This window comes from Lentzea rhizosphaerae (genome assembly GCF_042649515.1).
GTDB classification, from domain to species: Bacteria; Actinomycetota; Actinomycetes; order Mycobacteriales; family Pseudonocardiaceae; genus Lentzea; species Lentzea aerocolonigenes.
Map to the genome: position 1 here is coordinate 1 of NZ_JBHRZI010000031.1, position 57,285 is coordinate 57,285.

Here is a 57,285-nt window from a genome sequence, read left to right on the forward strand (position 1 = left end):
CTCCGCGGCATGAGCCGCGGGCCTGGTCGTGACCGGGCGCGGATCGCCCGAAGTCTGACCCCTGCCCCGATGGCACCGCTATCGCGGGTGGCGTGGTCGTGGTCTTGATCGACCCCGCCCGGTCACGGTCGCACCCCACCACGCGGACACGCGAATAGATGACCGGCAACCAGGCAACTGGTCTGCCACCGGGAACAGACCCCGGCACGGTGAACGCGGCCACACACACAAAAGGCTTTTCGGCCTTCCATAGCGTGACCCGTCCAGCGACGGCGTCAAGACCCTCCGGCCCCTTTCGGGGCGGCCTGCGGCCGGTCATTGACCCCGCCCGCCGGACACGCCATGCCACACGGAGCCGAAAACCCCTCAAAACCAAGCTCCACGAGGGACTTGACCGCCCCCGCTCCTTCATAGATGACTTCGGGGCCCTTGCGAGGCGCTCATCGGCCTTAAAAAGCCGGGCAATAAGAGCCCGGCCGATCCAACCAGCATAGCACCTCGCACCCAAAGTCAAGCCCCAATCGCACGCGTGCGTGGCTCCGTTTGTTGGTCATCTCACCTCATTACCGCTTGCCCGATGACGCATTGCCCTGTCCGGCTCGGCTTCGCCATTGCCGTTGGCCTTCGGGTTCGAGGTTCGAGGTTCGGAAGATTAGCTGCACTGGATGCCTCGCGGGATTATCTCGCGGGTTACCTTCGAGGAATTGACCCACGCGCAGCATTAGTAGCGTGGCGCGGGAAGAAGAAACGGCCTCCGTCAACACCGCCTCCCCCTCCCACAGCCTGGCGGCCTTCATCAGCACCGCCTCCCCCACAGCCTGGCGGCCTCCATCGACACCGCGTGGCCGTGGTCAGGCGGTGTTGATCAGGTTGCGTCTCGGCCTTCGTTGCGGGTCGAGCCAGGCCGGTGCGTAGAACGTCGGTATCCCGGTCACCATCCTGACTTCCCACTTGCTCTGGTGGATCAGGGTGTGGTGGTGGCGGCAGAGCAGGACGGCGTTGTCGACGGAGGTGTCGCCGCCGTTGGCCCAGTGGCGGATGTGGTGGGCGTCGCACTGTCTGGGTGGTCTGCCGCAGCCCGGGAAGGCACAGCCCCGATCCCTGGTCACCAGGGTCCGGCGGATCGCGGCCGGGAAGGTACGGGTCTTGCGGCCGACGTCCAGCGGCTGGCCTGCCCCGCCCAGGACCATCGGGATGATCCCCGCGTTGCAGGCGAACTGACGCACCTGCTCGGCCGGGACACGATCGCCGTTGTCCAGGGTGGCGTAACCGACCTGGTTGGCGAGGTCCTCGTAGGACATGGTCAGCGTCAGAGTGACCGGTTCGCCGCCGTGCTCGGGCAACTGGTCGGCGCGCAGCATCAGGTCGACCAACTCGGCCAGGGCGTCGCCTTCGCGTGCCTCGCGGCTGCGCAGGTCCGGGCCCTCCTCCGAAGTCTGCGGGCGGGGCTTGGCCAAGGGGTCGATCAGTGCCTCGTACTTCGCGCCGGTCACCTTGTCCAGCTTCGCGCGGATCTCCAGCCGTCCGTTCTTCCAGCGCATCCTGTGCTCGTTGCCGGGCGGCGCGGGTTCAGGGTCGCGCGGCTCCGGGTCGTTCTGGTAGAGCCGGTAGAGCAAGTCTTCGCCGAACTTGCGCACCTCGTTCGGCTCGTGGTCGCGGGCGTAGTCGACCAAGGGCGCTTCGGCTTCCGCGGGCAGCGTTTCCATGGCCTTGGCGACCACGGCGACGTGCTCGATCGACAACGCACCCTCCGCCACCGCCACGGCAGTGACGGGCAGTTCGCGCTGGAGTTCACTGCCGGTCGGAGTGATCGCTCCACTGAGCCGCGCGGCGGTGGCGACCCATTTCCTGGCGGTGGTGAGATCCCAGCGGACAGCGTGCCGCAACACCTGCGCCAAATCCTTGTAACCCAGCTCGCTCGCGGCTCCGCGCCGATCCAACTCGGCAATTTCCTGCATCATCTCGCTCTCGCGCACCCGAATCTCCGTCACCTTACTGACGACACTGCGGAGCAGCTCGTCGGTGGGGAGGAGTCGGGTTTCGATCACGTGTTCTAATCTACCGCAAGATCACAACTAGATAACGGGCAAAGCGGAACACGATAGGGTGAACCAACCAGCCGAGCAACGTGATCCGCGAAGCCGCAGGCAAGCGGCGAGGGCGAAGCCGAGCCGAATCGGGCAATCCCAACGCAGGCAAGCGGTAATGACGGAAGCCGACCAACAAACGGGACCACGCACGCTTGCGATTGGGGCTTGACTTTGGGAGCGAGGTGCTACGCTGGTTGGATCGGCCGGGCTCTTATTGCCCGGCTTTTCAAGGCCGATGAGCGCCTCGCAAGGGCCCCGAAGTCAAGCCCCAATCGCAATCGTCGCGAAGCGGCGATGAAATGACCCAGCTCGTCATACGACCCGAAGCACCACCAACACAAGGCGACCACCCCGCTGAAACCCGCGCCGAACCACGCAAGTCGACCCGCGCAAGCCCCACCCCGGAACACGGCCAACCGGTCCAGTAACCACACCCCTTCGGCGGGCGACTACTCAGCAGGGGGAAGATCCAAGCCGGAGGGGGTGAGGCGACATGTCCGATCAGCAGATGTCGCGGGAAGAGGTCCGGTTCGCCGTAGTGCTCAACGGGGGTGTGAGTCTCGCGGTCTGGATGGGCGGCGTGGTTCTGGAGCTCGACCGTCTGACCAGGCCGGGGACCACGTACCAGCCGTTGCTCGACCTGGTCGGGTGCACCGCCAGGGCCGACGTCATCGCCGGCACGTCCGCCGGTGGGATCAACGGGGCCGCGCTGGCGTTGTCCCAGGTCAACAAGCAGGCCGACCTCAGCCGGTTGAGGGATCTCTGGGCCGAGCAGGGCCGGATGGAACAGCTGCTGAGGGCACCGTTCAAAGGCGAACCGGCCAGTCTCCTCAAGGGCGACGAGTTCTTCCTGCCGAGACTGCAGGAAGCGCTTGCCCGCCTCACCACCGACTTCGAGCCCACCGAGCCCAACGAGCGGCCGATCGACCTGAGGATCACCACCACGCTGCTGGGTGGCGTGCCGACCATCACCTACGACGACCTGGGGCAGCCGCTCACGCAGTCGGTGCACCAGGGGTCGTTCTCGTTCCGCCGCGACCCGTACAACTGGGTTTCGGAGAAGACGCGGGACGACTTCACGGCCGACACGTTGAACGAGCGCGTTCTGCAGCTCGCGCTCGCGGCGCGCAGCAGTGCCAGTTTTCCGTTCGCGTTCGAGCCGAGCTTCATCCCGGTCGGCGGGCAGGCGACGCCGGACAAGCCCGACATGGCGGACGTCGCCAGCTGGGCCAACGGGGGCGATCGCAGCAGGTTCGCGGTCGACGGCGGGGTTCTGGTCAACACACCCACGAAAGAGGCGCTCGAAGCCATCGACCGCATGCCGGCGGACGGGCCCGTGCGGCGGGTCATGTTGCTGGTGTTCCCGCACGCCGAGCCGTTGGGGTCCGAGCCTCAGGCCGACTCCCCCACCAAGGTGATGACGACGGTCAGCTCGGGTGCCAAGTTGCTCAGCGCCATGTCGAGCCAGGCCGGGCGGACGTACGTCGAGAAGATCGAGGAGCACAACCGGCGGGCCGCGAGCAGCCGGGGTGGGCGGATGGCGTTGCTGGAACGGTTGCACGCCAACCAGGAGAACGTGGTCGACGAGGTCTACTCGTTGGCGGACAAGCTCTTCGGGCACTACGAGGACATCGAGATCCGGCTCGCCGCCCGGCAGGTCACGGCCCAGCAGTTCGCGCTGCCCAAGGGGAATCCGGCCAACTGGTCGTTCGAGCGGGCGCGGCGGGCCGCGGAGACCGCGCAGCGCAAGTGGAAGAAGACGTACGGGGTGTTGCCGTACGTGCCCGGTGTGAAGCTGCCGGACCTCGTGTGCCGCGAGGACACGGGCTGGGAGTGGGGCATCACGATGGCCGAACGCCTTGGGGCGTCGGCACTCGACCTGCTCAAGCGGCTCGTGTGGGTGGCGCCGGACGGCAACGCGGACGCGATCGCCAAGGCGCGCAGGGAACTGCACCAGGTGCGGGCCGAGCTGCGCAGGCTGCGCGAGGAGCTGTTCGCGTGGAAGCCGTCGGACTCGCTCGGGCTGGAGTACTGGACCGGCAGGCTCGCGAGCTACCACGAGCACATGATCGACGGGCACCTCGGGCTGGAGGTCAGGGCGCAGGTCGCCGAGATCGGACGGATCGTCGGCGAGGCGCAGCGGGTGATCACCGAGCTCGACGAGCACCGGCTCAAGCTCGGCGGACTCCTGTGCTGGCGCGCCCTTCTCAACGAGGCAGCCACGGAACGAGAAGCCGGGCTCGGTGACGACCAGCGGTGGCTGAGCCGGCTGCTGGCGCTGGAGATCGCCGGCACGTGCCTGTCCGACGACGCTTCGACGGGGCTGGACACGCCGGTCGAGCTGGTGCAGGTGTCGCTGCAGACGCGCAACGCGTTCGCGCAGCAGTCGATCACGGCCGACGACAAGGCGGGCGGGGCGTCGCTCTCGCGGTTCTCCGGGTTCCTCAAGCGGTCGTGGCGGGTCAACGACTGGATCTGGGGCAGGCTCGACGGCGCCACGATGCTGTGCCGGGTGCTGTTCGACCCGCGGCGGCTGCGGCGGATGGACACGCTCGGGCGGCCGGAGAACGACCAGCGCACGGCGGAAGAGCGTGCGGCGGCCGTGGTGGACCAGGTCATCGCGGCGATGTTCGGACCGGAGCTGCCCGTGCGGGTGGCCGCGTGCGCCGAGGAGGCCAAGAAGGAGCTCGCGGGCATCTACGAGGCGGACCACGAGCTGTCGCCGTCGTCGATGAAGCTCGCCGAGCTCGCCGCGTGGGGCCTGCACTGGCGGATCATCTGCGAGGAGCTCCCCCGACTGCGGGCCGCCATCATCGCTGATCGCGGCGACGGCGCCGACAAGCGCTCACGAGGTGAGCTCTTCCTGGAAGAACACGCGGACCTGCTCCGGAGGCTCGAGTACCCGCAGGAGCACACGGTCTCGCTGGGCATGTCCGCGCTCACCGCCTTCGACCGCGCGGGCATCGGCCGTGAGCCGCTCACCCAGGAGGCCGCGTCGGACCAGATGATCCGCACGGCCGCCACCGCCGCGGCCGTCGCGGTCACGGTCGCCGACTCCGAACGGTCGGGGCTCGCTGCCGCACGTCCGGTCACCCGCAGCCTCCGCGGCGCGGCACTTCTGCCGTACTGGACGATCACCGGCCTGACCAGGGGCGGCAACCTCGCGAAGTTCCTGGGGCTGCTCGGTCTCGCGGTCGGCGGCGCGCTGGTCGTGATGGCGTTGTTCGGCGTGCTGCCGACGTGGGCCGCGGGGCCCGGCGCGGCGATCGGCGCGGCCAGCCTCCTCGCCGCTTTCGGTTACGCCGCACTGCGAAGCGGCACGCTGCTGCACGGGCTGGTACTGCTGTCACCGGTCATCCCGCTGGTGGCGATAGCCGTCGACAGGTTGCCGGACAACCGTGAGGAGATCACGACCGGCACGGTCACCCTCGCCGGTGTCGCGATCGTCGTCACCGCACTGCTCGTCCTCGGCTCGCTGCCCGCGCCGATCCGCACACCGCTCGCGGTGCTGGCCGACTTCCGGCCGCTGGAGATCGTCAAGCGCCGCTGGAAGCAGGCGGCGGTGCTGCTGGTGGCGGCAGCGGGCGTCTGGGCGATCTGGCGGTTCGAGCTGCACACCAAGCCGTGGCTGGTGATCCCGATGTCCGTCCTCTGTGGAGCGTTCGGGGTCTGGATGGCGTTGTCCGGCGGGAAGTCGCTGCAACGCTGGCGCCGCGTCGAGGGCGTCTGGGGCACGGAACGCGCCGAGCCTCCCGCCGCCGCGACCGCCGGCTGGGCCGTGATCTACGGCCTCGGCTACCTCGCGCTCGCCGACGTGCTGCTGGTCCTCGGGCCGTCGGGGTGGGGCTGGCAGGCGGTGATCGGCACGGCGCTGGCGTTCGGCCTGACGCTGCTGCTGATCACGTCCTGGTACGTGCCGCGGGTGGAACGGCGCCGGATCCGCGAACAGCTCGTCACCGAGGCGATTCCGGCGATCTACCCGGACGGCTGCGATGTCCCGGCGGTGTTGCGCGAACGGCTGGAGGGCCACGCGTCGCTCTACCGGTTCCTCATCAGGGGAGAGGGCGAGCACCCCTCGCAGCTCACCCTCTCCCCCACCGGACTGGTTGTCGCGCAACGGATCGAGCAGAAGCTCAGGCCGCCAGTGCGATGATCGGCGTGGTGTGGCCCATCGCTCGTGCATAGAGGCCTTCGAAGCGCTCCAGGGTCGCCGCCAGCGCGTGGTGCGAGATGATCTCGCTGCTGGTGGCGCCCATGCGAGCCCGCATCGGCGCGTCGTGGACGAGCGTGTGCAGGCGCTGGGCCAGCTGGTTGACGTCACCGGGCTCGAACAGCCAGCCGTTGCGGCCGGGGTGCACGAGGTGCGGCAGCGCCATGGCGTTCGCGGCGATGACCGGCTTGCCCGCGGCCATGGCCTCCATCGTGGCGAGACTCTGCAGCTCGGCGACACCCGGCATGACGAACAGGTCGCAGCGGGCGTACGCGTCGAGCAGGTCGTCCTCGGACACGAACCCGTGGAACTTCACGCGGTCGGTGATGTCCAGGTCGCGGGCCAGCAGTTCCCACTCGGCGCGGCAGGTGCCGTCGCCGACGATCTCACCGAACGCGCCGGGCACGCGGGCCAGCGCCCGCAGGAACTCGTCGACGCGCTTCTCCTCGTCCAGCCGCCCGACGAACAGCGCGGTCGGCCGGTCGTTGTGGGTCACCGAACGCTGGTAGCGGGAGATGTCGATGCCGCACGACACCGGCACCGCGCGTTCCGGGAAACCGCTCTCGTGCAACAGCTGCACGGCCCGCGGCGTCGGCGCGGTGACGATGTCGGCCCGGCCGAACACCCGCGCCAGGTCGCGGTAGGCCCACTTGCGCGACAGGCCCTGCAGGAACGCCGGCACGTGCGCGTGGCTGAACAGGTTCTCCGGCATGAAGTGGTTCGTGGCGAGCGTCGGGATGCCCTGGGCGACGGCGGAGTTCAAGACGAACCGGCCCACCACGAAGTGCGCCTGGACGTGCACGACGTCCGGCTTCAACGACTTGATCAGCTCGTCCGCCTCCTTGGAGGCCTGCCACGGCAGGCAGAAGCGGAAGTCCGGGTAGAACGGCAGCCGGTGCGAACGCAGCCGGTGGACCGTGACGCCGGGGATCTCGGTGGCCTTGGGCGAGTCCGGGGCGATCACGTGGACGTCGTGGCCGTTCTCGGCGAGACCGACCGCCAGGCGCTGCGCGAAGCGCGCGGCACCGTTGACGTCCGGCGGGAACGTGTCGGCGGCGATGACGATGCGCAGCGCGCTGGAGGTGTTCACGGGAAGCTCCGTTCGAGTCTTGACCTGGTGTGGTTGACGAGCGAGTGCGAACACACCGCTGGCGGCGGCGAGCGCGCAGGCGATCAGCGCCGCACCGGTCCACACGGACAGGTGCGCGGCTTCGCCGAGGAGGAAGGCGCCGATGCCGACCGCGACCAGCGGGTCCACCACGGTCAGGCAGGCGACGGCGAGATGAGGGGGTCCGCCCGCGTAGGCGTGCTGGACGAGCCAGCCGCCGACGGCGAGCGAGAGTGCGATGCCGAGCACGGACGCGATGTGTGAGAGCCCGAAACCGCCTTGTTGCACCGACTGCGAGACGGCGCGCATGAGCACGGACACGTACGCGTAGGCGACGCCTCCTGCTGAGGCGAACGCCACGGCACGAACGCGCGCGTTCGTCGTGAGGGCGGCGATGACTCCGGGGACCGCTATCGCGCCGAGGACCACGAATCCGGCCGTGAGCTCGGCATCGGGCACGATCTGCGTTGCGGTCGCACTGCCGGACGCGAAGAACACGAACGCACCCACGCCCACGGTCGTGAGAAGGATCGCCGGAAGCTCGCGGAACCGGCGGTCGAGCAACGCGGTCATGCCGATCGCGAGCACACCGATCGGCTGCACGACGGTGAGCGGCGCCATGCCGAGCGCGGCCGCGTGCACCCCGGCACCCGCGACGAGCAGCGCGAGCCCGCCGAGCCAGCGCGGCTGGCGCAGGACGCTGACGCGGGCACCGGTCTCGGCGACGGCGTCGTGCTGAAGACGTGCGGCGAGCGCGAAGCACACGGCGCCGAGCACGGCGAGCGTGATGGCCAGCATGGTCATGTCGTGCGCCTCACCTGTAGTGCCGCGATGGCGAAAAGAAGTCCGTAAAGGGATGCGAACAAAACGCGTTCGGTCAGCCCGCGCGCCTCGAAACCGGCGAACGAAACGTGGCTGACCAGAAACGCCGCGCTCGACACGCTCGCCGTTATTGCGATACCGAGCAGGGCTGGAAATTTGCGGGCGATGAGCACTCCGGCCGCGGGCAGCGCCACGAACATCACGGCGCCGGCGTACCGGTGGACGTAGCCGGACAACGAGGTCGGCGCTCCCGTCGGGTCGGTCGGGAAGATCGTCGCGACGGTCAGGCCGGCGGCCCACGTCCCGATCAGCCACTGCGCTGACCTGCCTACACCGCGCAGGTTGACGGCGAGCAACGCCGAAACGGCGGCGAGGCTGAGAGACGTCGCCGCGAGCCAGCCCGTGCCGTTGTTGACGAACACGTAGTCACTGATCACGTCCGTGACCGGGTTGAGCTGACCCGCCGACACGACATGCAGGTAGAAAATCGGGACCAGTGAGAACACCAGTCCCCCGACCACAAGTCCCCGTCTTTTCGCCCCCGACTCGATCACGTCAAAAGTCTCTTGCGGCGGCGTTGATCAACCAATGGGGAACTCCCCCGAGCAAACCCTGAGGTGTCCCTGACTCCCCGGGGTAGGGACAGCCCCACCCCCTCTTCAGGAAAGTACGCGGGGAGCTTTCGTACTCTCCTGCAGTACGCGGCGTCCCCGCGTACTGCAGGACAGGACGGAGGGTCCCCGCGTGCGAGTCGGCCCGACCGCCTAGGCTTGCCGTTCGTGAGCCCGAATCCCCAGCCTGCGGTGGAAGTGTCGGGGCTGGTCAAGAGGTACGGCTCGAAGACCGCCGTTGACGGCCTCGACCTCGTTCAGCACTCCGGCACCGTTCTCGCCCTGCTCGGGCCCAACGGCGCCGGCAAGACGACGACCGTCGAGATCTGCGAGGGGTTCCGCTCCGCCGACGACGGCACGGTGCGCGTGCTCGGTCTCGCGCCCGGCGACGAGGCGCTGCGGCCGCGCATCGGCGTGATGCCCCAGGGCGGCGGTGGCTATCCCGGCATCCGCGCCGCGGAGATGCTGAACCTCGTGGCGGCGTGCGCGAAGAACCCGCTCGATCCGAAGTGGCTGATCGACGTCCTCGGGCTCGGCGGCGCGGCCCGCACCCCGTACAAGAGGCTCTCCGGCGGCCAGCAGCAACGGCTGTCGCTCGCGTGCGCGTTGATCGGACGCCCCGAGCTCGTGTTCCTGGACGAGCCGACCGCGGGCATGGACCCGCAGGCACGCCGTCTGGTGTGGGACCTCGTGGGCGCTCTGAAAGAAGACGGCGTGGCAGTGCTGCTGACGACGCACCTCATGGACGAGGCCGAGGCGCTGGCCGACAACGTCGTGATCATCGACGAGGGCAAGGTCGTCGCGCAGGGCTCCCCCGCCGAGCTGACCGCGAACCGGCCGGACGACCAGCAGCTGCGGTTCCGCGCCAGGCCGGGTCTCGACACGTCGTTGCTGTCCGCCGCACTGCCGGAGGGGCTGAAGGTGCGCGAGGCGACGAAGGGCGCGTACGTCGTGGAGGGGTTGATCGACCCGCAGGTCGTGTCGACCGTCACGTCGTGGTGCGCGCAGCAGGGTGTGCTGGCCGAGGAGCTGACCGTGGCCAGGCGCAGCCTCGAAGACGTTTTCCTGGAGCTGACCGGCAGGGAGCTGCGTTCGTGACCACCTTCGCTCCCGGCACGTTCAAGCCGGCTCCCGGCCGCGGGTCGCTGCCGAAGATGCTGTTCGTGCACGCACGCACCGAGGCGTTGCTGACCTTGCGCAACGGTGAGCAGATCCTGCTGACGGTGATCATCCCGCTGGCGTTGCTGGTGGCGTTGTCGTTGATGTCCGTCATCCCGATGCCGGAACCGCGCGTGGGTTCGGCTGCTGCGCGGATCTTCGCGCTGGCGATCATCTCGTCCGCGTTCACCGGACAGGCCATCGCGCTCGGCTTCGACCGGCGCTACGGGGTGCTGAAGCGGCTGGCGGCCTCGGCGTTGCCGCGCTGGCTGCTGGTGGCCGGACGGGTGTGCGGCGCGCTGGTCGTCGCGGCGCTCCAGGTGGCGTTGCTGGCGGTCACCGCGCTGGTGCTGGGCTGGAAGTTCCCGTTGTCCGGCCTGCCGTGGATCGTGTTGCTGCTCGTCCTGGGCACGTTGACGTTCGGTGCGCTGGGCGTGTTGCTGGGCGGGGCGCTGCGGGCGGAGATCGTGCTGGCGCTGGCGAACATCATCTGGTTCGTGCTGCTGATGGTCGGTGGCGTGGCGTTGTCGGTGCCCGTGGGGTTCGTGCACCTGCTGCCGTCCGCCGCGCTGGCCGAGGCGCTGGAAAGCGCTGTGGTGTACGGCACTGCGCCCGGTGTGGGCCCCGTCGCAGTGCTCGTGGCCTGGGGCGTTGTCGCTGGGGCACTGGCGACCCGGACGACTCGCCTCACCTGACGGGACCTACCATCAAGGGCGTGTCGAAGCTGACCGCCTTCCTCGTTTCCTGGCAGCGCGCGTTCGCGATTGCCGTCGTCATCGCGCAGGCCGGAATCGCGGTCACCGGGTCGATCGTCCGCGTGACCGGCTCGGGTCTCGGCTGCCCGACGTGGCCGCAGTGCGTCGAGGGCAGCGTCGTCCCCGTGCAGCACCCCGAGGTCGCGGCCCTGCACCAGTGGGTCGAGTTCGGCAACCGGACGCTGACCGGTGTCGTCGGCGTCATCGCGGGCCTGTGCGTGCTCGCCGCGTGGTTCAACCTGCCGCGGCGCAAGCGGGTGCTGGCGCTGTCGCTGATCCAGCTCGGCGGTGTGGCGTTGCAGGCGGTCGTCGGCGGCATCACCGTGCTGACCGGACTGGCCTGGTACACGGTGTCGGTCCACTTCATGATCTCGATGGTCCTGGTGTGGCTGGCTGTGCTGCTCGTGAGCTCGCTGTCCGAGGGCGACGGTCCCGCGCGTCTGCTGGTACCGGCCCCGTTGATGAAGCTCCAGGTCGTCATGGCGGCCGTGCTGGGCGCGCTGCTGCTCGCGGGCACCTGGGTGACGGCCGCCGGGCCGCACGCCGGTGACGCGTCGACGCCGCGCCTGGGCGTCGAGGTCGCGACGCTCGCACAGATCCACGCGGACCTGCTGTTCCTGTTCCTGGGCCTGCTGATCGCCGTCGGGTTCTTCACGCGTACCCGCACGTACTGGACGCTCGTCGGTGTCGTCCTCGCTCAGGGCGTGCTCGGCATGGTCCAGTACTGGACCGGTGTGCCCGAGGTTCTCGTGTCGATCCACGTGCTGGGCGCGGGCGCGGTCGTCATCGCCACGGCGTCGTTGTGGACGTCCAGCCGCGAGCGCACCCACGAGGTCGAACTGCCGGCCGATCAGGCGCTGAGCAAGGCCTGAGCGTCGCCCTGGGAGTTGTGCCCGGCCCAGTTCGCCGGTGTGGCTTCGAAGTTGACGTCCCTGATGGTCCTGTCGGCGCCCGCGTCCAGCAGGATGCGGATGACCGGCAGGTGGCCGCGTTCGGCCGCGAGGTGCAGCGCCGTCACGCCCTCGCCGTGCATGGGGCCGCCGAAACCGGTGCGCTGGTTGGGATTCGCGCCCAGGTCCAGGAGGGTCCGCGTCGCGTTCTCCAGGCCGCACCAGGCCGCCCACGCGAGCGCCGTGCCGCGGTAGACGTCCGCGTCGATCCTGGCGCCGCGCTTCAGCAGGTCGCCGAGGACCTCGACGCGGTCGTTGCGGGCCGCCCAGGACAACGCCTCGTCGAGCACTTCCTGCGGGTCGTCGGTCGGCCACCAGCGCGGGAAACCGCTGTGCGGCCGGTAGTAGCCGCGTTTCGCCTCCGGTTCGGTGGCGAGGTCGAGGTTGCCGAGACCGGCCGCCGTGCGCAGATTCGGCGGGTGCACGCCCAGCAGTTCCGCGGTTTCCCTGTTGCCCCAGAACAACGCGATCGTGAGCGGTGTGCCGCCCTCGCCGCGTGCCTCCAGATCCGTTCGTGCGCCTGCGTTGAGCAGAAGTTCCGCCATCTGCGGAAGGTTCGCGTACGCAGCCTGGTGCAACGCGGTCCAGCCGTGGACGTTCTGGTGGTCGATGTCCGCGCCGCTGTTGAGAAGCACCTCGACCAGGCGTTCGTCGCACTTGGCCGCGGCGAGCCCGAGCAGGTCGTTCCCGTTGGTACCACTGGCTTTCACGAGCCACGGGTCGCGCGTGATGATCGCCTTGAGCTCACCGGGGTTCTGCATCTCGATGGCCTGGTAGGCGCGGGCGAACGGGCGCGGCTTGCGGATGTGCGCCTTGAACGCCTTCCAGTCCGCGCACCCGTGGGCCTGGGCGAGGACGGTGTGCGCGCCCTCCTCCGTCAGCGGAACGTCGTCGAACACCTCGAGTGCGCCCGGCACACCGTCCCACGCGGAGGCGAGCAGTCCCCTGGCTCGTTCCTCGTAGTACTCGACGTCATCGCGAAACGGGTGCCACATGGCACCCACGCTACTTCGGTGACGCGGGCCTGCGCTCCCACAAAGCGGGAAGTTCCTCTGAGAGCCAACCGTAGAGGTGGTCGACGGTCCGCAGCCGCATCGCGCGCTCCGGGTCACCGCTGAGCAGCCGCATTCCGTCGTCGGTCAGCGTCTGGACGCTGGCGATCGCCCTGAGCTTGCGCTGCACGAACTCCGACCAGGCCTTCTCGTTGATCCGGTACTCGGCGGCCTGCCGCCCGCGCCGGGTCCGCTTGGTCACCAGGCCGACGTTGACGAGGTACTTGAGGTTCGTGCTGATCGACCCGCTGCTGGCCTCCAGCTCCTGGGAGAGCTCGGCGGCGGTGCGTTCGACCGGCTGACAGACCAGCAGGTAGCCGAGGATGCGACCGCCGATCAGCGGAATGCCCTCCTCGGCGAAGTGCGCCGCGAACCGCTCGATCCAGGCGGACAGCCGGGTTTCCCTGCCCACGCTCATCTCAGTGATCCCTTTCGGTCGACACTGAAACTATCGTAGCGATCTTGTCAACGGTTGCCCCTGACTCACCGCCAGTCCGCGCCTGACTCCCACAGTCGCTCGGCCTCGCCGGCGAAGTGCCGGTACCAGGGCGCGTCCTCCTTCGACAGCACCACGATCGGCCCGGCCTCGCCCTCCGGGTGGAACTCGTAGTGCTGCACGCACACCACACCGTTCGGCTTGTGCACGTCCAGGCAGTTGAAACCCGCCGGCGGCATGCTCGACAGCACCCTGATCTCCAGCCGGCCGTCGTGCCGCTCCCGCACCGCGGCGAGGTCCTCCAGCGTCGTCCGGATCCTGCGGCGCAGCCGTTCGACGTCCTCCTGCGGGTGCGACCGCTGGCGGTCCGCGATCACCATCAGCGCTTCGTCGGCGGGATCGAGCACCAGCACTCGGACCCGTCCGCCGGACTTCAGGATCCCGGGCAGATCGGTGCGCATGCCCTGCACGGTCCTGGTCATGGTCAATCCGACGAGGAGGACGTCGGACGCGGCGGCACGGCGGTCGATCAGGTCCGGCGGGAACTCGGCTCGCAACACGACCGACCCCGCTCGCGCCCGGTTGATCTGCTGGGTCAGCTTCCTCGACTTGATCTGGGAGAACGCGAGGATGGCCAGCAGCGCGAGCACGGCGGACGCGAGCTTGTCGAGGCCGACGAGTCCGGTGATACCCAGGACCGTGAAAACCAGGCCGACCACTGCGAGGAGGTAGAGGTCGAGGTTGTCGTCCCCGACGAAGGCCCGTACCCGTTTGATCCACACGGGTGGCAGGTTACGACTGGAGCTTCACCTCGGTCAGGAAGATCGACCAGGACCGCGCCGAGACCGGCAGGTGGACCGCCGGCGCCTTGCTGTCCCGGAGGCCGACACCGCGTCCGACCTCCACGCAGTTGTCGGCGGTGCTGCTGTAGCTGCTCTTGCGCCAGACAGTCATTGGAGGCCCTCCAAGATGTTGTCGATCACCACCCTGGATTCTTCCCGATTGAGGGCAACGGCTGCGAGGCGCTTCACCCTGTCCTCGTAGAGTGCGACGGTTTCCTTGTCGTCGAAGAACAAACCGCAGTTCAAGGTGTCCAGGAAGACCAGCGGCGGGTACTTCGGAAACCTCATCACGCGGAAGTCGCCCGCCACGCCCGCGTGCGCGCCGACCGACCTGGGGATCACATGGAAGTTGATGTACTGACGCACCGACATCCGCAGCAGGTGGGCCAGCTGCTCGCGCCACACCTCTTCGCCTCCCACCGGCAGCCACAGGGCCTGCTCGTGCACCAAGAAGGTGAACGTCCGTCCTGGCCTGAGGATCTCCGTTCGCGCGATCCTCGCCGCGACGACCTTCGGAACGTCATCCTTCTCGTGCGGCCCGGCTTCGGTGACGGCGTGCGCGTACTCGGGGATTTGGAGCAAGCCGGGTACGAGGACCATCGACCAGGCAGTGATCGCGGTGGATTCCTTCTCGTGGTTGATGAGCGTGCGCAGCTGGTCCGGAACGCCGTCCTCGGGGAACAGGATGAACCCCTTCTCCCCCGCCTCCAGGAACAACGCCAGCAGGTGCTTCCGCTCCCCGAGCGGCAGGCGGCAGTACGCGAGCAGCACCTCGACCTCGTGCAGGTCGATGCCACCTTTGCCGTTGACCGCGTCCGAGATCTTCGACTCGTCCCAGTCCAGTTCCTCGGCGAGTTTGCGTTGCGTCAGACCGGTTTTGGCGATGGCGGCACGAAGGCCGTTGCCGAACTCGCGGCCCACGACGTTCGACTCTCTTTTGGGCATGCGGAAAAGCTAGGAGGCCGGAACCCCGCAGCTCCATCGTTTCAACTCAAAAAGCCCTGAAAGAGGCAGGCTTGGAGAAACTCCAAGCTGGTCAGCAGGCGCAAACGCCGCAGCTCAACGGCGTTTCTGCAGATCCGCCGGATCGAAGGTGACCGACACGGTGCCGGTCACCGCAACTGTTCCGACAGTCCCAGCCGACAACGTCGTGACCTCGCTGTACGTCCCGTCAACCAGCCGGTAGCAGTAGATCGTCGGACCGTCGGCTTGGTCGAGTTCGACGCGCCAGTACGCGGGCACACCTGCCGCCGCGAAAGCTGCGGGCTTTTCCAGGCAATCGCTCTTCTTCGTCGACGGACTGACGATTTCGACCGCGAGTGCGACGCTGGAGACCTCGACCGAGACCGTTTCGACGAATTCTGTGGTCACCACCACGTCCGGGATGTAGCCGATACCTTCGCTCACCCGGACACCGACCGCGGTGACCGCCTCCATACCGTCGGCGGCGACGGCGGCGTCGAGGATGCTCTGGAGCCTGTCGCCAGCCCGCTGGTGCTTCGTCGCTGGAGCGGCGCTCACGACGAACCGGCCTTGGTAGAGCTCGATCCGGTGGCCTGGTTCGGGATCAAGACTCTCCCAGTCGTCCAGGGTGTAACCGTCCAGACGCCGCGCAGTGGTCATTGCTTCACCCCTTGCCTGGCCCTCTGACTCCGGTCGACCCACAGTTCAGTGTTGCACGTGCGGCCGTCACCACCACAGAGACGACGACCACCAGTGCACACGCTAAAAGGACGACGGCCCCGAGCACCACTCGCTCGGGGCCGAACAACCGGAAAGAGCTACCGCTTGGAGAAGCTCCAAGTCAGCACACAGGCGCGAGCGGCGTCGTCTCGTCAGGCCCCGGCCGGCGCCGCCACCGGTCCAGCTTCGCGTGCTCGGTCAGCGTGATCAGCGTCTCCCGCACGGAGAGCCGCACGCGCGGATCGCAGTTCACCACCGGAACGTCGCGGCCGATGCCCATTCCGTGGATGATCGCCTTCACGTCCGACCGGACGGACGCGTGGACGTTGTTCAACGCCAGCACGTACGGGATCCGGTGGTCCTCGAAGTACCTCATCGCGTCCACGGAGTCCGCGGGGCGCATCACGTCGAAGAGCACCACGGCACCGACGGCGCCGCGCACGACGTCGTTCCAGCCGGCGCGCGGGTCCTGCCACTGCGGCGCCACGAACAGGTGCAGCGCGAGGCCGGGGTCGAGCCACACCCGGCCGAACTGGATGCGCACCAGTTCGGTGACCAGGCCCGCGCGCTCCGGTGGGAGCGCGGTCATGGTCAGCAGATCGTTCTCGATGATCGACCTGATGAAGGTGCTCTTGCCGACGCCGAAGCCACCTGCGACGACGATCTTGGCCGAAGTCAGCTCCCGACCAGGCGGCCCAGGGGGCCCGAAGTCGGGAAATCTAGAGCCGACGTAGTCCACTCAGCACTCTCTCCATCAACCCGAGGTCCGGCGTGTCACCGCCTGCGGAAGCGGTCTGGTGCACGTCCACCAGACCTCGTTCCGCCATGTCGCCGAGCAGCACCTTGACGACTCCGAGAGGGAGCCGCATCAGTGCGGCCACTTCCGCGACGGATCGCGGCGAGCGGCACAACTCGACGACGTGTTGGTGCTCAGCCTGCAAGATACCTGCAGACTGCCGACTCTGATCATTGGCGGAGACAAGTGTCTCGATCTCGAGGTTGATGTTCGACCGAGTGCGCCCTCCCGTCCAGGCATATGCACGAACGATCGAGGCGTCCTCGGGCTCACGGACAGTGGGCTCGAAAGTCGGAACACCAACTTCTTGCGGTACAACGGGAGTTGCTTCCCGCTCGGGCACCGGGGCGGACGTGCGCGCTCGTTTGCGGCCCGAGTCCAGGGAAAACCCGTTCATCAGGTCGGCGAACGTCTGCTCGGCGGGCGGCTGGGCCCGCCTGCGTCGTCGGTGCGCGTCAGCGGCCGAACTCATGATCACCTCACGCTGTGCAGCTGAGCTCGCAGTTCGGGGGTGAGGATCTGGCCCACCTGGTCGACGACCACGGTCATCTCGTAGGCCACCTGGCCGACGTCGCTGTCGGGCGCGGCGAGAACCGCCAAACAAGACCCGTCTCGAATGGACATGAGAAGCATGATCCCGTAGTCCATTTCGATCACCGTGCGCAACACTCCGCCACCCTCGAAACATCGCGAGGCGCTCGTGGTGAGCGCCGCGACACCCGATGCGATGGCGGCGAGCTGCTCCGCGCGGTCCGGCGGAAGGCCTGTCGACTTCGTGAGGAGAAGACCGTCCACCGAGATCACGATCGCGTGCGCGACACCGGGCACGCGATCGGTGAAGTTCGTGATGAGCCAGCCGAACTGGTCAACCTGGCGCGACTGCGGCGTGCTCATGTCTTCTCCCCGTTGTACTGGCCGTTCCCCTGGCCGTTTCCGTTCCCGTTGCCTCCCAGCGGGGCCTGTCGCAGGCCTGTCTGGTAGCTCGCGAGGAAGCCTCGTGCTCGTTCCGGATCGCGCTTCGGGCCCACGGCAGGGCGCGTGCCGTTCTCGGGACGTGCGGCGAGGTCGGGGAGCAGATTCTTACGCGGCGCGCGTTTCGGCAACCCGGCATCGGTCTCGCCGGCGTCCGTGGCGGGGTCGCCGGCCTGTTCCCAGACCGTTCCGCCGGGCTTCTTGCCGAACCACGACGCCACTACGGACGGTGACGACGCAGGTGGGGACGACTGGTCACCGTTGACCGGTTCGTCCTGGACGGCGCCGCCCGAAAACCAGGAGGACGTCGTCTCGTTTGGTGTCTCAACAGGCACGGGGTTCGGGCGGGCGACGGGCTCTGGGCGCGGGTTGCGCTGCGGCAGTGCCTCGTCGATCGCCGCGCCGCGGAACGAGGTCCACTCGGCCGACTCTCGAGGGTGCTCGATGGCCGGCGCGGGCGCGGGCGGTGGTGCCAGGTTCGGGGTCTTCACGACGACGTGCGGTTGCTTGGCGAGAGCGGGCTTCGGCTGGGGCAGCGCGGCGTGCCGCGGCTGGGCCGGCGCGGGAACCTCCTCCTGCGCCCGGACGAGCTCCGAGGGCACGAGCACGAACGCCCGCAGGCCCTCACGGCCCTCTCCGGGGGCGCGCAGCCGGACCGTGATGCCGTGACGGCCGGCGAGGCGACCGACGACGAACAGGCCCATCTGGCGTGAAACCGGCACATCATCCTCTGTACCAGAGGAAAGACGTTCGTTGGCCTCGGTCAGCTCGGCCGGGCCCATGCCGATGCCCTGGTCGGCGACCTCGACCAGCACGGAACCCTGCTGGTCGATCCGCGAGCCGATCATGACCTGCGTGCTGGGCGCGGAGAACGCGGTGGCGTTGTCCAGCAGCTCCGCGACGAGGCGGACGAGGTCGCTGGCCGCGTAGCCGACGATCTCCACCGACGGCGTCGACTTCACCACGACGCGTTGGTAGTGCTCGATCTCCGACGCGGCGGCGCGCAGCACGTCGGCCAGCGGGACCGGCTGGTGGAACCGGCGCGCGACGTCGGTGCCGGACAGCACCATCAGGTTCTCGTTGTTGCGGCGCATGCGCGTCGCGAGGTGGTCGAGCTTGAAGAGGTTGGCGAGCTGCTCGGGGTTCTCCTCGTGGCGCTCCAGCTCCTCCATGAGCTTGAGCTGGCGTTCGACGAGGCCCTGCGAGCGGCGCGACAGGTTGACGAAGATGTTCTTCATGCCCGACCGCAGCGACGACTGCTCGACGGCGGAACGGATCGCCATCTCGTGCACGGCGTCGAACGCGCGCGCCAGCTGGCCGAACTCCTCGACGGTGTGCACGGGCACCGGTTCGATCTCGGTGTCCGGCTTGCGGTCGGCGCGGATCGCGGCGACGACCTCCGGGAGGTGGTGGTGCGCCACGTCGAGCGCGGAGTGCCGCAGCTCGGACAGCGACCGCAGCAGGTAGCGGCCGATGACGAAGCCGAGCGTGCCGGCGATCAGCAGCATCGCGAGCAGGATGACCGCGGCGGCGCCGGCCTTGTTGGACGTGTCGTCCTGGAGCGCGTCGGCCGAGTTCGCGAGCTCGTCCTGCAGCTGGCGGACGACCTGTTCCATCAGCCGGGCGGTGGTGCCGGACGCCTTGTTCCAGTCCTCGACGGCGATGCCGAACGAGGGCGGCGGCTTGGGCTGGCCGGCGCGCGTGGTCGGCGCCGGGACGCCGTCTGGCTGGGTGAGCGCGCGTTCGACGAGCGCGGTGCGGTTCGCGACGACGGCACCGGTCACGGTCTGGTCGTAGGCGCGGCGCTGTTCGGTGGTGCCGACGGCCTGGAAGTCGTTGAGGCGGTCCTGCAGCCGGATGTCGGACTGTTCCAGCATGCGGACCTCAGGGCCGAGCAGCTTGGTCCGGCCGATCCCGGCCAAGACGACCGCGTGCTGCAGCGAGACCTGCTCCTGCGCGATGACCATGTTGTGCAGCGCGAGCGCGGTGCCCGCGATGGCCTCGTCGCCGAACTGGCTGATGAGCGCCTGTTCGAAGTCCAGCAACGACTTCACGACCGCGGTGTAGCCGGTGGTGCCGCCGGACGGGTCGCCGCCGTCGCCGCCCTGCGCGACCTTCTCCCGCAGGTTCTTCAACGTCTCCAGCTGGCCGCCGAGCTCGTTGAAGCGGTTGCGCGCGACGTCGCTCAGGCCCTCGGTGCGGTCGACGCGGCGGCGCACGGTCGCCGCGGCGTTGTCGGTGGCGCTGATCTGGTTCTGGTAGGCGCCCACGCCGGAACCACTGGTCGTGCTCTGCGCGGCGAGCGTGCGCTCCTGCTGGATGCTGGAGATCAAAGGCGCGAGATCCGACCGGAGCCGGACGAGACCCTGCATCTGCACGTAGTTGTTCGACCGGTCGACGTAACCGGAGATCTGCAGTGCGCCCGCGCCCACGGCCACCGCGACGGGCACCAGCAGCACCACGCCGAGCTTGACCGGGAGGCGCCAGTTGCGCCAGTCGCTGATCTTTCTCCACTCGACATTCACGAAATGATCCCCAAGGCGCGCTCGAAGTGCCCCACTATCGGCTACCTCCTGGCCTGGTGAATCCCCGCGACTTGAGTCACCCGCAGCTCGATATCCAGATCAGCCGTATCGGGTGTCAGCGGATAGTAGGCCAGAGAGCGTGACGCGACAACGACCTGGGGAGTGCACGACCGATCACCCGCTGTAACAGCCCACCTCTTGGGGTGGTCCTCACAGCTCAAGGGATTGACTCGTCGCCACGCGTGGTTACGCTTGCGCCTCCCACCCCCGGATCGGTCGCGCCCTGTGCGCGAAGCCTCGCCGGGCACTCCCCGTAACGAATGCGAGCGGTTGATGACGAAGGCGCTGCCCTCCGTGTCACGCCCGGCCACCCCCGGTTTCGCCACCTTTGAAGAGCCTCATCACTCATTGCTCATAGATGGTGACGGTGAGCCGGATTTCGGTGCCATCCAAACGAGTGAGGAATTTCTCGCGCTGAAGCGCCGGGTGACGCGATTTATTCTCCCCGCAACGCTGCTGTTCCTCAGTTGGTACGTCACGTTCGTATTGCTTTCGGCTTACGCCGCGGACTTCATGCGCACTCCGCTGTTCGGAACAGTGAACGTGGGCCTGACGATGGGATTTCTCCAGATCGTCACCACGGTCGTGATCACAATGGCGTACGCCCGTTACTCCAAGAGGAGGCTCGACCCGCAGGTCGAGAAGGTGCGGGCGCTTGCCGAATCCGATGTCTCCGCAACCGGCGAGGAGCTCGCGTGACCGGGGCGAACACCGCAATCAACCTGTCGGTCTTCGGCATCTTCGTTCTGCTGACGCTCTACATCGTCTATCGGGCGTCGACACGGAACGTGAGTGCGTCGGACTACTACGCGGCGGGCTCCAGCTTCACGGGTACTCAGAACGGCATCGCGCTCTCGGGCGACTTCCTCTCCGCCGCCTCGTTCCTGGGCATCTCCGGCGCGATCGCCGTGAACGGCTACGACGGCTTCATGTACTCGATCGGGTGGGTGGTCGCCTGGCTGATCGGCCTGATGCTCATCTCGGAACGGCTGCGCAACACCGGCCGCTTCACGATGGGTGACGTGATGGCGTTCCGCATGCGCCAGCGCCCGGTGCGCGCGGCGGCGGCGAACGCGACGCTGGTGATCTCGCTCTTCTACATGATCGCCCAGATGGCGGGTGCCGGCGGTCTGATGGCGCTGCTGCTGGACGTGCACAGCAAGGTCGGCCAGGCGATCATCATCGCGGTCGTGGGCATCGTCATGGTGCTGTACGTGCTGGTCGGCGGCATGAAGGGCACCACGTGGGTGCAGATCATCAAGGCCGTCATGCTGATCCTCTGCGTGTCGCTGATGACGATCTTCCTGATCGGCAAGTTCGGTTTCGACGTGTCCGCGATGCTCGACCGCGCGACCCAGAAGTCGCCGCTGGGCGAGGCCGTGCTCTCTCCTGGCGTGAAGTACGGCGCCTCGGGCCTGTCGAAGATCGACTTCATTTCACTGGCGCTCGCGCTGCTCCTCGGCACCGCGTCTCTCCCCCACGTCCTGATGCGCTTCTACACGGTGCCGAACGCGCGTGAGGCACGCAGGTCGGTCGTGTGGGCGACGTGGATGGTGGCGATCTTCTACTCGTGCACCCTGGTCATCGGCTTCGGCGCGATGGCCCTGGTCGGCACGGACAAGATCACCGGCGCCCCAGGCGGCGAGAACTCGGCGGCGCCGCTGCTCGCGTTCCAGGTCGGCGGCACGGTGCTGCTCGGCATCGTGTGCGCGGTGGCGTTCGCCACGATCCTCGCCGTGGTCGCCGGCCTGACGTTGACCGCTTCCGCCTCGTTCGCGCACGACGTGTACGCGAACGTCATCAAGCACGGCGAGGCGGACCCGCGCGACGAGGTGCGCGTCGCCCGCATCACCGCGGTGTGCGTCGGTGTGCTCGCGATCGTCGGCGGCATCGCGGCGAACGGCCAGAACGTTGCCTTCCTGGTCGCCCTGGCCTTCGCGCTGGCGGCCTCGGCGAACCTGCCGACGTTGCTCTACTCCATGTTCTGGAAGCGGTTCAACACGCGCGGCACGTTGTGGAGCATGTACGGAGGCCTCACCTCGTGCGTGCTTCTCATCGCCTTCTCCCCCGCCATCTCCGGCTCGAAGTCGTCGGTGTTCCCGGACGCCGACTTCGCGTTCTTCCCGCTCTCGAACCCCGGCATCGTGGCGATCCCGCTGTCGTTCCTGGCCGGGTTCCTGGGCACGATCCTGAGCAAGGAGCCCGCGGACCCGGCGAAGCAGTCGGAGATGGAGGTGCGCGGGCTGACCGGCATCGGGTCAGGTCTGCGCTAGAAGTCCCGCCACCGCTTCGTTGAACACGTCGGGGCGTTCCAGGTTCGGCATGTGCGCGGCGCCGTCGACCACGACCAGCGTCGAACCTGGAACCCTGTCGCGCATGTACTCCGCGTCCTTCACGGGCGTGTACTCGTCATCACTGCCAACCACGATGAGGGTCGGCACGGTGACGGCTTCGAGAGTTCCGGTGTAGTCGGGTCTTTCGGCGCGGCCCCTGAGCGCCGCCGCGGCACCCTCCGGCGGTGCGTTGTGCATCATCTTCGAGACGTGCTCACCGGCGGCGGTGTTGTGCGGCGCCACCATCTTCCACAGCACCTCGGTGGCATAGCCGGACATGCCCTCGCGCAGCAGCCGGTCGGCCATCTGGTGGCGCTTCCTGCGCCCTTCCTCGGTTTCCGGCTGTGCGAACGTGTCGGCGAGGATCAGGCCTTTGAGGCGGCCGGGGAACATGCGGGCGCACTCCATGACGATCTGTCCGCCCATCGAGAGGCCGCCCAGCACGAACTGGTCGATGCCGAGGTGGTCCAGCAGCGCCACGACGTCGGTGGCGAAGACGGGCAACGGCGTGATGCCGGGGACGACGGTGCTCTCGCCGTAGCCGCGCAGGTCGGCGGCGATCACCCGGTGGGTCGCGGTGAAGTGCTCGACCTGCGGGCGCCACATCGAGCGGTCGAACGGGTGGCCGTGGACCAGCACCAACGGCTCGCCGCTGCCTTCGTCGTCGTAGCCGATGGTGATGCCGTTGACGGTCGCGGTGGTCATGATCCCGACCGTAACCAGGGCATTCGCTCGGTACAATCAAAACATTGCTCTCGGTGCAATTGGGGCTGCTGTGGACGACTTCCGGCGGATCGCGGACGCCATCGCCGCGGACATCGCTCGCGGGCGGTTGCGGCCGGGTGAGCGACTGCCACCGCAACGCGCGTTCGCCAGGCGCCACCGGATCGCGAACTCCACGGCGGCACGGGTGTACGGCGAGCTGGCGCGGCGTGGCCTGGTCACCGGCGAGGTCGGCCGGGGAACGTTCGTCCGGGCACGGGCGGCGGAACCCGCCCTGGTCGATCCCGGTGGTGCGCCGGTGGACCTCCAGCTGAACTTCCCGGTGCTGCCGGAGCAGTCGGCGCTGCTGTCGGCCAGCCTGAGCACGGTGCTGCGGCCCGACGTGCTGGCGGACGCGTTGCAACCGAGCGGTGTGACCGGCACACCCGCTGCCCGAGCCGCTGCCGCGGAGCTGTTGGCACGCAACGAATGGCGTCCATCACCAGACCAGATCCTGTTCACCGGCAACGGAAAGCAGTCACTGGCGGCGAGCATCGCGGCGCTCGTGCCGGTCGGCGGGCGGCTCGGTGTCGAGGCCCTCACGTATCCGGTGGTGCGCACGATCGCGGGCCGGCTGGGGATCACGTTGGTGCCGTTGGAGATGGACGACCACGGGGTGGTGCCGGACGCCTTGCGTGCGGCGACGGTGCGAGCCGTCTACCTGCAGCCGGCCCTGCACAACCCGCTCGGCATCACGATGCCCGCCGAGCGTCGTGCTGAAGTCGTTGCGGTGCTGGAGGAACTGGACCTGCCTCTGATCGAGGACTGCGTCTACACGTTCCTGTGCGACGAACCGCCGTTGGCCGCGCTCGCCCCGGACCGCACGGTCGTCGTCGACAGCCTGTCCAAGCGGATCGCACCGGGGCTGACGCTCGGTTTCGTCGTCCCGCCCGCGGCGCTCGGCGACCGGATCGCCGCCGCCGCGCGAGGTGGCGGCTGGACGGCGCCGCGGTTCGCTCTCGACGTGGCGGCGCACCACATCGCCGACGGCACCGCGGTCACCATCCAGCGAGCCAAGAGAGCGGACGCGTCGGCGCGGCAACGGCTCGTCGCGGCGAAGCTGGACGTGCGCGCCGATCCACGCGCCTACCACTGCTGGTGGGAGCTGCCACCGCCGTGGCGCGCCGACACGTTCGTCGCCGCCGCAGCACGGGAGGGCATCGCGGTGACGCCGGCGTCGGCGTTCGCGGTCGGCAAGGCGCCCAACGCGGTGCGGCTCGCCTTGGCGTCTCCGCCCCTCGAACGGCTTGGCGCCGCGTTGGACGTGCTGGCCGGTATCGCCCGCAGCGCGCCGGACCTAGACGCGTGACCTGATCGCGGCGCTCAACCGCGACGCGGCCTCCTCGCCGGTGTGCTTGAACCCCAGCGACGGCTCGGTCAGCTCCAGCTCCAGCAGCAGCGGCTCACCCTCAGCACCCTCGACGACGTCCACGCGGGCGTAGAGGAAGTCCTTGCTCGACAACGCGAGCAGCTCGGCAGCCACGTCGAGGACCTGGTTCGCCAGGTCGAGCTGCGGCGCGGACGGTTCGATGGCGCGCAGCTTCTCCTCGACGTACAGGCCCGACTCCGACTCAGCGAGGCCCTGGGCCAGCATCGGTCCTTTGTGGAACGAGTGGGAGTACTCGCCCGCGAAGAACACGAGTGCCGTCTCGCCGTGCTCGTCCACACTGGACTGATAGGGCTGCACGAGCGCTTTGACGCCAAGGGCTTCGAGGTGCGCCTGCGCCGCATCCGCCGAGGTGAACCGGGCGGCGCCGCGCGAGCCCGCGCCGATCGCCGGCTTCACCACGAACTCGCCGTCCGGCCACACCGGCGACGAGCCGGGTTCGACGACGGCCGTGGGCACGACGGGGACGCCGTGGGCCGCGAGCTCGACCAGGTAGGACTTGTCGGTGTTCCACCGGACCACCGAGACCTGGTTCGCCAGGGCGGGCACGCCGTCGCACCACGCCAGGAAGTCGTCGAGGCGCTCGGTGTAGTCCCAGGTGGCGCGCAGCACCACGAGGTCGGCGCCCGAGACGTCGGTGCCCCACGGCTGCCACGTCACGTCGACGCCGTCACGCACCAGGGCGGCGATGAGCGCGTCCTCGTCGCCGTCGCCCTCCGGCAGTGCGGCGCAGGACGCCAGCACCACCTTCATGACTGCATCGAGGCCATCTTGCGGCGGTGCGCGGGGCCGATCTTGGTAGCCGCGGTGGTCTCACGGTCCCATTCGGCCTGCTCGACGTTGTCGGCGGCCTCGACGGCCTTGGTGGCGGACTCGACGTCCGTCGCCATCACGTCGCCCATGGCGCCGTCCGCACCGACCAGCACGATCCGCGCGCCGGCCCTGCCGATCGGCTCCACGACCGCCCTGACCGCCGTGCCCGGCTTGCCGTGGGCCTTCACGAACTCGGCGATGCGCTTCTGAGTGGTTTGATCAGACACCCCCACACTGTAAAACCAGCGGGTAGCTTCGGTGCGGTGACCACCGACACGCTCACGTCGTTCCTCTCGTGGTACTTCGACCACCACCCGGCTCACGCGGCGCAGGTCGGCTCGCTGGAGCACTACTCGACGTTCGGGGACTTCTCCGCGGCGGCGTTCGAGCAGCGGGCCAGGGAGAAGGGCGCCTGGGTGGCGCGGCTGGAGCCGTTGCCGAGGTCGGTCGACCGCGATCTCGCACTGTCGGTGCTGCGCGGATCGCTCGCGCTGGAGGCGTGGCCCGGCTGGCGGCGCGACCCCCAGGAGTACTCCGGGATGGTCTTCTTCGGACTGCTCGGGCCGTTCCTGCACCGGTTGCTGCCCGAGGACGAGCTCGTCGCCACCGCGATCGCGAAGCTGCGCGAGGTGCCGTCGGTGTTCGCCGCCGCCGAGGCGAACCTCGACCCGGCCCTCGCGTCGCCGCTGGTCGTGAAGCGGGCGCGCGACCAGGTGCGGACGGGGCGTGCCTTCGTGCTGGACTCGTTGCCGCAGCAGGTGTCCTCACCGGAGCTGCGCGCTCAGCTGGTGGACGCCGCCGTGCCCGCCGCCGAGGCGTTCGACCGGTACGCGGTGTTCCTCGACGAACTGGTCCTGCGGGCGACCGGCGACTGGCGGATGGGCGAGAAGCTCTACTCGACGATGTTGCAGGACAAGGAGTTGCTCGGCTACGGCGCACCGGAGCTGCACCAGCGCGGGCAGGACGCGTACGCCGCGCTGGAGGCGGAGCTGGTCGAGCTCGCGGGCTCCGCGGACTGGCGCACGGCGATGAGCGCGTTGCAGGACGACCACCCGCCGACGCTGGAGGCGATGCGCGCCGAGTACGAGGCGGAGACGGCACGGGCCCGCGCGGCGCTGGTCGAGCACTCGCTCGTGACGCTGCCGGACGGCGAGGAGTGCCAGGTGGTGCCGTCGCCGCCGTTCCAGCGGGCGATCATGGCGGTCGCGAGCTACGTCGGCCCGCCGCCGCTGACGTCCAACCGCGGTGGCTACTTCTTCGTGCCGTACACGCCGGACAACGCGACGGACGAGCAGATCACGCAACGGCTGCGCACCAACGCGCGGTCGCAGCTGCCGACGATCTCGGTGCACGAGGCCTACCCCGGCCACCACTGGCACTCCGCGTGGGTGGCGGCGCAAGGCCCGGCGCACCCGCTGCGGAAGGTGTTCCGCACGCCGTACTTCTCCGAGGGCTGGGCGCTGTACTCGGAGAAGCTGCTCCGGTCGGTCGGCTACTACACGACACGCGGGGCGTTGATGGGCCACGTCGAGGCGCGGCTGTTCCGCGCGGCGCGGATGGTCGTCGACACGGCGCTGCACTGCGGGGACATGACACCGGACGAGGCCGAGGCGTTCATGGTGGCGCGCACGGCACTGACACCGGGCACGGCCGCGGGCGAGGTGAAGAGGTACTGCGCGTGGCCGACGCAGGCGCCGTCGTACCTGACCGGCGCACTGGAGATCGACCTCATCCGGGACGACTACCTCGCCGCGGGGCTGGGCTCGTTGCGCGACTTCCACGACCGGATCGCGGGGTCCGGCGCGCTGCCGCTCGGGCTCGCGCGCCGGGTGGCGCTGGGCGAGGACTGACGGCACCGTGGGTTCCCAGGTCGTGGGAACGGGAACAACGTCCTCGCGGCCGGGGTTGAGCGGGGTGAGTCGATCAAGGAGGACAGATGCCCAAGGCAGTGGTGGTGCGTTCGGCCGGCGGCCCCGAGGTGCTGGAGTTCACGGACGTGCCGTCGCCCGTGCCCGGTGACGGCGAGCTGCTGGTGCGGGTGGGCGCGGCGGGGGTCAACTACATCGACACCTACCAGCGCAGCGGCCAGTACAAGGTGCCGCTGCCCACCGCTCTGGGACTCGAAGGCGCGGGCGAGGTCGTCGTGTCGAACTCCCCCGACTTCGCCGTCGGCGACCGCGTGGCGTGGATGTCCGTGCTGGGCAGCTACGCGTCCGAGGTAGTCGTGCCGGCGTCGGCCGCGGTGAAGGTGCCGGACGAGCTCGACGTCGAACGGGCGGCGGCCGCGCTGTTGCAGGGCATCACCGCGCACTACCTCGTCTTCTCGACCTACGCGGTCAAGGAGGGCGACCGGGTGCTGGTGCACGCGGCGGCCGGTGGTGTCGGGTTGCTGCTGACGCAGTGGGCGAAGTCCCGCGGCGCCCACGTGATCGGGACCGTGTCGACCGACGAGAAGGAGGCGCTGGCCCGCGAGGCCGGGGCCGACGAGGTGCTGCGGTACGGGGACTTCGCGTCGCAGATCGACAAGGTCGACGTCGTCTACGACGGGGTCGGGAAGGACACTTTCGACCAGTCGCTCGCGTCGTTGAAGCCGCGCGGAATGCTGGTGCTGTTCGGGGCGTCGTCCGGAGCGGTGCCGCCGGTGGACCCGCAGCGGCTGAACCAGGCGGGATCGGTGTACCTCACGCGCCCCTCGACCGGTGCGTACCTGCTCGACCGCGCTGAGTTCGAGTGGCGTGCCTCGGACCTGTTCGCCGCGATCGCCGACGGGACGCTGTCGCTGCGGATCGGCGGCCGGTACAAGCTGGAGGAGGCGGCGCAGGCGCACACGGACCTGCAGTCGCGCAAGACGACCGGGAAGCTGCTGCTCCTGCCGTGACTTCGTGCCGGAACGGCCCTCTGACCACCGGAGGGCCGTTCCGCATTTCTGGTCACGCGAAGAACTTTCTCAATTCCCTCGTGAACGTGCCACGTTCGAGTGACGCCACGGCCGTTTTCGTTGAACTCCCCTCATCCGCCGGTTAGCTTCGTTCACGGGGAAGCCAGCGGAAGCATAGAATGGCCCGCATGACGGCGAGTGGGGAACAGCCGAGCCGCGGCCGAGTGCTTCGGTGGCATGCGGACGAAGGCTGGGGGGCAATCGTTTCACCGGAATTCGACGGTCCGGTCTGGGTTCATTTTTCGAGCATTGACCCGGGTGATCGGAACACGTCTCCAGGGGGCTATCGAAGCCTCCGGGCGGACGAGGCCGTCGAGTTCACGGCTGAGCGCGCTGACCAGGACGGATACCGCTGGCGAGCCATCAAGGTGAGATCGTCAGAGGGGAATCTGAACAGTGAGGAAGCTCAGCCGTAAACTGATCGCGATCGCTTCGAGCGCGCTGGCCGCCATGACGTTGCTGGCCGGAACCGCGAGCGCGGACCACTACCACACGTTCACGCAGAGCGCGGAGTACTTCGAGGCGACCGACAGCAACGGTCACTTCACCGCACAGGCGAACATGCGCGCGGGTTATGTGGTGCCGATGCCGTGGTCATTCCGGATCTCCGGAGCCGTGCAGGCCATTGCCACCAGCAACATGAACTGCACGGCCGGCCACAACCAGCTTTCGTACAGCGACTCGCACCCGAACATCCCGGTGGACTACCACTGGCACTCCACGGTGCAGGGCAACCTGGTGAAGAACATCAAGTACGACCTGTGGGGCAACTGCACGTTCAAGGTGCAGGTCGGCGGCAGGCCGGGCACCGCGAACCTCAACTTCCAGTTCCACTACTCGATGTTCTGCGGACCCTGCGGCCGCTCCGACGGCGGTTTCCACAGCGAGCTGAAGATCGTGCAGGACTAGCGCCTGCATCAAAGTAGAGCAACTCACGCATACCGGACATATTTTTTTGGCGCGAAAAGCACGTTCGGGCCATCTATCGGCCCGAACGTGCTTTTCGCGCCAAACAGCAGGGGCTTGGTGCGGACTTCGACACAGTCGCTGGTGGTGATGGTTCGGGGGTGCGCCCCGCGGACCCCCGAACCGTCGCACGTCTACGCGGCGGGGGTGACCTTCACGCCGTCGATCACGAACACGAGGGTCTCGTTCGGCTTGATGCCCTGCCCGCCCTGCCCGTAGCCCTTGGCCGGCGGGACGACCAGCAGACGCCGGCCCTTCTCCTTGAGCCCGACGATGCCCTCGTTCCAGCCGTCGATGACCGGCGCCTGCCCGACGTTCTCCACGTCGAACGGCTGCCCGCGTTCGAAGGAGCTGTCCAGCACCTTCTTGTCGGAGAACGTCGTGAGCTGGTAGTTGACCGAGGCCGTCGTGCCCGCCTTCACCTCGGCGCCGGTGCCCTGCACCAGGTCCTTGATGATGAGCTCGTCGGTGGGCTTGCAGGCCGGGATCTCGACCTTGGGCGCCGCACCGAAGGCACCGGTGACCTTGAAGTCGTCGGCCTTGCAGGGGGTCGACGGCGCGCCCGAGGAGGGCTGGGCCGAGCTGCCGCAGCCGGACAGGCCGGCGGCCGCGACAAGCGCCAGGGACGCGATGAGCAGGACGTTACGCATGGTCGGTGAGGGTATTCGGATGGTTGTGAGCCGGGTGTAGCAGGGAGCTGGGTCTACGCAGCGTAGGTGCTCCGAGGGGCCGGGTCACCCTCATCCGACACGTTCTCCAGCGATCAGCGACGGGGCGTCACCGAAGTGCACGAGTACGGGCCGACGACTGCGCTCAAGGGCGGTTATTCCGGGACTAAATGTCGCACGAATAGCAGCTTCCTTATCTTTTGACCGACGCGTACAGTAACTCCGCGCACTTGATCGGACACCGACCGCATTCGTCCGTTCGGGTAGCGGCCGTTGAGGTGACCCAGGAGGTGGGACACGTGTCCGCGGAGGCCGGAGGCATCCGCAGCAACCTGATCTCGGAGTTGTTCTGGACTCGGACCGGGTTGCTCCTCCTCATACTCGTCGTCACGTCGGGAACGTGTCTGGCCATTTCCAGTCAAATGGATTCCGGGGCACCGAGAAACTTCCTGACAGCCCTGGGCACCGGCACGCTCATATCGGCGGTCGTGAGCTTCACGCAGACGCTCGTCACGTCGAAAGCGGCGCAGAAAGCGCTTCTGGCGCCGGTCGTCGAGGAGAGCCGCCGGGCACTCAAGGAGCTCAGCGAGGAGTACCGGCTGCTCGACCGGGAGTTCTTCCCCAGCCACGTGTTCGAGCCGACGGCCAAGCCGTCTCCCGTCTTCAACCAGCTGATGATGCAGGACCTGGAGCGGACGCGGCTGTACTGCTTCCGCGGGTTCGCCGGGCGGTACGCGGCGGGCAGGGTCCTGTTGTCGCAGACGGAATGCGAGCTCAGGGCCGTGCTGGCGGACCCGCGCGACGACAACGCGATCAGCGGGCGCGCGCGGTACCTCCTGCGCAACGCGGGTGCGGACGGCGACTACGACGAGATCGCCGCACAGCTCAAGGAACAGATCGGCATCGGGCTCGTCGGGTTGTTCGTGGCGCGCAGCCGGTGCAGCCGGATCGACGTCACGATCGTTTCGGACCCGCCGCAGGACCGGCTCGAACTGTTCGACGACTGCGCCTGGATCACGCTCTACAGCAACACCGCCGGAGTCCCGAGGCCGTATCCGCGGACTCTCAGGTTCACCGAGAGCTCCTTCCTGTACGCGATGGAACGCGCGGAGTTCCTGCGGATCAGCAATTCCAAGGCCGGCTATCACTTCGTCATCACGCCGGGAACCACGAGAACCGACTTCCTGGCGTTGTTCGAGAAGATCACCGGCGAAACACTCACCACAGACGGGTTCGCGGAACTCGAAGAGAAGTTCCACGCATTCCGTCGCGAATTCTCCGCATCCGCTCAGTTGAGGAGCTGATCGATCTTGCTAGCCGAGTTCACCGGGTTGTCCGCGCTCGAGGAGCTCGCCGCCCGGGTGAAGCGCGCCGAATTCCCTGTCGTCGATCACTGGACCGACGTCGGCATGTGGTTCCGCGAGTGGGCGACCCGTCCGCAGTTGCGCAAGGAGCTGCGTGAGTACATCGACGGCCTCACCCCGCAGCAGGCGACCTGGGTGATCGCGCATTCACGTGAGACGACGACCCACTTCGCGTGGTGCCTGAGGGACGAACGGGACGAACCGTTCACGTTCTGGCTGCACGAGTACAAGCCGCTGTCGGACTGGCGGACCGGGTACGCGGACTCGGTCCACAACCACCGGTACCACTTCTGCACCACCATCCTGAGCGGCGCCTACCTGCACGAACGCTTCGACGTCCGGCTCGGTGTCGGTGGCCGCACGGTCGTCGCCACCGAACTCACGAACCGCACCCAGTGCACCGAGGGCACCACCGGCACGTTGCTCGCGCACGAGTTCCACCGCATCCCGCGCGCGGCGGACGGGACCATGACGTTCCTGGTCAAGTCCCGCGCCGTCACGCCGTGGAGCCTCAGCTACGACCCGGACACCGGGATCAGCCACCGGCACGTGCCGGTCGAGGACAGGCTGGAGGATCTGACGAACCACCTGTGAAGCCCCGCGCGGGGACCCGTGACACGCTTACCATCAGCCCACCCGGTGGGAGGGCTGATGATGCGTACGCGCACAACGATTCCGAGGTCTGTCATCGCGGACGTGGAGCAGCGCGTGAGGCGGCTGTGCGAGGACCTGGCCGCGAAGCTGCAGTTCCACGGCTGGCACCACGTGAGCTTCGTCCGCGACAAGTCCGTGCACTTCGCCGACCGCAACGGCGCCGCGCGAGACGTCGTCGAGGTCGCCGCGCTGGTGCACGACCTGAACTACATGGTCCGCCGCAACTCGCTGCCGACCGACGGCGAGGCGTTGCGCCGCAAGATCCTCTTCGTCTCCGGCGTGTGTCTCGGCGACATCGAGTGGATCGAGAAGATCGTCGTCGAGGCCGAGATGCGGACCCGCCACCGCGACATCTCGCTGGAGGCGCAGGCGTTGTCGGACGCGGACACGCTCTTCAAGGCGCTGCCGGTCACGCCGGTCGTTCTCGCGCACAAGTACTTGCAGGAGAACGGGATCACGCTCAAGGAGCTCGCGTACAAGATCGTGGGCGAGCAGGTGTCCAAGGCCGACGAGGGCTACTACTTCTACGACGCGGAGGCCGCCGCGACGTATTCCAAGTGGGCCGAGACGAACCTGTTGCTGTGGCAGCACATCGTGGAGTCGCTCGACGACCCGTGCGTCGAGGAGCTGCTGACCAAGGTGGCGTCCTGAGCCTCACCGCACCGTCAGCGAGCTGAGCTCGGGCGGCACCGGCCCCGGGTGGACCACGCCCAACGTCCGGGTGGCCCGCGTCAGGGCCACGTAGAGGTCGTTGGGCCCGGCCGCGAGCACGGCAGCGGGGTCGGCGATCACGACAACGTCGAACTCCAGGCCCTTCGCCTCGTCCGGCGTCAGCAGCACGACCTTGCCCGTGAGGTCCGGCGGCACCGGCAACGACAGCGCGTCCGCCAGCTCGCCGACATCGAGCGTGATGATCGCCAACTGGCCGTCGGTGTGCTCGTCGATCAACGCGGCGAGTGCGCCCGGCACGTCCGCGGCCTGAAGACGCCAGGGCAGCTCACCGCTTCCGCGGACCGACCGCGGTGGCCGCAGTGCCGGGTGGTGCCGCGCGAGCAACTCCGCCGCGACCGTCATGATCTCCGCCGGGGTGCGGTAGTTGACGGTCAGCTGCGCGAGCCGGCGCGGTCCCGGCACCCGCTCCCACGACGTCGCGCCCGCCGCGCTCCCGGTCTGCGCCAGGTCCCCCACGACGGTCATCGATCGGGACGGGCAGCGGCGCACCAGCATCCGCCAGGCCATCTCGGACAGCTCCTGCGCCTCGTCGACCACGACGTGCCCGAACACCGGCACGCTCTCGCCGACCAGCGCCGCGGCCTCGTCCAGCAACGGCACGTCCGCGGCGCTCCACGGACCCGGCACCACGTCCGCCGGGGTCAGCGGCGGCCACAGCTCGTCGAGCACCTCCCCGACGCCGGCGTCACCGAGCAACGCCGTCCGCAACGCTTCCCTGTCGACGTCGTCCAGCAGCTCGCGCGGACCGTCGTCCTCCGCGCCGAGCACCACGCCCGCGGCGGCCAGCGCACGCAGTTCGGCCTCGCTGAGCCGGCCGTCCGCGCTGCCGCCGTCGAGTGCCTCCCCGGTCTCGGAGAACACGACGGACTCCAGCTGATCGACCAGCTCTTCTGCCAACGCGCTGACGACCTCCCGCTGGAACACCAGCCGCGCCTGGTTGTGCGGCATCCCGGTCTCCCCGGCCGTCCGCACGGCTCGCCGCACCGCCGACGCGTCCAGGCGCAGCAGCTGTTGCTCGAACTCCACGTCCACCGGTTCGTCCGGCACCCGGACCACGGCCCGCACCCGTTTCGCCAGCAGGGACGCCATGTCCGCGCTGCCCTTGCGCTCGGTCTCCGCGGCCGAATCCACTTCGGTGACGGCGACAGGCCGCAGTCCTGGCACGGTCGCCGTCACCACCCGGTTCTCGCCGAGCCCCGGCAGCACCTGGCCGATGTAGCCGAGGAACACCTCACTGGGCCCGATGACGAGCACACCGCGCGCCCGCAGGTATTCGTGCGTGTAGAGCAGGTAGGCGACCCGGTGCAGCGCGACGGCCGTCTTGCCGGTGCCCGGTCCGCCCTGCACGACGAGCACACCGCGAGCGTCGTCCCGGATGATCCGGTCCTGCTCGGTCTGCAACGTGGAGACGATGTCGCGCATGCGTCCGGTGCGTTCGGCCGTCACGGCGGCGAGGAGCGCGGCCTCCCCGACGAGCCCGTCGCGCGGCGCGTCGGGATCGAGCAGCTCGTCGTCCAGCGCGACGACGGTCCGGCCGCGCGTGGTGATCCGCCGCCGGCGCACCACGTCGCCCGGCTCGGCGGCGGTCGCGGTGTAGAACGGCCGGGCCGCGGGCGCACGCCAGTCCACCAGCAGAGGCTCGTCGCCCTCGAACAGCGAGATTCGTCCGATGTGGACACTCCGGCCACCGGTGAAATCCAGGCGGCCGAAGCACAATCCGTCCTCGACCGCCTGCAGCCGCGCCAGCTCCGCCCGCCACACGTCCGGCGCGTGCCCTCGGGCGAGCGCGGCGGCCGCTTCCTTCCTCAACGCGTCGAGGCGGGCGTGCAGAACGTTCAGGTGGTGTTGCTCAGCGGCGAGTTCGGACACGTCGGCGAGGGTGCCCGTGATCTCGCGGAAAGTGCAGTCTTGTTCTTCTTGACAGCCTCAGCCGAGCGTTCTGACCAGCAGAAAACCCGCGAGCAGCAGGAGAGGCCCCGCGACGGCGACCATCAGGAGGCATCCAGAACTGGTCCGCACGTCCTCCTCGATGTTGGCGGCCACCTGCTCGTACGTGCCGCCGGTGACGAGGTGCCTGCGTCGCCCGTCCCCCAGAACCGGCCGCCCGGCCCGGAGCTCGGGCCTGCCCTGCACGTGCAACGGTTCCCCGACCGGCAGCACGTACTCCCGCACACTCCACCCGAGCGAACTGGACCACCACCTGCGTTCCAACGACTTCTGGCTCAGCACCCCGCTGGCGACCAGGCCCTGCAGGTGGGTGCTGTCCCGCGCGGAGCTCACGTCCTCGTCCACGACGCGCCGCACCGGCGGACTGTGGCCGATGCGCTTCGACTGGTGGTCCGGATGCACGAGAGATCCGTCGACGAGCACCGATCCGGACCTGTCCTGCACCGCGAACGGCATGGTGCCACCGGATTGCCAGACCAGCACCGTGGACGGGCCGTCGCTGGTGACGCGCTCCTCGACCTCGCTGAAGTACCACACGCACGGCTCACCGGACAGCGGCGCGACCAGCGGTTGCGCGGCGGGCATGCTCCTGCCCTCCACCACGCACAACCGCCGCCCCGGCGAGACCACGTCAGCGCAACGGGAAACGGACAACCGCGAGATTCGCTTGCGCTCCCGCACCGAACCCCAGGTCAGCAGCGCCCACACCGGCGCCAGGACGGTCAACGCGCCACCGATCGCGACCAGCACGACCACCAGAGCCGTCATGTCGCCCTCCCCGCTGCGACGAGGTCATCGAAGTCGGAGGTCCGCGTTCGCGTGCAGGGCGTAGGCGAGGCCCAACACGTTGCCGCGACTCATCATCTCCCAGCGCGTGCGCCGCAACGCCTCTCCCGCGGGCATTCCACCCGCGAGCCGGGCGAGCAGCATGCCGCTGACCCACCCCGTCATGCCCTGGTCGACCACCACCTCCGGGCACAGGACGCCGGCGGCGCCCGCGCGGTTCACGAATTCGCCCACCAGGTTCGCGGCCGGTGAGGTCGTGACGACCAGCGGCCGGTGGGGCCACTCGGCCTCCACCGCTTCCAGGACACCTTCGTCGTAGACGAGGTGCATCACGTCCGAGCGCTCGTCCTCCAACGCGCGCGACAGGTCCGACGGGCTCACGTAGGCCGAAGAGATCGACTCCGGTGGCAGGAACGACAGCAGCTCGGCCACGTGCCGCTGGGTGAGCGCCCGGTCGAGTCCTGGGTCGACGGCCAGCGTCACCTCGACCTGGCGCCCCGCCGTCGAGACCTGCCACGCCAGCGGACCCTCCGGCTGTTCCAACACGCTCGAGAACCCCCAGAAACCGAAGGGGCACAACACGTTCCCGCTGTGGTCGGGCTCGGGGCACCGCGGCGGCACCTCTCCCCCGGCACCGAACGGACCGAACCGCGACACGGACGCGCACAGCCGGTACGGCCCTTCGACGAACGGCAGGTCGTAGACGTGCGCCCACGGCACGCGCGTCGAGCCCACCACCGTGATCACCCCACCGCGCGGGATCATCGCGCCGTCGCCGAACAACCGCCCGTGCAGCGCGGTGCCCCGCACGGCGAACGCGGCGAGGTCCTCGCAGAACGCCGGGAAACCCTTGCCGTACCAGGGATCCAGCCCTGAGACCGGCGGCAGGCCCGACACCGAGTCCAGGCTCACCCAGTGCGGTTCACGGCCGGCCGCCACGAGCGCCCGCTCACCGAGCACCAGGACCGAACCCGTCCGCGACGACAACGGCACGAGATCGGCGAACGTCCGCGACAACCGCAACCGCGGTCGCGTCCTGGACTCACCACCGCCGACCGGCAGCACCACCTGCTGCACGTGCACCGGCACCGCACCGCGGTAGATGACCAGCTCACCGCTCCACGGCACCGACGCGTACGGGGTCGTGACCGGGAAGCTCACCCACGGGCTCGCGCCGTCCGCCGGCAGCACGAACGGCTCGGACTGCACCGCGCGCCCGTTCATGCAGAGCACGGCCCGCAACTCCAGATCACCGGGCAGCGGCGCCGGATGCGTCCCGACGCGCACCCACACCTCGTACTCGGCGCCCGGCCGCAACGCCCCGGCGATGCCCTCGGTCGCGCCCGGCAGCGCGACCACGACGGTCACCGGACGATCTTCGACCACCTGCGGGGACGGCAGCGCGGTGTAGGTGGCCACGCGGCGGCGTTCCAGTTCCTGGAACTGCCAGACGACGTCCTCGACCCGGCCCTCGCCCCGGCCGCGCGGCACCGCGATCACGACGTGCGGCGAACTCCAGCCCAGCAGCACCGTCGACGGGTCCAGCCCCGAGACCCACGTGTGCGCGGCGGTGAACAGCACGACCGGCCGGCCGAGCCCGCGCAACGACCCGATCACCGGTGAGGAGTCCCAGGAGCGCGTGTCGTGCACCGCCACCAGGTCGCCGGGCACGTCCGCGATCGACGGCAGGCCGGACGCGGACGGGAAGTGACGAAGATCGAGAACGGCGAACCGCAGCGGCCGCACCCGCGTCGGCACCACGGCCGATCCGACCGGCGCCGCCTGGCTGACCTGCGCCCAGCCGCCGGGATCGGTGATCACGACGAGCGAGGACGACGGCGTCACGACTGCGACGTGGTCGAGCGGTGAGCCTTCACCACCTGTGACGGTGAACTCAACGGGCGCCACAGCCGTACGCCTGGAGGTGCAGCTAGAACGGCCAGCCAAGCACCGGCAACCCGACCACGGCGTCCACGGCGAGACCGCAGAACACGAGCATCAGGTAGAGGTTCGACATGTGGAAGAACTTCATGGTGTTCGTGGATCCGCCGCGGCGCACGACGTTGTGCAACTTGTGCGCGAAGACGGCGAACCACAGCCCCGACAGGGCCGCCACCGCCACGTAGATCCACGAGGTGACGGGGGCGAGGGCGAGGGTGCAGACGACCGTGATCCAGCTGTAGATGACGATCTGCCGCGTCACCTGCGCAGCTGTGGCCACCACGGGCAGCATCGGCACGCCTGCCCTGGCGTAGTCCTCCTTGAACTTCATCGCGAGGGCCCAGGTGTGTGGCGGAGTCCAGAAGAAGATGACTCCGAACATGACCAGGGCCGGCCACTCCACCGTGCCCGTCACCGCGCTCCAGCCGATGATCACCGGCATGCAGCCCGCCATGCCGCCCCAGATGATGTTCTGGGAGGTCCGGCGCTTGAGGACCAGCGTGTAGACGAAGATGTAGAACAAGATCGTCGCCACGGCGAACACGGCGGAGATCAGGTTCACGAACATCCAGAGGAACGCGAACGAGAAGACGCCGAGCACGATGCCGAAGATCAGGGCGTTGCGCGGAGGGATGGCGTTGTGCGCGAGCGGACGGGCCGCCGTCCGCTTCATCACCGAGTCGATGTCGGCGTCGACGAAGCAGTTGAGAGCATTTGCCGACCCCGCGGCGAGGGTGCCACCGGTGAGGGTGCAGGCGATCAGCCACAGCGGCGGCAGGCCGTGCTGGGCGAGCAGCATCGCGGGGATCGTGGTGATCAGCAGGAGCTCGATGACCCGCGGTTTGGTGAGGGCCACGTAGGCGCTCACGACCTGGCGAGGCGACCGGGGCGCCTCGAGGACGGCACTCATCGCGGGGACGCTCCTCGTGTCGAGACAGGTGTGAAAACCAGCGACTGATGGTAACCGCGCAAAGAATTCACAGCCCGTTCGGGTGCTGGTGTGCCTCGGCACACACCCACCTGAGACCTTTCAGAGCAACATCTGAATCTCTCAGGACTAGGCTGGCCGGTGGACGAGGGAGAAACGCGGGTCAGGCCGTTCGGGATCGATCAAGCCTGCCCGCCCTAGCGACAAGAGTGGAGCTGTAAGTCCGTGACCGTCACCGACGACATCACCCGGCTCACCAAGGCCGATCTGCCTGACGACTGGACCGAGCTCGACAAGCGCGCCGTGGACACCGCGCGCGTGCTCGCGGCGGACGCCGTGCAGAACGTCGGCAACGGCCATCCCGGCACCGCGATGAGCCTCGCGCCGCTCGCGTACACGCTGTTCCAGCGCGTGCTGCGGCACGACCCCGCCGACCCGGACTGGATCGGCCGCGACCGGTTCGTGCTGTCCGCGGGCCACTCCAGCCTGACGCTGTACATCCAGCTCTTCCTGTCCGGCTACGGGCTGGAGCTGGACGACCTCAAGTCGCTGCGCAAGTGGGGCTCGAAGACGCCGGGTCACCCGGAGCACGGCCACACCAGGGGCGTCGAGATCACCACCGGCCCGCTGGGCTCCGGTCTCGCCTCCGCGGTCGGCATGGCGATGGCCGCCCGCCGCGAGCGCGGCCTGTTCGACCCGGCCGCCGCGCCGGGTGAGAGCCCGTTCGACCACCACATCTACGTGATCGCCTCCGACGGTGACATCGAGGAGGGCGTCACCTCCGAGGCGTCGTCGCTGGCCGGCACGCAGCAGCTCGGCAACCTGGTCGTCTTCTACGACGACAACAAGATCTCGATCGAGGACGACACCACGATCGCGCTGTCCGAGGACACCGCGAAGCGCTACGAGGCGTACGGCTGGCACGTCCAGGTCGTCGAGTCCGGCGAGAACGTCAAGGGCATCCTCGAGGCCGTCGAGAACGCCAAGGCCGTCACCGACAAGCCGTCGTTCATCCTGCTGCGCACGATCATCGGCTACCCGGCGCCGAACAAGCAGAACACCGGTGCCGCGCACGGTGCGGCGCTGGGCGTCGACGAGGTCAAGGCCACCAAGGAGATCCTCGGCTTCGACCCCGAGCAGACCTTCGAGGTCGCCGACAAGGTCCTCGACCACGCCCGCGAGGTCGTCAAGCGCGGTGAGCTCGCCAAGGCCGAGTGGCAGAAGTCGTTCGACGCGTGGGCTTCCGCCAACCCGGAGAACAAGGCGCTGCTGGACCGCCTGGTCGCTCGTCAGCTGCCCGAGGGCTGGGCCGACGCGCTGCCGGTGTACCCGGTCGACGCGAAGGGCGTGCCGACCCGCAAGGCCTCCGGTGAGGTCATCAACGCGCTCGCGGGTGCGCTGCCCGAGCTGTGGGGCGGTTCCGCCGACCTCGCCGAGTCGAACCTGACGACCATCAAGGGCGCCAAGTCGTTCGGCCCGGAGTCGATCTCCACCGGCATGTGGAAGGCCGACCCGTACGGCCGCGTGCTGCACTTCGGTGTCCGCGAGCACGCCATGGGCGCCATCCTCAACGGCATCGCGCTGCACGGCCCGACCCGCCCGTTCGGTGGCACGTTCCTCGTGTTCTCCGACTACATGCGCCCGTCGGTGCGGCTGGCCGCGATCATGCAGGCCGCCGTCACGTACGTGTGGACGCACGACTCGATCGGCCTCGGCGAGGACGGTCCCACGCACCAGCCGATCGAGCACCTCGCCGCCCTGCGCGCGATCCCGGACTTCGCGGTCGTCCGCCCCGGCGACGCCAACGAGACCGCGTTCGCGTGGAAGGCCGTGCTGGAGCAGCTCGGCCCGGTCGGCCTCGCGCTGACCCGGCAGAACGTGCCGACGCTGGAAGGCACCTCCGCGGAGGGCGTGAAGCGCGGCGGGTACGTGCTCTTCGGTGACGACAACCCGGAGATCGTGCTCATCGGCACCGGCTCCGAGCTGCAGGTCGCCGCCGAGGCCGGGAAGGTTCTGCAGGCCGAGGGCGTTGCCGTGCGTGTGGTGTCCATGCCTTCTCTCGACTGGTTCGAGAAGCAGGACGCCGAGTACCGCGAGTCGGTCATCCCGTCGTCGGTTAGGGCGCGCGTCGCGGTGGAAGCCGGTATTGCACAGCCGTGGTACCGCTACGTCGGCGACGCGGGCGAGATCGTGTCGATCGAGCACTTCGGCGCCTCGGCCGACTACCAGGTTCTGTTCAAGGAGTTCGGCTTCACGACGGAGAACGTCGTCGCCGCCGCCCGCCGTTCCCTTGACCGAGTGAGGGGTTAAGCAAGTGAGCAAGCCGAATCTCGACGCCCTGTCCGCAGCAGGCGTCTCCATCTGGCTGGACGACCTGTCCCGCGAGCGACTCACCAGCGGCAACCTGGACGAGCTGATCCGCGAGTGGAACGTCGTCGGCGTCACGACGAACCCGACGATCTTCGCGGGCGCGTTGTCGAAGGGCGAGTCCTACGACGAGCAGGTCCGCGAGCTCGCCAACCGGGGTGCCGACACCGAGGCGACCATTCGCGAGGTCACCACGACCGACGTGCGCAACGCGTGCGACAAGTTCCGCGACATCTACAACTCGACGAACGGTGTCGACGGCCGCGTCTCCATCGAGGTCGACCCGCGCCTCGCGTTCGACACGGACAAGACCGTGGCCGAGGCGCAGGACCTGTGGAAGACCGTGGACCGGCCGAACCTGCTGGTGAAGATCCCGGCCACCGAGGCGGGCCTGCCGGCGATCACCAAGACGATCGCCGAGGGCATCTCGGTCAACGTCACGCTGATCTTCTCGGTCGAGCGTTACGAGAAGGTCATGGAGGCCTACATCGCCGGCCTGGAGCAGGCCAAGGCGAACGGCCACGACCTGCGCACGATCCACTCCGTCGCGTCGTTCTTCGTGTCCCGTGTGGACACCGAGATCGACAAGCGTCTCGACAAGATCGGCTCGGACGAGGCGAAGTCGTTGCGCGGCAAGGCAGCGCTCGCCAACGCGTGGATCGCCTACGGAGCGTTCGAGAAGACGTTCCAGGGCGAGCGCTGGGAGGCTCTCAAGGCGGACGGCGCGAACGCGCAGCGGCCGCTGTGGGCGTCGACCGGTGTGAAGGACCCGAGCTACTCCCCCACCCTCTACGTCGACCAGCTCGTCGTGAACGACGTCGTGAACACGATGCCGGAGAAGACGCTGCACGCCGTCGCCGACGGGGGCAAGATCACCGGTGACACGGTCACCGGACGCGCCGCTGAGGGCCAGGAGGTGTTCGACAAGCTCGCCGCCGTGGGAATCGACCTCCAGGACGTGTTCGTGGTCCTGGAGACCGAGGGTGTCGAGAAGTTCGAGAAGTCCTGGGAAGAGTTGCTCGAGACGGTGACGAACCAACTGGCTCAACTGAAGGGCTGATCACGAAGTGACCTCCGTCGAAATCGTGAGGTCACCGAACGCCGACCAGGTCAGCACGATCGCTGCTGACCTGGTCGCGGATTCGGTGCCGAGCAAGCTGACCGCGCAGGACCCGACCCTGTGGGGGCCGGAAGCCGAGTCCGAGGCGAGCATTCGCCTCTCGTGGACGACGTTGCACGAGACGTCCCGTCCACTGCTCCCCGAGCTCAAGGCTCTGCGCGAGGAACTGCACGCCGAGGGTGTGGACCGCGTCGTTCTCGCCGGCATGGGCGGTTCGTCGCTGGCCCCCGAGGTGATCACGCGGACGCAGGGCGTCCCGCTGGTCGTGCTGGACACCACCGATCCCGCCCAGGTCGCCGACGCTCTCGCCGGTGATCTCGAGCGCACGGTGATCGTGGTGTCGTCCAAGTCCGGTGGGACGGTCGAGACCGACAGCCACCGGCGCATCTTCGAGAAGGCTTTCGCGGACGCGGGCATCGACGCCGCGTCGCGCATCGTGGTGGTCACCGACCCCGGTTCGCCGTTGCAGAAGGCGTCCGAGGAAGCGGGCTACCGCAAGGTGTTCCTGGCCGACCCGAACGTCGGTGGCCGGTACTCGGCGCTGACCGCGTTCGGTCTGGTCCCGTCGTACCTCGCCGGTGCGGACGTGGAGTCGCTGCTCGACGACGCGGCCGAGGTCGCGAAGATCGTGTCGCAGGACTCCCCCGACAACCCGGCGGTCCAGCTGGCCGCGATCTTCGGTGCCGCGCACGCGCACGGCGCGGAGAAGATCGTGTTCGCCGACACCGGTTCCGGCATCACCGGGTTCGGTGACTGGGCGGAGCAGCTGATCGCCGAGTCGACCGGCAAGAACGGCACCGGCCTGCTGCCGGTCGTCGTCGAAGGCCCCGGCGCTCCCGGTTTCGTGGACGCGCGCTCGGACGCCACGACCGTCGCGATCGGACCGGCCACCGGGTCGTCCCACGTCGCGGTGGAAGGCAAGCTGGGCGCGCAGTTCCTGCTGTGGGAGTACGCGACCGCGCTCGTCGGCCGGGTGCTCGGGATCAACCCGTTCGACCAGCCCGACGTGGAGGCCGCGAAGAAGGCCGCGCGTGCGCTGCTCGACGCGCCGGTCGCGTCCGCCGCCGAACCGTCCTTCGTGGACGGTCCGGTGCAGGCGCACGGCACGGACTGGGCGCCGCGCGAGGTCAGCACCGTCGCGGAAGCGCTGGCGGCGCTCGTTGAAGTCGCGCCCGACCACGGCTACATCTCGGTTCAGGCGTACTTGGACAGGATCGACGACGCGTCGTTCGAGCTGCTCCGTGCGGAGATCGCGAAGAGGACGCACCTGCAGACCACGTTCGGATGGGGTCCGCGCTTCCTGCACTCGACCGGCCAGTACCACAAGGGCGGTCACCAGAACGGCGTGTTCATCCAGATCACCGGCGAGTCCGGCGACGACCTGGAGGTGCCCGGCCGTCCGTACACGCTGGCGCAGCTGCAGCTCGCGCAGGCGCTCGGCGACGGTCAGGTGCTGGCCGAGCACGGCCGTCCGGTGCTGCGGCTGCACCTCGAGGACCGCATCGCAGGTCTGGCCCAGCTCGTCGAGGCAGTCCAGGAGGACGGCTCGTGACCACATCCGACAAGTGGCGCAACCCGCTGCGGGACGCACGCGACAAGCGCCTGCCCCGCATCGCGGGCCCGAGCGCGCTGGTCATCTTCGGTGTCACCGGTGACCTGTCGCGCAAGAAGCTGATGCCCGCGATCTACGACCTCGCGAACCGGGGTCTGCTGCCGCCGGGCTTCGGTCTCGTCGGCTTCGCCCGCCGCGACTGGGCCGACCAGGACTTCATGCAGGTCGTGCACGACGCGGTGAAGGAGCACGCCCGCACGCCGTTCAACGAGCACGTGTGGTCGCAGCTCGCCGAGGGCATCAGGTTCGTGCAGGGCACGTTCGACGACGACCAGTCGTTCGACAACCTCGCGGCGTGCCTGGCGGCCCTGGACGCCGAGCGCGGCACGGGCGGCAACCACGCGTTCTACCTGTCGATCCCGCCGGGCGCGTTCCCGACGGTGATCAACCAGCTCAAGCGCGCCGGTCTCGCCCAGACCCACGCCGACCAGTGGCGTCGCGTCGTCATCGAGAAGCCGTTCGGCCACGACCTCAAGTCGGCCAAGGAGCTCAACCGCACGGTCAACGAGGTCTTCCCCGAGGAGTCGGTGTTCCGCATCGACCACTACCTCGGCAAGGAGACCGTGCAGAACATCCTGGCGCTGCGGTTCGCGAACCAGCTGTACGAACCCATCTGGAACTCGAACTACGTCGACCACGTGCAGATCACCATGGCCGAGGACATCGGTCTCGGTGGCCGCGCCGGCTACTACGACGGCATCGGCGCGACGCGGGACGTCATCCAGAACCACCTGCTGCAGCTGCTCGCGCTGATCGCCATGGAGGAGCCGGTCTCCTTCAAGCCGTCGGACCTGCGCGCGGAGAAGGTGAAGATCCTCTCGGCGACGCGTCCCGCGGAGCCGTTCGAGGAGACCACGGCGCGCGGCCAGTACACCGGTGGCTGGCAGGGCGGTCAGAAGGTCCCGGGTCTGCTGGAGGAGGGCGGGTTCTCGCCCGAGTCGAAGACCGAGACGTTCGGCGCGATCACCTGCGAGGTCAACACCCGCCGCTGGGCCGGGGTGCCGTTCTACCTGCGCACCGGCAAGCGCCTGGGCCGTCGCGTCACCGAGGTGGCCGTCGTGTTCAAGCGGGCGCCGCACCTGCCGTTCGACGACACCGCGACCGAGGAGCTCGGCCAGAACGCCCTGGTGGTCCGGGTTCAGCCGGACGAGGGCGTGACGATCCGGTTCGGGTCGAAGGTGCCGGGCAACACGATGGAGGTCCGCGACGTCACGATGGACTTCGGCTACGGCCACTCGTTCACCGAGTCGTCGCCGGAGGCCTACGAGCGGCTGCTGCTGGACGTGCTGCTCGGTGAGCCGTCGCTGTTCCCGAAGAACGACGAGGTCGAGCTCTCCTGGGAGATCCTCGACCCGATCCTCGACTTCTGGGCGCGCAAGGACGAGCCGGCACTCGAGAAGTACAAGGCTGGAACCTGGGGTCCGCCGTCGGCGGACGCGATGACCGCCAGGACCGGAAGGCACTGGAGGCGTCCGTGATCATCGACCTGCCCTCGACCACCACGTCCCAGATCAACTCACGGTTGGTCCGCCTGCGGGACGAGGGTGGCGCGACCACTCTCGGCCGCGTGCTGACCCTGGTCATCGTGACCGAGGACGGCCAGCGGACCGACGCCGCGATCGACGCGGCCAACGACGCCTCGCGGGAGCACCCGTGTCGCGTGATCGTCGTGGCGCGCGGCGCTCGTCAGGCCGCACCTCGGTTGGATGCGCAGATCCGCGTAGGCGGTGACGCGGGTGCGTCCGAGGTCGTCGTTCTGCGGCTGTACGGCGAACTGGCCAAGGAAGGCGCCTCGTGCGTCATGCCGCTGCTGCTGCCGGACACCCCGGTCGTGGCGTGGTGGCCGTTCGACGCGCCGGTCTCGCCGTCCAAGGACCCGATCGGCCAGCTCGCGCAGCGCCGCATCACCGACGCGGCCGCGGAGAAGAACCCGATCAAGGCCCTGGAGGCCCGCAAGGCGCACTACGCGCCGGGCGACACGGACCTGGCGTGGACGCGGCTGACGTTGTGGCGCGCCATGCTCGCGGCGTCGCTGGACCTGCCGCCGTACGAGAAGATCACCGAGGCCGAGGTGACCGGCGAGGCCGACTCGCCGTCCACCGACCTGCTGGCCGCGTGGCTGACGGACCGTCTGAAGGTTCCGGCCAAGCGCTACAAGGCGACCTCGGGTGAGGGCATCGTGCAGGTCAAGCTGGACCGCGCGTCCGGTGCCGTCGACCTGCACCGCCCGGACGGCAAGGTGGGCACGCTGTCGCAGCCGGGCCAGCCGTCCCGCCGGGTGGCGCTGCAGCGTCGTTCGGTGCGCGACTGCCTGGCCGAGGAGCTGCGCCGGCTCGACCCCGACGAGGTCTACGCGGCTGCGCTGAAGTCGCTGTCGAAGGTCTCGAAGGGCCGCACCCCCGCTCCCGCTCCCGAGCCCGCTGCCGAGTCGGGCAACGGCAAGGCTGCTGCCGCTCCGAAGAAGTCCAAGGCGAAGGCGAGTTCGTGAGCAATCCGCAAGTGGTGGTCCACCGCGACGGCGACCTCCTGGCCGCCGCGGCGGCGGCCCGCCTGGTGACCCGCATGGTCGACGCGCAGGCCGCCCGCGGCTACGCGTCCGTTGTGCTGACCGGCGGCCGCACCGGCACCGCCGTGCTGGAACACCTGAACCGCAACGGCGCCCGTGACGCCGTGGACTGGTCCCGCGTCGACCTGTACTGGGGCGACGAGCGCTTCCTGCCGTCCGGGCACCCGGAGCGCAACGAGACGCAGGCCCGCGCCGCGTTGCTGGACCACGTGCCGGTGGATCCGTCGCGGGTGCACGTGATGGAGCCTTCGGACGGCAAGTTCGGCGACGACCCGGAGGCCGCGGCTGCCGCCTACGCCGACGTGCTGGCGTCGCTGGCCCGGCCGGAGGACCACGGCGACGTGCCGACGTTCGACGTCTGCATGCTGGGTGTCGGCGAGGAAGGCCACGTGGCGTCGGTCTTCCCGTCTTCTCCTGCGGTGTACGAGAAGGAGCGGACGGTCGTGGCCGTGCGCAACTGCCCGAAGCCGCCGCCCACGCGCGTGTCGCTGACGTTGTCGTCGGTGCGGCGCGCGCAGGAGGTGTGGCTCATGACGACCGGTCAGGCCAAGGCCGCCGCGGTGGCCATGGCTCTCTCGGGCGCGGGCGAGGTCCAGCTGCCGGCCGCGGGTGCCACGGGCCGCCGCCGCACGTTGTGGCTCCTGGACACAGCAGCCGCCTCAGCAGTCCCGGCGTTGTTCAAACCGCCCCTGGCCTGACCCTTGGGCAAACGATGAACGGCGCATTTGTTCACCTCAGGTGGACAAATGCGCCGTTCATCCTTTTCGCTGCAACTTGGTGATGCGCTGCGCGCACGACGGGTGCGAGGCAAGCATCCGCGCCCTGAGGCCGGCCCTCGCGCGGATGTCGTCGTGCCCCTCCCTGATCCACCGCTGCAACACTTCCAGCAACCGCGGCCCGTACCCGAGCTCGGCGGCGACCCGGTCCGCGTGCAGCTCGGCGCGCCTGCTCGTCAACGCCACCAGCGGCGCGATCACCGGCACCAGCAACAACCACGGACTGGCCAGCACGGCGGCGATCCCCAACGCCACCACGACGACGCGCGACACGACGGTCGCCGTGCCCCCGAGCACCTGCCCGATCTTGAGCACGGCCGCCCCGGCCAGGACGACCACGAGAATCACCGTCCGCGCCGGCAGCTCGTACCACCACCGCACCAACGAGATCATCGTGTGCCCCGCGAGGTGGTGCCCCATCTCGTGCGCCAGCACCGCTTCCAGCTGCTCTCGTGGCAGGCCGAGCGCCGCGGTCGACACCCCGACCACGTGCCCGCCCACCGCCATGGCGTTGATCTCGCGGGAGTTCTGGATCCGCAACCAGTACCGGCGCGGATCAACCCCCGCAGTGGCGCACACGTCCTCCAGCAACGGCTGCAGCGCCGCGCTCTCCGTCCTGGTGGGCTTCCTGAGCCGGTGTACCAGCGCCGCGAGCACCCGATCCGTGGCCGGCACGAACACGATCGCGCCGGAAACCAGCCACACCACCGGGAAAACCCACCACTCGTCCTGGCTCACCGCCCGCCCGAGCACCGCCACGAACAGCAGGCTGCTCAGCACCGTCGGCACCCCGAGCAGCAGCTCGGCCACGGCGCCCACGTGAAATCGCCGGGATGCTCGCATCGTCACCACCCCTGCGCGAGCGTTCCAGCCGAATCCCGTTTGTGTCCAGCCGATTCGCCCGTACCGCCCACTGTGATGCGATGGCTCCATGCACATCCGAGACGTGACGGCCGACGACGCCGCGGCGATCAGCGAGATCAACCGCGAGGCGCTGGGATACGACTTCCCCGTGCAGGACACGCGGGCCCAGCTCGAACGAATCGTCAAGGCCCCCAACATCGTGCTGCTCGTGGCCGTCGACGGCGAGGACGTCCTCGGCTACATCCAGCTCAGCGACTACGAGAACACCTACCACCGGCCGTTGAAGAACCTGATCACCCTGGCCACCTCGCCGCGCCACCAGCGCCGCGGCGTGGGCCGGCGTCTGCTCGCAGCCGGGGAGGAGTGGGCGCGCGCGGACGGTGCGTGCGGGGTGCGGCTGGTGACCGGGCAGAACCGGGTGGACGCGCGGAAGTTCTACGCGGCCAACGGGTACGAGGTGCGCAAGGAGCAGACCAACCTGATCAAGTGGTGGAGCTGAGCAGGGCCTCCATCACGTGCACCGGCAACGAAGGGTTCGCGGCCGCCGCACTGGCCGTGAACTCACTCCACAGCAACGCGACGATCGTCTCCACCGGCAGGTTCGGATGACTCGCCGCGGCGTACCGGGCCTGCGCATCCCCCAAGCACAGCAACAACGTCTCCCCTGACGTGCGCGGATGCCGGGCGATCGCGCGGTACGTCTCTTCCGACGAGGCCCGCGAAGCCATGTGGTGCAACAACTCCGGCGGACACAACGGGTTCAGCGCTGCCCGCGCGTACAACGGCGGCCCGTGCCGTTCGACGAGCTGCGTCAACTGATCGACTGTCACCAGCGGATTCGTCACAATCGCCTGAGCCACACCGGGATCCAGGACAAGGTCTTGGAACAGGTCCAAGGGCAGGTCCTCACGGCACGCCACCAGCATTCGCGCGGGAGCGGTGGCGCCCGCCAACGTCCGCAGTTCCTCCTCCGACGCGGAGGCGACCCGCGGCAGCAGGCCGATGCGCGCCGCCCCGGCCATGTGCACCACGAGGTCTAGCGGCAGGGCGGGATTCCGCAGCAGCGCAGGAGTTCCGGTGAGCTGGCGCAGGACCTCCACCGGCACGGCGGGGTTGGCGGCGAGCTGCGTCAGGATGCCGGGCTCGACCTCCGCGGCCAGCTCTTCGTAGACGTGGGGAGGCAGGTCGGTGCGGGCGGCGAGCCAGTAGCGGGCGTCGTGGTGGTGCACGAGGCCGGCGGCGATCGGGGGCGGTGTCGCGGGATTCGAGGCGAGCTCGCGGGCGAAATCCATCAGGCGCGCAAGCGTTCTCGGAGGTGTGTGCGGGCTGGCGGCCAAGGCCTTGCGCACCTCGGGGCTCGGATGGCGGCTCAGCTCGTCGGCCAGCGGAGCCGGGAGCGCGTGGAAGCGGACGAGCTGGGCCACCACCTGGTCGTCCTCGTCGCAGGCCAGGCGTTCGACCACGTCGGCGGGCAGGTGGTGGGCCTGCTCGGGAAGCCAGAAGCGGGCGTCCGGGTGCGACGAGAGGCGGCGGGCCAGGTCGGGATCGGCGTCCGGGTGAGCGGTGACGACCAGTGCCACCAACGGGTTCGACGTCGGCACGTCCGCCGGTGCGACCCAGCCCTTCTCCAGCAGCGCGCACGTGACCGCGGAGTCGTCCTTTGCCAGCAGGGCGCGCACGTGGTGCGGCTCCAGGTCGGCGCGACGGGCCAGGTCAGTGCTCTGAACCGGGTCCGCCACCACGATCAGACGGTCCACGAGCGGGGGCGGCAGAGCGGGGTTGCTCGCCAGGCCGTCCCGAACACCGTTCACCAATTCCCCCAGGTAACGCGGCAGGCATTCCCCCCGACAACGCGTATCATCCCGAATCGCGTTGAGTAGCGGGGGTTTTGTGGCAAACGGCAGTGCGAAGCGACGTCCCACCATCGGGATGATCACCGCTGGCCCGCTCATCGAGCTCGCGGGCGAGCAGTGGCGCGGTGTGAGTGACGGCGCCCAGCACCTCGGTTGCGACCTCGTGTGCTTCGTGGGCAGCGAACTGGACCACCCGGATCCGCACAAGCGTCGGGCGAACACGGTGTACGACCTGATTTCGCCGAACCGGGTCGATGCGCTCGTGGTGTGGACTACGCGCGTAGGGCAGCTCATCGGGGCCGAAGGCATGCAGCAGTACGTGAAGCGCTACGCACCGATGCCGATCGTAAGTGTGGAGACGTCCCTCGCCCAGTGGCCAACCATCCTGATGGACAACCGCGATGGCATGGAACAGGCCGTTGATCACCTGATCGAGGTGCACGGCAAGCGCAGGATCGCGTTCGTGCGCGGTCCGCTGACGCATGCTGGAGCCCAGGAACGGTTCCAGGGCTACCTGGACTCGTTGCGCAAGCACGGGATCGCGCCGGATCCTTCGATCGTCACGCTGCCCGGTTCGTTCATCTGGGAACCGAACGGTGCGGCCGACGCGGTGCGCAAGATGATCGCGAAGGTCGACGAGCCTCCGGACGCCATCGCCGCCGCCAACGACGACTACGCGATCGGTGTCGTGTCAGCGCTGGAGGAGATGGGCCTCCGCACGCCAGAAGACGTTGCCGTCGTCGGATACGACAACCACACGAACGTTCGCACGCACGACCTCGGTTACATCACCACCACTGGCGGCAGTCCCCCGTCCAGGGTGCGCCGCGAGGTGAACATCGACGCGGCCACACCTGCGTTCACCACGGTGAGGGCGCCGTTCCACGAGATGGGCTTCCGGGCCGCGGAACTGGCGCTGGCCCTGGTGCGCGGCGAGCCCACGCGCCGGCGCCAGATCATGCCGACCGAGTTGATCGTCCGGCGGTCGTGCGGCTGCCTGCCGTCGGGGCTCGGCGACCACGCCCCCGCGCACGGCCGGCTGAACATCAACGAGTCCGCGACCGCGTCCACGGTGGCCGACCACCTGCGCGACTCGCTCGGACCGCTGTCGGCGAAGCTGCCGGAGGGGTGGGCCGAGCAGCTCATCGTCGAACTGATGGCCGCGGGCCGCGGCGAGGTCGAGGGCGCGGAGTTCCTCAAGCTGCTGGCCGAGTACATCCGCGCGAGCGCGCGCGCCGGGTGCGAACCGGAGCGTTGGTGGCCACCGCTGTTCGACCTGCATCGGTTCGTGACGGCGCGGATCAGCGACGCGACGCTCATCAACGACCTGTGGCTGCGCGTGCAGCTTCTTGTGGGCGATGCGTTCGCCACGGACGCACGCTTCCGATACCTCTCACACGAGCGTCACGATCAAACGGTGCGTGAAGCAGGTCAACGGCTCATCGCATCACGGGACGTGGAGGAGCTGACCGACGCTCTGGCCGATCAGCTCCCTCGCCTCGGAATCCCTGGGTGCCACGTCATGGCGTACGACACGCCAGGCACGGCGCGCGCGCTCGTCCGTTACGAGAACACCGAGCTGAAGGACTCGCCGGACACCCCGTTCCCCGTCATCAACCTGACGCCGTACCCCTTCAGGAGGGACGAGCCGTTCAGTGCGTTGATCGCCCCGCTCTACACCGACGAGGACCACCTCGGGTACGTGATCTTCGAGGAGGGTGGTCCGGAGCCCGGCTGGATCTACGAGGCCGTGCAGCAGCAGCTCAGCAGTGCGCTGCGCAGCATCAGGTTGATGCAGGAACTGAAGGACGCGCGCGCTCGGCTCGAAGAACGTGTCGGCGAGACCGAAGCTCAGCTGAGGCACGCACAGAAGATGGAGGCCATCGGCAGGTTGACCGGTGGCATCGCGCACGACTTCAACAACATCCTCACGGTCGTGAACGGCAACAGCGAGATGCTGCTGCGACGCACTCTTCCCGACGATCCGCGCCGCTCGGCGATCGAGGACATCCAGCACGCGGGCGAACGGGCCGCAAACCTCACCCGGCAGCTGCTCGCGTTCACCCGCCAGCAGGTTCTGCACCCGGAGTCGCTCGACCTCAGGGAGAGCCTGACGAAGGTCCACTCGATGCTGCGCACGCTCGTCGGCGACCACATCGAACTGGAGATGGACCTGCCGGAGCACGTCGCACGGGTGTGGGCGGACGCGGGCCAGGTCGAGCAGATCCTGTTCAACCTCGCGGTCAACTCCCGCGACGCGATGCCCGACGGCGGCACCCTGACGGTCTCGATCGCCGACGCCGAGCTCGGCCACGGCGACACCGGCCGGATCGTCGGTGTGCGGCCGGGCGACTACGTCGTGATGCGCGTGCACGACACGGGCACCGGTATGGCCGCCGACGTGCAGGCGCAGGTCTTCGAGCCGTACTTCACCACCAAGCCCGTCGGCAAGGGCACGGGTCTGGGGCTGTCGACGGTGTTCGGCATCGTGCAGCAGTCCGGCGGGCAGATCGAACTGATCAGCGCACCTGGCGCGGGCACGACCGTTGAGGTCTATCTGCCCGTGCCGCACGAACGCGAAGGCACGACCGAAGCACCGTGTGCGCGCCGTACGACCTCGCATCAGGGTGCGGGGACCGTGCTGCTCGTGGAGGACGACGCGCAGGTGCGGATCATGGCTCGGCGCTCGCTGGAGACCGCCGGCTACGCGGTGATCGAGGCGGGCGACGGGCAGGAGGCGTTGCAGCTCGCCACCGCGCACCGCAGCACGATCGACCTGGTGCTCACCGACGTCGTGATGCCGAAGATGGGCGGTCCCGAGCTCGTCCGGCTGCTCCGGTCGACCGGAGCGGCACCCGCGGTGATCTACATGTCCGGGTACACGACCGACGAGGTCCTGGAGGGCGAAGTGCTGATCACCAAGCCGTACGCGGAGCCCGAGCTGCTCGAACGCGTGCGCGAGGTCCTGCGTCAGGACGCCTGAGCCCGCTTCGCCACGGCGAGACGAACCGCCTCGTCCAGGCTCTCGATCCGGAACGGCTTCTGCAGGTACCCGGCGATCTCGTGTCCTGCGAACCGGCGCTCCAGCGACGTGCGGTCGTACCCGCTGGTCAGGACCACCGGCACGGCGAGGCCCTCGCGCGTCACCTGTGCCAGCACCTCCTCGCCGGACAGGCCGGGCATGCTGTGGTCGAGCAGCATCGCGCTGATCTCCGTGCTGCGTTCGCGCAGGATCGCGATCGCCTCGACGCCGTCGACGGCCTGCAGCACGGTGAACCCGAGCTCCTCGAGCAGGCTGACGGTGTACCTCCGCACGGGGTCCTCGTCCTCGACCACGAGCACCAGACCAGCTTGCGACATGCGCGTCAGTATGCCGGAAACTATTCGTTCGCTCAGCACCAGGCGGCGGACGACCTTTGGCAATTCTTCACGAACTGCTCCATCAGTGTGACCTGGGCCATTTGGATCACACCATTGGTCGAGGGTCTGCGCTAACCTTCGCGGCACCGCTGCCGCTCCATGCTGAGAAAGAGGCACCAGGAAAGGCCAACTTCATGCGTAAAGCGACGGCAGCAGCCGCTCTGGCCGTGCTGTTCACATTGTCGTCCACACCCGCGCACGCCGAAACGGTTCCAGCGGAGCGGGTGACGATCGACGTGCTGACGGTGAACGGTTCCGGGTGCAAGCAAGGCACCGCGGAAGTGATCGTCTCTCCGGACAACACCTCGTTCTGGGTGATCTACAGCGACTACCTCGCCCAGGCGGGCAAGGGCGCCGGTGCCACGGACTTCCGCAAGAACTGCCAGATCAACCTGCAGGTCAACACGCCACAGGGCTTCACGTACGGCGTAGCGGAAGCGACCTACGCCGGCTACGGACACCTCGAGCGCGGCGCGACGGGGTACCAGTGGGTGAATTACTACTTCCAGGGTCAGTCGGCCACCAACACGTGGAAGCACTCCTTCACCGGACCCTTCGACGACAACTGGTCGATTACTCACCGCACCGATTTCGCCGACATCGTCTACGCACCGTGCGGAGAGAAGAAGAATCTCAACGTCAACAGCTCGCTGCGCGTTGACAAAGGTTCTTCCGACGCCGATGCAAACAGTTTCATGACGATGGACTACACGCGCGGAGAAGTGCGCACCCTGTACCACTTCTCGTGGAAGCGCTGCTGATTTTCCGCAAAGGCCGCCGCCGCCCCTCTTCACCGCCGCCACCCACCCTGCGAGATGCGTCGGAAAGGTGCCCCATGCTCAACGTGGTTGCCGCTGCCCTGCTGGCCTCTTCCATCATCATCCCGCCCGGCGCGCCGAACGACACGCCGCCGCCCGACCACATCACGATCGACATCGTCACGATCAACGGCTCCGGCTGCCCCGCGGGCACAGCGGCCGTCGCGGTGTCCGAGGACAACAAGGCGTTCACCGTCACCTACAGCGACTACCTGGCCCAGGTCGGCGTCGGTGCGAAGCCCACCGACCTGCGCAAGAACTGCCAGCTCAACCTCCGGGTGAACGTGCCGCAGGGCTTCACCTACGGCGTCGCCCAAGCCGACTACAGAGGTTTCGCACACCTCGAACGCGGCGCCTACGCCATCGAGAAGGCGAACTACTACTTCCAGGGCATGTCGCAGACCGAGCAGATCTCCCACCGCTACAACGGCCCGATCAGCGACGACTGGCAGGCCACCGACACGACCGAGGTGGCCGCGATCGTGTTCGCCCCGTGCGGCGAGAAGCGGAACTTCAACATCAACACCGAGCTGCGGGTGTACGGCGGCTCGTCCAACACGGCCACGACGACGAGCTTCATGACGATGGACTCGACCGACGGCAACCTGGAGACGACCTACCACTTCGCGTGGAAGACGTGCCCCTAGCAGTGCTGTGACTACCGCACGCGCCTTCGGGGCGTGTGCGGTAGCACATATGTGAGCGCAGCGCCGTACAGATTCGCGTGTGAAGCCGTCTATCCACGTGACGGGGCAGGTCGGGGTAAAGGGGCAGCCAATGCCAACCGCCGCATACGCGCAGTACGGTGAGGATCGGAAGGCTCACAGGGGAGGTCGGATCCTGACCACGACGCTGCTCCCGGCCAGACGGTCGGCACGAACGGCGGCTGGCTCCCGCCGGTCGCGCGTCAACTACCGCGAGGTCCTCGTCGACCTCGCGTTGATCTTCTTCGCCGTGCTCGACGTGTGGCTGCTCGGCCTGTGGATGGAGGCCGACCCGAGTTCGGACCTGCCTCCGATCGAGAGCTACCAGGTCTGGCTCAACTGGGTCGCGGTCGGCGCGCTGGTGCTGCGCCGCCGGTTCCCGTTCATCACGCTCGTGCTGACCATCCCCGGCTTCTTCGTCGGCTGGTCGCAGCTCGCCGCGATGATCGCCCTGTACTCGGTGGCCCGCCGCTACGTCGGCGGCTGGCAGACGGGCCTCGCGGCCGCACTGGTGTGGCTGTGCCGGTTCGTGGCCTGGCCACCGCAGGAGCTCATCGACCGGCCGGCGTCGGGCCACTTCCACTCGGCGATCTACGGCTTCCTCGTCGCCGGTCTGCCCATCGCGATCGGCCTGCTGGCCCACGCACGGCAGGAGCTGTCCAACCGGATCGTGGAGCTCGCCGAGTCACGCGAGAGAGAACGCGTCCTCCACGCGCACGCGATCCGTGCGGACGAACGGGCAAAGCTCGCGCGCGAGATGCACGACGTCGTGTCGCACCAAGTCAGCCTCATCGCCATGCAGGCGGGAGCGCTGCGCATGGCCGTTGCCGACGCGGAGCACAAGCAGGTCGCGGGCACCATCCGCACGTTGTCGACGCGCACTCTCGACGAGCTCCGTCAGCTCGTGTCGGTCCTACGCACCACGGAGGACAACCAGCCGGGCGTCGACGAGCTGCCGGAACTCGCCGCCGACGCGGGCTTCGAGGTCACCGTCCAGCTCAAGGGGCCGGTCGAGGACCTCGCCGCACCGGTGTCCGGCGCCGTCTACCGGACGGTGCAGGAGGCCCTGACCAACATCCGCAAGCACGCCGTCGGAGCGAGCGCGACCGTGCTCATCGACGCCCAGTACGACGACAACGTGCTGGTCGAGGTGCGCAACACCGCGGCAGGACCGTCGGCGGAGTCACCGCTGCCCAGCGGCGGCCACGGCCTGGTCGGCCTGCGGGAACGCGCCACGTTGCTCGGCGGCGAGTTCTCCGCGGGCCCGACCGAGGACGGTGGCTTCCTGGTGACGGCGTCGTTCCCGAAGGAGCGCGTCGTCAGCGATTGAAGCGCCGGAACGCGTGGAACGACTGCTTGGGCTCCAGCCGGTAGGGCGAGTCCTCGTCGTCGAACCGCTCACGGATCGTGCGGTACAAGCTGTACGAGGCCATGTCGTAGTCGCGATCGCGGCACGTCGGGTTGTGCGGCGAGTCCGGTGAGATGACCGAGTACAGGTGTGCACCCATCATCTGTTCCGTGTCGAACACACGGAGCATGCGCGCGATGTGGTCGGCCTGCTCCCGTTCGTTCCGCACGACGCCGGGCTTGATCACCGGCGGGTCGGCCTCGTAGTCGACGACGTCCCAACCCAGGCCACCGGCTCGGGCCGCGCCGGTGAACGTGCAGCAGCCGAACTCCAGCACCATGATCGGCTTGCCCCAGCGCCGGTAGCTGCCGAGGTCAGGCGTGTACTCGGCATCGGTGTCGAAGTACGTGTAGTAGTCGAGGCCGACGACGTCGAACAACGACCAGTCGTTCCACAACGCGTCGGCGCCCGCGGCCGCGCCGTAGGTGATCCGGCCGCGGAACTCGCGCCGCGTCGCCTCGACGGCCTTCGCCATGAACTCGCGGAACCGGCGGACGATCGCGGGCCACTCCGACTGCGGGATGGAGGGCATGTTCTCGAGCCGCTCGAGGAATGTCGCTCCGGGGACGATGCCGGGCGTGAACAGGAAGTGCTCGCAGCCGGTGACGAACGTGATGTTGTCCCCTCGCCGCCTCCGTTCGGCGTCGCGGGCGGCCTGAGCCATGTGCTCGATGATCTCGTCCTGCGGATGGTCGTAGAGGCGTGGCTGGACGAACACCTCCATGCCGTGGCGCAACGCCGCGTCGGTGGTCTCGGCGAGGCGGCCGAGGTCGGTGCCGAACGCGGTGATGGACGGGCAGCGCAGGTCGGCGGCGATCATCCCGATCTCGCGTTCCAGCTGCCGACGGCTCCACCGGACACGGCTCAGCGGATCCCCGACGGCGTGCAGGACACCGGTGTCGTAGCAGACGCCGCCGCGCAGTTTCGGCGTCGCTGAAGCACTGCTTTCCCCGAGACTCGCGAGTGCGGCAGCACCTGCGACAGCTTTCAAGAACACCTTCCGGCTGATCATCGTTCCCCCTGACTAGTTGCTCAACTAGGCTACTGGTCATGCAACCAGAAATTCGGTCGGGCGACCAGAAGCGCAGCTTCATCGAGGACGCCCGGCGGGGGCAGATCGTGGCGGCCACGATCGCGACGATCGCCGAGATCGGGTACGCGAAGGCGTCGTTCGTGCAGATCGCGCGGCGTGCGGGCATCAGCCCCGGCCTCATCACGTACCACTTCGCCAAGCGCGAAGAGCTGATGAAACAGGTCATGCTGACCGTGCACGACTCGATGGACCAGGCGTTGACCGCGCTCACAGAGAACGCCAACGGCTACGTCTCAGCGCTGAGGTCCCTCATCGAGGGCTTCGTGCACTACTGCGCCGAGCACCCCGCCGAACTCGTCGCCATCGGCCAGATCGCCGCCGCCGCACGGGACGCCGAGGCCGCGCGGACGTGGGCGGAGGAGCAGAACGCCCTCGCCCTCGCCGAGCTGGAGGAC

The 57,285-nt window shown here is 68.7% G+C and carries 50 protein-coding genes (1 of these 50 only partly in view); 25 read left to right on the forward strand and 25 right to left on the reverse strand.

The features are described 5' to 3' along the window. Positions 1-851: 851 nt before the first annotated feature. Entirely contained in the window at positions 852-1,991 is a 1,140-nt protein-coding gene (locus ACFOWZ_RS35645) for an HNH endonuclease signature motif containing protein (protein WP_382378347.1), read from the reverse strand. Between the two features lie 592 nt (positions 1,992-2,583). Here ACFOWZ_RS35645 and ACFOWZ_RS35650 point away from each other — a divergent pair. Further along, a complete protein-coding gene (locus tag ACFOWZ_RS35650; RefSeq protein ID WP_382378348.1) occupies positions 2,584-6,243 on the forward strand; it encodes a patatin-like protein in 3,660 nt (1,219 codons plus the stop codon). Here ACFOWZ_RS35650 and ACFOWZ_RS35655 read toward each other — a convergent pair. Then, the gene (locus ACFOWZ_RS35655; RefSeq protein ID WP_382378349.1) at positions 6,224-8,212 is read right to left on the reverse strand and encodes a glycosyltransferase; all 1,989 of its coding nucleotides are present in this window, start codon (positions 8,210-8,212) and stop codon (positions 6,224-6,226) included. The two genes, ACFOWZ_RS35650 and ACFOWZ_RS35655, sit on opposite strands and share 20 nt — an antisense overlap. Beyond that, positions 8,209-8,784, reverse strand: coding sequence for a DUF998 domain-containing protein (locus tag ACFOWZ_RS35660; protein ID WP_382378350.1), 576 nt, complete (start codon positions 8,782-8,784; stop codon positions 8,209-8,211). The genes ACFOWZ_RS35655 and ACFOWZ_RS35660 overlap by 4 nt, the downstream gene beginning before the upstream one ends. A gap of 225 nt (positions 8,785-9,009) precedes the next feature. On the opposite strand from ACFOWZ_RS35660, the gene ACFOWZ_RS35665 reads away from it, so the two are divergent. The 3 genes from ACFOWZ_RS35665 to ACFOWZ_RS35675 are packed head-to-tail and all read left to right on the forward strand — an operon-like array spanning position 9,010 to position 11,626. Beyond that, a complete protein-coding gene (locus tag ACFOWZ_RS35665) occupies positions 9,010-9,939 on the forward strand; it encodes an ABC transporter ATP-binding protein (protein ID WP_382378351.1) in 930 nt (309 codons plus the stop codon). Further along, positions 9,936-10,694 carry an ABC transporter permease gene (locus tag ACFOWZ_RS35670; RefSeq protein WP_382378352.1) on the forward strand — a complete coding sequence of 253 codons (759 nt, stop codon included), beginning with the start codon at positions 9,936-9,938 and terminating at the stop codon, positions 10,692-10,694. Before ACFOWZ_RS35665 ends, ACFOWZ_RS35670 begins: the two co-directional genes overlap by 4 nt. 20 nt (positions 10,695-10,714) lie before the next feature. Next, positions 10,715-11,626, forward strand: coding sequence for a COX15/CtaA family protein (locus tag ACFOWZ_RS35675; RefSeq protein ID WP_382378353.1), 912 nt, complete (start codon positions 10,715-10,717; stop codon positions 11,624-11,626). Here ACFOWZ_RS35675 and ACFOWZ_RS35680 read toward each other — a convergent pair. The 10 genes from ACFOWZ_RS35680 to ACFOWZ_RS35725 all read right to left on the reverse strand — a co-directional run bounded on the left by ACFOWZ_RS35680 (position 11,605) and on the right by ACFOWZ_RS35725 (position 20,010). Continuing rightward, positions 11,605-12,699 carry an ankyrin repeat domain-containing protein gene (locus tag ACFOWZ_RS35680; RefSeq protein ID WP_382378354.1) on the reverse strand — a complete coding sequence of 365 codons (1,095 nt, stop codon included), beginning with the start codon at positions 12,697-12,699 and terminating at the stop codon, positions 11,605-11,607. The two genes, ACFOWZ_RS35675 and ACFOWZ_RS35680, sit on opposite strands and share 22 nt — an antisense overlap. Positions 12,700-12,709: 10 nt before the next feature. Then, positions 12,710-13,174 carry a GbsR/MarR family transcriptional regulator gene (locus ACFOWZ_RS35685; RefSeq protein WP_030470320.1) on the reverse strand — a complete coding sequence of 155 codons (465 nt, stop codon included), beginning with the start codon at positions 13,172-13,174 and terminating at the stop codon, positions 12,710-12,712. A 65-nt stretch (positions 13,175-13,239) separates the two neighbouring features. Continuing rightward, the gene (locus tag ACFOWZ_RS35690; protein ID WP_382378355.1) at positions 13,240-13,974 is read right to left on the reverse strand and encodes a DUF5919 domain-containing protein; all 735 of its coding nucleotides are present in this window, start codon (positions 13,972-13,974) and stop codon (positions 13,240-13,242) included. Between the two features lie 10 nt (positions 13,975-13,984). Beyond that, positions 13,985-14,146 (reverse strand): DUF397 domain-containing protein, encoded by a 162-nt coding sequence (locus ACFOWZ_RS35695; protein WP_382378356.1) that lies wholly within the window; start codon positions 14,144-14,146, stop codon positions 13,985-13,987. After that, positions 14,143-14,979 (reverse strand): helix-turn-helix domain-containing protein, encoded by an 837-nt coding sequence (locus ACFOWZ_RS35700; protein ID WP_382378357.1) that lies wholly within the window; start codon positions 14,977-14,979, stop codon positions 14,143-14,145. The genes ACFOWZ_RS35695 and ACFOWZ_RS35700 overlap by 4 nt, the downstream gene beginning before the upstream one ends. Before the next feature lie 114 nt (positions 14,980-15,093). After that, positions 15,094-15,657, reverse strand: a complete 564-nt coding sequence (locus ACFOWZ_RS35705) for a Uma2 family endonuclease (protein ID WP_382378358.1) — start codon at positions 15,655-15,657, stop codon at positions 15,094-15,096. A gap of 181 nt (positions 15,658-15,838) precedes the next feature. Then, positions 15,839-16,456, reverse strand: a complete 618-nt coding sequence (locus ACFOWZ_RS35710) for a GTP-binding protein (RefSeq protein ID WP_382378359.1) — start codon at positions 16,454-16,456, stop codon at positions 15,839-15,841. Then, positions 16,437-16,985 carry a DUF742 domain-containing protein gene (locus tag ACFOWZ_RS35715; protein ID WP_382378360.1) on the reverse strand — a complete coding sequence of 183 codons (549 nt, stop codon included), beginning with the start codon at positions 16,983-16,985 and terminating at the stop codon, positions 16,437-16,439. Before ACFOWZ_RS35715 ends, ACFOWZ_RS35710 begins: the two co-directional genes overlap by 20 nt. 2 nt (positions 16,986-16,987) lie before the next feature. Further along, positions 16,988-17,407, reverse strand: a complete 420-nt coding sequence (locus ACFOWZ_RS35720) for a roadblock/LC7 domain-containing protein (RefSeq protein ID WP_030470315.1) — start codon at positions 17,405-17,407, stop codon at positions 16,988-16,990. Further along, positions 17,404-20,010 carry a nitrate- and nitrite sensing domain-containing protein gene (locus ACFOWZ_RS35725; RefSeq protein WP_382378361.1) on the reverse strand — a complete coding sequence of 869 codons (2,607 nt, stop codon included), beginning with the start codon at positions 20,008-20,010 and terminating at the stop codon, positions 17,404-17,406. The genes ACFOWZ_RS35720 and ACFOWZ_RS35725 overlap by 4 nt, the downstream gene beginning before the upstream one ends. A gap of 333 nt (positions 20,011-20,343) precedes the next feature. On the opposite strand from ACFOWZ_RS35725, the gene ACFOWZ_RS35730 reads away from it, so the two are divergent. Both ACFOWZ_RS35730 and ACFOWZ_RS35735 read left to right on the forward strand, forming a co-directional pair. After that, positions 20,344-20,769 carry a DUF485 domain-containing protein gene (locus ACFOWZ_RS35730; protein WP_382378362.1) on the forward strand — a complete coding sequence of 142 codons (426 nt, stop codon included), beginning with the start codon at positions 20,344-20,346 and terminating at the stop codon, positions 20,767-20,769. After that, positions 20,766-22,343: a solute symporter family protein gene (locus ACFOWZ_RS35735; protein ID WP_382378363.1), complete on the forward strand. Its 1,578-nt coding sequence runs from the start codon at positions 20,766-20,768 to the stop codon at positions 22,341-22,343. Before ACFOWZ_RS35730 ends, ACFOWZ_RS35735 begins: the two co-directional genes overlap by 4 nt. On the opposite strand, the gene ACFOWZ_RS35740 is transcribed toward ACFOWZ_RS35735, so the two are convergent. Further along, positions 22,329-23,108, reverse strand: coding sequence for an alpha/beta fold hydrolase (locus tag ACFOWZ_RS35740; protein WP_382378364.1), 780 nt, complete (start codon positions 23,106-23,108; stop codon positions 22,329-22,331). The two genes, ACFOWZ_RS35735 and ACFOWZ_RS35740, sit on opposite strands and share 15 nt — an antisense overlap. 70 nt (positions 23,109-23,178) lie before the next feature. Between ACFOWZ_RS35740 and ACFOWZ_RS35745 the strand changes: the two genes are divergently transcribed. Next, a complete protein-coding gene (locus ACFOWZ_RS35745) occupies positions 23,179-24,474 on the forward strand; it encodes an aminotransferase-like domain-containing protein (RefSeq protein WP_382378365.1) in 1,296 nt (431 codons plus the stop codon). Here the strand turns inward: ACFOWZ_RS35745 and ACFOWZ_RS35750 are convergent. Together ACFOWZ_RS35750 and ACFOWZ_RS35755 are read right to left on the reverse strand one after the other, a co-directional pair. After that, the gene (locus ACFOWZ_RS35750; RefSeq protein WP_382378366.1) at positions 24,463-25,305 is read right to left on the reverse strand and encodes an ATP-grasp domain-containing protein; all 843 of its coding nucleotides are present in this window, start codon (positions 25,303-25,305) and stop codon (positions 24,463-24,465) included. The two genes, ACFOWZ_RS35745 and ACFOWZ_RS35750, sit on opposite strands and share 12 nt — an antisense overlap. Then, positions 25,302-25,592 carry a hypothetical protein gene (locus ACFOWZ_RS35755; RefSeq protein ID WP_382378367.1) on the reverse strand — a complete coding sequence of 97 codons (291 nt, stop codon included), beginning with the start codon at positions 25,590-25,592 and terminating at the stop codon, positions 25,302-25,304. Before ACFOWZ_RS35755 ends, ACFOWZ_RS35750 begins: the two co-directional genes overlap by 4 nt. Before the next feature lie 36 nt (positions 25,593-25,628). Between ACFOWZ_RS35755 and ACFOWZ_RS35760 the strand changes: the two genes are divergently transcribed. The 3 genes from ACFOWZ_RS35760 to ACFOWZ_RS35770 all read left to right on the forward strand — a co-directional run bounded on the left by ACFOWZ_RS35760 (position 25,629) and on the right by ACFOWZ_RS35770 (position 29,212). After that, positions 25,629-27,215, forward strand: a complete 1,587-nt coding sequence (locus ACFOWZ_RS35760) for a DUF885 domain-containing protein (protein ID WP_382378368.1) — start codon at positions 25,629-25,631, stop codon at positions 27,213-27,215. An 86-nt stretch (positions 27,216-27,301) separates the two neighbouring features. Next, positions 27,302-28,243: a quinone oxidoreductase family protein gene (locus tag ACFOWZ_RS35765; protein ID WP_382378369.1), complete on the forward strand. Its 942-nt coding sequence runs from the start codon at positions 27,302-27,304 to the stop codon at positions 28,241-28,243. Between the two features lie 456 nt (positions 28,244-28,699). Further along, complete coding sequence (locus tag ACFOWZ_RS35770; RefSeq protein ID WP_382378370.1) at positions 28,700-29,212, forward strand: hypothetical protein; 513 nt, start codon at positions 28,700-28,702, stop codon at positions 29,210-29,212. Between the two features lie 191 nt (positions 29,213-29,403). Here ACFOWZ_RS35770 and ACFOWZ_RS35775 read toward each other — a convergent pair whose 3' ends face one another. After that, the gene (locus ACFOWZ_RS35775) at positions 29,404-29,919 is read right to left on the reverse strand and encodes an FKBP-type peptidyl-prolyl cis-trans isomerase (protein ID WP_382378371.1); all 516 of its coding nucleotides are present in this window, start codon (positions 29,917-29,919) and stop codon (positions 29,404-29,406) included. A 383-nt stretch (positions 29,920-30,302) separates the two neighbouring features. On the opposite strand from ACFOWZ_RS35775, the gene ACFOWZ_RS35780 reads away from it, so the two are divergent. From ACFOWZ_RS35780 to ACFOWZ_RS35790, 3 genes are read left to right on the forward strand one after another with little or no spacing between them, the layout of a single operon-like run. Then, complete coding sequence (locus ACFOWZ_RS35780; RefSeq protein WP_382378533.1) at positions 30,303-31,241, forward strand: hypothetical protein; 939 nt, start codon at positions 30,303-30,305, stop codon at positions 31,239-31,241. A 6-nt stretch (positions 31,242-31,247) separates the two neighbouring features. Beyond that, positions 31,248-31,895 (forward strand): hypothetical protein, encoded by a 648-nt coding sequence (locus tag ACFOWZ_RS35785; protein ID WP_382378372.1) that lies wholly within the window; start codon positions 31,248-31,250, stop codon positions 31,893-31,895. Between the two features lie 60 nt (positions 31,896-31,955). Further along, positions 31,956-32,606: an HD family phosphohydrolase gene (locus tag ACFOWZ_RS35790; protein WP_382378373.1), complete on the forward strand. Its 651-nt coding sequence runs from the start codon at positions 31,956-31,958 to the stop codon at positions 32,604-32,606. A gap of 3 nt (positions 32,607-32,609) precedes the next feature. On the opposite strand, the gene ACFOWZ_RS35795 is transcribed toward ACFOWZ_RS35790, so the two are convergent. Genes ACFOWZ_RS35795 through ACFOWZ_RS35810 form a run of 4 tightly spaced genes read right to left on the reverse strand, consistent with a single transcriptional unit; the run spans position 32,610 to position 38,271 of the window. Next, positions 32,610-34,556, reverse strand: a complete 1,947-nt coding sequence (locus ACFOWZ_RS35795; protein WP_382378374.1) for a HelD family protein — start codon at positions 34,554-34,556, stop codon at positions 32,610-32,612. 57 nt (positions 34,557-34,613) lie between these two features. Continuing rightward, a complete protein-coding gene (locus tag ACFOWZ_RS35800; protein WP_382378375.1) occupies positions 34,614-35,402 on the reverse strand; it encodes a GIDE domain-containing protein in 789 nt (262 codons plus the stop codon). Between the two features lie 24 nt (positions 35,403-35,426). After that, positions 35,427-37,328 (reverse strand): hypothetical protein, encoded by a 1,902-nt coding sequence (locus tag ACFOWZ_RS35805; protein ID WP_382378376.1) that lies wholly within the window; start codon positions 37,326-37,328, stop codon positions 35,427-35,429. Positions 37,329-37,350: 22 nt separating this feature from the next. After that, entirely contained in the window at positions 37,351-38,271 is a 921-nt protein-coding gene (locus ACFOWZ_RS35810) for a heme o synthase (RefSeq protein WP_382378377.1), read from the reverse strand. A 243-nt stretch (positions 38,272-38,514) separates the two neighbouring features. Between ACFOWZ_RS35810 and tkt the strand changes: the two genes are divergently transcribed. From tkt to pgl, 6 genes are read left to right on the forward strand one after another with little or no spacing between them, the layout of a single operon-like run. Next, positions 38,515-40,599 (forward strand): transketolase, encoded by a 2,085-nt coding sequence (tkt, locus tag ACFOWZ_RS35815; protein ID WP_382378378.1) that lies wholly within the window; start codon positions 38,515-38,517, stop codon positions 40,597-40,599. 4 nt (positions 40,600-40,603) lie between these two features. Next, positions 40,604-41,716: a transaldolase gene (gene tal / locus ACFOWZ_RS35820; protein WP_382378379.1), complete on the forward strand. Its 1,113-nt coding sequence runs from the start codon at positions 40,604-40,606 to the stop codon at positions 41,714-41,716. Between the two features lie 25 nt (positions 41,717-41,741). Beyond that, positions 41,742-43,328 (forward strand): glucose-6-phosphate isomerase, encoded by a 1,587-nt coding sequence (locus ACFOWZ_RS35825; protein WP_382378380.1) that lies wholly within the window; start codon positions 41,742-41,744, stop codon positions 43,326-43,328. Then, positions 43,325-44,866, forward strand: coding sequence for a glucose-6-phosphate dehydrogenase (gene zwf / locus ACFOWZ_RS35830; RefSeq protein ID WP_382378381.1), 1,542 nt, complete (start codon positions 43,325-43,327; stop codon positions 44,864-44,866). The genes ACFOWZ_RS35825 and zwf overlap by 4 nt, the downstream gene beginning before the upstream one ends. Further along, positions 44,863-45,876 carry a glucose-6-phosphate dehydrogenase assembly protein OpcA gene (gene opcA, locus ACFOWZ_RS35835; protein ID WP_382378382.1) on the forward strand — a complete coding sequence of 338 codons (1,014 nt, stop codon included), beginning with the start codon at positions 44,863-44,865 and terminating at the stop codon, positions 45,874-45,876. Before zwf ends, opcA begins: the two co-directional genes overlap by 4 nt. Beyond that, positions 45,873-46,652 carry a 6-phosphogluconolactonase gene (gene pgl, locus ACFOWZ_RS35840; protein ID WP_382378383.1) on the forward strand — a complete coding sequence of 260 codons (780 nt, stop codon included), beginning with the start codon at positions 45,873-45,875 and terminating at the stop codon, positions 46,650-46,652. Before opcA ends, pgl begins: the two co-directional genes overlap by 4 nt. Positions 46,653-46,709: 57 nt before the next feature. Here the strand turns inward: pgl and ACFOWZ_RS35845 are convergent, their stop codons facing one another. Beyond that, on the reverse strand, positions 46,710-47,573 hold the full coding sequence (locus tag ACFOWZ_RS35845) for a M48 family metalloprotease (RefSeq protein WP_382378384.1): 864 nt from the start codon (positions 47,571-47,573) through the stop codon (positions 46,710-46,712). An 88-nt stretch (positions 47,574-47,661) separates the two neighbouring features. Between ACFOWZ_RS35845 and ACFOWZ_RS35850 the strand changes: the two genes are divergently transcribed. Further along, entirely contained in the window at positions 47,662-48,093 is a 432-nt protein-coding gene (locus ACFOWZ_RS35850) for a GNAT family N-acetyltransferase (RefSeq protein ID WP_382378385.1), read from the forward strand. Here ACFOWZ_RS35850 and ACFOWZ_RS35855 read toward each other — a convergent pair. After that, complete coding sequence (locus ACFOWZ_RS35855; RefSeq protein ID WP_382378386.1) at positions 48,077-49,405, reverse strand: hypothetical protein; 1,329 nt, start codon at positions 49,403-49,405, stop codon at positions 48,077-48,079. The two genes, ACFOWZ_RS35850 and ACFOWZ_RS35855, sit on opposite strands and share 17 nt — an antisense overlap. A gap of 118 nt (positions 49,406-49,523) precedes the next feature. Here ACFOWZ_RS35855 and ACFOWZ_RS35860 point away from each other — a divergent pair, with 118 nt between their 5' ends. Further along, complete coding sequence (locus tag ACFOWZ_RS35860; RefSeq protein WP_382378387.1) at positions 49,524-52,430, forward strand: substrate-binding domain-containing protein; 2,907 nt, start codon at positions 49,524-49,526, stop codon at positions 52,428-52,430. Here the strand turns inward: ACFOWZ_RS35860 and ACFOWZ_RS35865 are convergent. After that, positions 52,418-52,807, reverse strand: a complete 390-nt coding sequence (locus tag ACFOWZ_RS35865) for a response regulator (RefSeq protein ID WP_382378388.1) — start codon at positions 52,805-52,807, stop codon at positions 52,418-52,420. The genes ACFOWZ_RS35860 and ACFOWZ_RS35865 overlap by 13 nt on opposite strands. A gap of 194 nt (positions 52,808-53,001) precedes the next feature. On the opposite strand from ACFOWZ_RS35865, the gene ACFOWZ_RS35870 reads away from it, so the two are divergent. From ACFOWZ_RS35870 to ACFOWZ_RS35880, 3 genes are all read left to right on the forward strand, one after another. Then, positions 53,002-53,628 carry a DUF4360 domain-containing protein gene (locus ACFOWZ_RS35870; RefSeq protein ID WP_382378389.1) on the forward strand — a complete coding sequence of 209 codons (627 nt, stop codon included), beginning with the start codon at positions 53,002-53,004 and terminating at the stop codon, positions 53,626-53,628. 74 nt (positions 53,629-53,702) lie between these two features. Beyond that, positions 53,703-54,332 (forward strand): DUF4360 domain-containing protein, encoded by a 630-nt coding sequence (locus ACFOWZ_RS35875; protein ID WP_382378390.1) that lies wholly within the window; start codon positions 53,703-53,705, stop codon positions 54,330-54,332. Between the two features lie 130 nt (positions 54,333-54,462). Then, entirely contained in the window at positions 54,463-55,719 is a 1,257-nt protein-coding gene (locus tag ACFOWZ_RS35880; RefSeq protein WP_382378391.1) for a sensor histidine kinase, read from the forward strand. Here the strand turns inward: ACFOWZ_RS35880 and ACFOWZ_RS35885 are convergent. Then, the gene (locus ACFOWZ_RS35885; RefSeq protein ID WP_382378392.1) at positions 55,709-56,809 is read right to left on the reverse strand and encodes a hypothetical protein; all 1,101 of its coding nucleotides are present in this window, start codon (positions 56,807-56,809) and stop codon (positions 55,709-55,711) included. The two genes, ACFOWZ_RS35880 and ACFOWZ_RS35885, sit on opposite strands and share 11 nt — an antisense overlap. A gap of 38 nt (positions 56,810-56,847) precedes the next feature. Here ACFOWZ_RS35885 and ACFOWZ_RS35890 point away from each other — a divergent pair, with 38 nt between their 5' ends. Beyond that, a protein-coding gene (locus ACFOWZ_RS35890) for a TetR/AcrR family transcriptional regulator (protein ID WP_382378393.1) crosses the window boundary here: on the forward strand, positions 56,848-57,285 show its 5' portion. The gene runs 201 nt beyond the window's last position; only the first 438 of its 639 coding nucleotides appear in the window; the start codon lies at positions 56,848-56,850; its stop codon lies off the right edge, out of view.

What these genes read in the sequence shown, in the direction of transcription:
- ACFOWZ_RS35685 (WP_030470320.1), bottom strand. Translation starts at nt 13,174, where the DNA reads ATGAGCGTGGGCAGGGAAACCCGGCTGTCCGCCTGGATCGAGCGGTTC.
- ACFOWZ_RS35860 (WP_382378387.1), top strand. Translation starts at nt 49,524, where the DNA reads ATGATCACCGCTGGCCCGCTCATCGAGCTCGCGGGCGAGCAGTGGCGC.
- ACFOWZ_RS35810 (WP_382378377.1), bottom strand. Translation starts at nt 38,271, where the DNA reads ATGAGTGCCGTCCTCGAGGCGCCCCGGTCGCCTCGCCAGGTCGTGAGC.
- ACFOWZ_RS35700 (WP_382378357.1), bottom strand. Translation starts at nt 14,979, where the DNA reads ATGCCCAAAAGAGAGTCGAACGTCGTGGGCCGCGAGTTCGGCAACGGC.
- ACFOWZ_RS35870 (WP_382378389.1), top strand. Translation starts at nt 53,002, where the DNA reads ATGCGTAAAGCGACGGCAGCAGCCGCTCTGGCCGTGCTGTTCACATTG.
- ACFOWZ_RS35655 (WP_382378349.1), bottom strand. Translation starts at nt 8,212, where the DNA reads ATGACCATGCTGGCCATCACGCTCGCCGTGCTCGGCGCCGTGTGCTTC.
- ACFOWZ_RS35730 (WP_382378362.1), top strand. Translation starts at nt 20,344, where the DNA reads ATGACGAAGGCGCTGCCCTCCGTGTCACGCCCGGCCACCCCCGGTTTC.
- ACFOWZ_RS35850 (WP_382378385.1), top strand. Translation starts at nt 47,662, where the DNA reads ATGCACATCCGAGACGTGACGGCCGACGACGCCGCGGCGATCAGCGAG.
- ACFOWZ_RS35740 (WP_382378364.1), bottom strand. Translation starts at nt 23,108, where the DNA reads ATGACCACCGCGACCGTCAACGGCATCACCATCGGCTACGACGACGAA.
- ACFOWZ_RS35865 (WP_382378388.1), bottom strand. Translation starts at nt 52,807, where the DNA reads ATGTCGCAAGCTGGTCTGGTGCTCGTGGTCGAGGACGAGGACCCCGTG.
- ACFOWZ_RS35650 (WP_382378348.1), top strand. Translation starts at nt 2,584, where the DNA reads ATGTCCGATCAGCAGATGTCGCGGGAAGAGGTCCGGTTCGCCGTAGTG.
- ACFOWZ_RS35800 (WP_382378375.1), bottom strand. Translation starts at nt 35,402, where the DNA reads ATGACGGCTCTGGTGGTCGTGCTGGTCGCGATCGGTGGCGCGTTGACC.
- ACFOWZ_RS35845 (WP_382378384.1), bottom strand. Translation starts at nt 47,573, where the DNA reads ATGCGAGCATCCCGGCGATTTCACGTGGGCGCCGTGGCCGAGCTGCTG.
- ACFOWZ_RS35720 (WP_030470315.1), bottom strand. Translation starts at nt 17,407, where the DNA reads ATGAGCACGCCGCAGTCGCGCCAGGTTGACCAGTTCGGCTGGCTCATC.
- ACFOWZ_RS35750 (WP_382378366.1), bottom strand. Translation starts at nt 25,305, where the DNA reads ATGAAGGTGGTGCTGGCGTCCTGCGCCGCACTGCCGGAGGGCGACGGC.
- ACFOWZ_RS35885 (WP_382378392.1), bottom strand. Translation starts at nt 56,809, where the DNA reads ATGATCAGCCGGAAGGTGTTCTTGAAAGCTGTCGCAGGTGCTGCCGCA.
- ACFOWZ_RS35775 (WP_382378371.1), bottom strand. Translation starts at nt 29,919, where the DNA reads ATGCGTAACGTCCTGCTCATCGCGTCCCTGGCGCTTGTCGCGGCCGCC.
- ACFOWZ_RS35695 (WP_382378356.1), bottom strand. Translation starts at nt 14,146, where the DNA reads ATGACTGTCTGGCGCAAGAGCAGCTACAGCAGCACCGCCGACAACTGC.
- ACFOWZ_RS35880 (WP_382378391.1), top strand. Translation starts at nt 54,463, where the DNA reads ATGCCAACCGCCGCATACGCGCAGTACGGTGAGGATCGGAAGGCTCAC.
- ACFOWZ_RS35790 (WP_382378373.1), top strand. Translation starts at nt 31,956, where the DNA reads ATGCGTACGCGCACAACGATTCCGAGGTCTGTCATCGCGGACGTGGAG.
- ACFOWZ_RS35875 (WP_382378390.1), top strand. Translation starts at nt 53,703, where the DNA reads ATGCTCAACGTGGTTGCCGCTGCCCTGCTGGCCTCTTCCATCATCATC.
- ACFOWZ_RS35715 (WP_382378360.1), bottom strand. Translation starts at nt 16,985, where the DNA reads ATGAGTTCGGCCGCTGACGCGCACCGACGACGCAGGCGGGCCCAGCCG.
- ACFOWZ_RS35680 (WP_382378354.1), bottom strand. Translation starts at nt 12,699, where the DNA reads ATGTGGCACCCGTTTCGCGATGACGTCGAGTACTACGAGGAACGAGCC.
- ACFOWZ_RS35705 (WP_382378358.1), bottom strand. Translation starts at nt 15,657, where the DNA reads ATGACCACTGCGCGGCGTCTGGACGGTTACACCCTGGACGACTGGGAG.
- ACFOWZ_RS35765 (WP_382378369.1), top strand. Translation starts at nt 27,302, where the DNA reads ATGCCCAAGGCAGTGGTGGTGCGTTCGGCCGGCGGCCCCGAGGTGCTG.